35 protein-coding genes and 3 tRNA genes are annotated in these 40746 nt (G+C 68.9%); 13 read left to right on the top strand and 25 right to left on the bottom strand.

Going from position 1 to position 40746, the window contains the following annotated elements:
- Positions 1-39: 39 nt before the first annotated feature.
- The 3 genes from ACN675_RS14985 to ACN675_RS14975 all read right to left on the bottom strand — a co-directional run bounded on the left by ACN675_RS14985 (position 40) and on the right by ACN675_RS14975 (position 3368).
- Entirely contained in the window at positions 40-1146 is a 1107-nt protein-coding gene (locus ACN675_RS14985; RefSeq protein WP_420751592.1) for a D-alanine--D-alanine ligase family protein, read from the bottom strand.
- Positions 1147-1219: 73 nt separating this feature from the next.
- Entirely contained in the window at positions 1220-2362 is a 1143-nt protein-coding gene (locus ACN675_RS14980) for a cystathionine gamma-lyase (RefSeq protein ID WP_420751591.1), read from the bottom strand.
- A 7-nt stretch (positions 2363-2369) separates the two neighbouring features.
- Entirely contained in the window at positions 2370-3368 is a 999-nt protein-coding gene (locus tag ACN675_RS14975; protein WP_420751590.1) for an NAD(P)H-dependent glycerol-3-phosphate dehydrogenase, read from the bottom strand.
- A gap of 196 nt (positions 3369-3564) precedes the next feature.
- Here ACN675_RS14975 and cofC point away from each other — a divergent pair, with 196 nt between their 5' ends.
- The 3 genes from cofC to ACN675_RS14960 are packed head-to-tail and all read left to right on the top strand — an operon-like array spanning position 3565 to position 7435.
- Positions 3565-4221 carry a 2-phospho-L-lactate guanylyltransferase gene (gene cofC, locus ACN675_RS14970; protein ID WP_420751589.1) on the top strand — a complete coding sequence of 219 codons (657 nt, stop codon included), beginning with the start codon at positions 3565-3567 and terminating at the stop codon, positions 4219-4221.
- A gap of 23 nt (positions 4222-4244) precedes the next feature.
- Positions 4245-6470 (top strand): RNA degradosome polyphosphate kinase, encoded by a 2226-nt coding sequence (locus ACN675_RS14965; protein ID WP_420751588.1) that lies wholly within the window; start codon positions 4245-4247, stop codon positions 6468-6470.
- Positions 6471-6487: 17 nt separating this feature from the next.
- On the top strand, positions 6488-7435 hold the full coding sequence (locus ACN675_RS14960; protein WP_420751587.1) for an NUDIX hydrolase: 948 nt from the start codon (positions 6488-6490) through the stop codon (positions 7433-7435).
- 117 nt (positions 7436-7552) lie between these two features.
- Here the strand turns inward: ACN675_RS14960 and ACN675_RS14955 are convergent, their stop codons facing one another.
- The 3 genes from ACN675_RS14955 to leuC form a co-directional block, all read right to left on the bottom strand.
- On the bottom strand, positions 7553-8251 hold the full coding sequence (locus tag ACN675_RS14955; RefSeq protein WP_420751586.1) for an HU family DNA-binding protein: 699 nt from the start codon (positions 8249-8251) through the stop codon (positions 7553-7555).
- Between the two features lie 172 nt (positions 8252-8423).
- Entirely contained in the window at positions 8424-9020 is a 597-nt protein-coding gene (leuD, locus tag ACN675_RS14950) for a 3-isopropylmalate dehydratase small subunit (RefSeq protein ID WP_248673331.1), read from the bottom strand.
- Between the two features lie 26 nt (positions 9021-9046).
- Complete coding sequence (gene leuC / locus ACN675_RS14945; RefSeq protein ID WP_420751585.1) at positions 9047-10474, bottom strand: 3-isopropylmalate dehydratase large subunit; 1428 nt, start codon at positions 10472-10474, stop codon at positions 9047-9049.
- A 123-nt stretch (positions 10475-10597) separates the two neighbouring features.
- On the opposite strand from leuC, the gene ACN675_RS14940 reads away from it, so the two are divergent.
- The 3 genes from ACN675_RS14940 to ACN675_RS14930 all read left to right on the top strand — a co-directional run bounded on the left by ACN675_RS14940 (position 10598) and on the right by ACN675_RS14930 (position 12103).
- Complete coding sequence (locus tag ACN675_RS14940) at positions 10598-11299, top strand: IclR family transcriptional regulator (RefSeq protein WP_420751584.1); 702 nt, start codon at positions 10598-10600, stop codon at positions 11297-11299.
- 56 nt (positions 11300-11355) lie between these two features.
- Positions 11356-11853: a pyridoxamine 5'-phosphate oxidase family protein gene (locus ACN675_RS14935; RefSeq protein ID WP_420751583.1), complete on the top strand. Its 498-nt coding sequence runs from the start codon at positions 11356-11358 to the stop codon at positions 11851-11853.
- Positions 11854-11935: 82 nt separating this feature from the next.
- Complete coding sequence (locus ACN675_RS14930) at positions 11936-12103, top strand: DUF5302 domain-containing protein (protein ID WP_197257340.1); 168 nt, start codon at positions 11936-11938, stop codon at positions 12101-12103.
- A gap of 54 nt (positions 12104-12157) precedes the next feature.
- Here ACN675_RS14930 and ACN675_RS14925 read toward each other — a convergent pair.
- The 5 genes from ACN675_RS14925 to ACN675_RS14905 form a co-directional block, all read right to left on the bottom strand.
- Positions 12158-12230 (bottom strand) — tRNA-Glu (locus ACN675_RS14925).
- 63 nt (positions 12231-12293) lie between these two features.
- Positions 12294-12369: transfer RNA gene (locus tag ACN675_RS14920), tRNA-Glu, on the bottom strand.
- Positions 12370-12456: 87 nt separating this feature from the next.
- Positions 12457-12528: transfer RNA gene (locus tag ACN675_RS14915), tRNA-Gln, on the bottom strand.
- A 214-nt stretch (positions 12529-12742) separates the two neighbouring features.
- Positions 12743-14215 carry a glutamate--tRNA ligase gene (gene gltX / locus ACN675_RS14910; RefSeq protein ID WP_420751582.1) on the bottom strand — a complete coding sequence of 491 codons (1473 nt, stop codon included), beginning with the start codon at positions 14213-14215 and terminating at the stop codon, positions 12743-12745.
- Positions 14216-14294: 79 nt separating this feature from the next.
- Positions 14295-15071, bottom strand: a complete 777-nt coding sequence (locus tag ACN675_RS14905) for a fumarylacetoacetate hydrolase family protein (protein WP_420751581.1) — start codon at positions 15069-15071, stop codon at positions 14295-14297.
- A 111-nt stretch (positions 15072-15182) separates the two neighbouring features.
- Between ACN675_RS14905 and ACN675_RS14900 the strand changes: the two genes are divergently transcribed.
- Positions 15183-16361, top strand: coding sequence for an MFS transporter (locus tag ACN675_RS14900; RefSeq protein ID WP_420751580.1), 1179 nt, complete (start codon positions 15183-15185; stop codon positions 16359-16361).
- Positions 16362-16450: 89 nt separating this feature from the next.
- On the opposite strand, the gene ACN675_RS14895 is transcribed toward ACN675_RS14900, so the two are convergent.
- The 6 genes from ACN675_RS14895 to ACN675_RS14870 form a co-directional block, all read right to left on the bottom strand.
- Positions 16451-17461 (bottom strand): 3-isopropylmalate dehydrogenase, encoded by a 1011-nt coding sequence (locus tag ACN675_RS14895; RefSeq protein WP_420751579.1) that lies wholly within the window; start codon positions 17459-17461, stop codon positions 16451-16453.
- Between the two features lie 82 nt (positions 17462-17543).
- Positions 17544-19136 (bottom strand): phosphoglycerate dehydrogenase, encoded by a 1593-nt coding sequence (serA, locus tag ACN675_RS14890; RefSeq protein ID WP_420751578.1) that lies wholly within the window; start codon positions 19134-19136, stop codon positions 17544-17546.
- Between the two features lie 327 nt (positions 19137-19463).
- Positions 19464-21188, bottom strand: coding sequence for a SulP family inorganic anion transporter (locus tag ACN675_RS14885; RefSeq protein ID WP_420751577.1), 1725 nt, complete (start codon positions 21186-21188; stop codon positions 19464-19466).
- Between the two features lie 97 nt (positions 21189-21285).
- Entirely contained in the window at positions 21286-22299 is a 1014-nt protein-coding gene (gene ilvC / locus ACN675_RS14880; RefSeq protein WP_420751576.1) for a ketol-acid reductoisomerase, read from the bottom strand.
- A gap of 37 nt (positions 22300-22336) precedes the next feature.
- Entirely contained in the window at positions 22337-22840 is a 504-nt protein-coding gene (ilvN, locus tag ACN675_RS14875) for an acetolactate synthase small subunit (RefSeq protein WP_197257348.1), read from the bottom strand.
- The gene (locus tag ACN675_RS14870; RefSeq protein WP_420751575.1) at positions 22837-24771 is read right to left on the bottom strand and encodes an acetolactate synthase large subunit; all 1935 of its coding nucleotides are present in this window, start codon (positions 24769-24771) and stop codon (positions 22837-22839) included. Before ACN675_RS14870 ends, ilvN begins: the two co-directional genes overlap by 4 nt.
- 264 nt (positions 24772-25035) lie before the next feature.
- On the opposite strand from ACN675_RS14870, the gene ACN675_RS14865 reads away from it, so the two are divergent.
- On the top strand, positions 25036-25512 hold the full coding sequence (locus tag ACN675_RS14865; RefSeq protein ID WP_420751593.1) for a PH domain-containing protein: 477 nt from the start codon (positions 25036-25038) through the stop codon (positions 25510-25512).
- Positions 25513-25617: 105 nt separating this feature from the next.
- Positions 25618-27459 (top strand): dihydroxy-acid dehydratase, encoded by a 1842-nt coding sequence (gene ilvD, locus ACN675_RS14860; protein ID WP_420751574.1) that lies wholly within the window; start codon positions 25618-25620, stop codon positions 27457-27459.
- Between the two features lie 56 nt (positions 27460-27515).
- Here the strand turns inward: ilvD and ACN675_RS14855 are convergent, their stop codons facing one another.
- Positions 27516-28268, bottom strand: coding sequence for a DoxX family protein (locus tag ACN675_RS14855; RefSeq protein ID WP_420751573.1), 753 nt, complete (start codon positions 28266-28268; stop codon positions 27516-27518).
- Positions 28269-28345: 77 nt separating this feature from the next.
- On the opposite strand from ACN675_RS14855, the gene ACN675_RS14850 reads away from it, so the two are divergent.
- Positions 28346-29497: a PQQ-dependent sugar dehydrogenase gene (locus ACN675_RS14850; RefSeq protein WP_420751572.1), complete on the top strand. Its 1152-nt coding sequence runs from the start codon at positions 28346-28348 to the stop codon at positions 29495-29497.
- A 187-nt stretch (positions 29498-29684) separates the two neighbouring features.
- Here the strand turns inward: ACN675_RS14850 and ACN675_RS14845 are convergent, their stop codons facing one another.
- Genes ACN675_RS14845 through ACN675_RS14835 form a run of 3 tightly spaced genes read right to left on the bottom strand, consistent with a single transcriptional unit; the run spans position 29685 to position 33511 of the window.
- Positions 29685-30902: a cation:proton antiporter gene (locus ACN675_RS14845; protein WP_420751571.1), complete on the bottom strand. Its 1218-nt coding sequence runs from the start codon at positions 30900-30902 to the stop codon at positions 29685-29687.
- Positions 30903-30927: 25 nt separating this feature from the next.
- Complete coding sequence (gene gatB / locus ACN675_RS14840; protein ID WP_420751570.1) at positions 30928-32436, bottom strand: Asp-tRNA(Asn)/Glu-tRNA(Gln) amidotransferase subunit GatB; 1509 nt, start codon at positions 32434-32436, stop codon at positions 30928-30930.
- Positions 32437-32479: 43 nt separating this feature from the next.
- Positions 32480-33511 (bottom strand): 6-phosphofructokinase, encoded by a 1032-nt coding sequence (locus ACN675_RS14835; protein ID WP_420751569.1) that lies wholly within the window; start codon positions 33509-33511, stop codon positions 32480-32482.
- A gap of 211 nt (positions 33512-33722) precedes the next feature.
- Between ACN675_RS14835 and ACN675_RS14830 the strand changes: the two genes are divergently transcribed.
- Complete coding sequence (locus tag ACN675_RS14830; protein ID WP_420751568.1) at positions 33723-34574, top strand: formate/nitrite transporter family protein; 852 nt, start codon at positions 33723-33725, stop codon at positions 34572-34574.
- Positions 34575-34653: 79 nt separating this feature from the next.
- Here ACN675_RS14830 and ACN675_RS14825 read toward each other — a convergent pair whose 3' ends face one another.
- The gene (locus tag ACN675_RS14825; protein WP_248673337.1) at positions 34654-35325 is read right to left on the bottom strand and encodes a response regulator; all 672 of its coding nucleotides are present in this window, start codon (positions 35323-35325) and stop codon (positions 34654-34656) included.
- 10 nt (positions 35326-35335) lie between these two features.
- Entirely contained in the window at positions 35336-36547 is a 1212-nt protein-coding gene (locus ACN675_RS14820; RefSeq protein ID WP_420751567.1) for a sensor histidine kinase, read from the bottom strand.
- A gap of 150 nt (positions 36548-36697) precedes the next feature.
- Here ACN675_RS14820 and ACN675_RS14815 point away from each other — a divergent pair, with 150 nt between their 5' ends.
- Together ACN675_RS14815 and ACN675_RS14810 are read left to right on the top strand one after the other, a co-directional pair.
- Positions 36698-37300 carry a hypothetical protein gene (locus tag ACN675_RS14815; RefSeq protein ID WP_420751566.1) on the top strand — a complete coding sequence of 201 codons (603 nt, stop codon included), beginning with the start codon at positions 36698-36700 and terminating at the stop codon, positions 37298-37300.
- On the top strand, positions 37297-38637 hold the full coding sequence (locus ACN675_RS14810; protein WP_420751565.1) for an alpha/beta-hydrolase family protein: 1341 nt from the start codon (positions 37297-37299) through the stop codon (positions 38635-38637). Before ACN675_RS14815 ends, ACN675_RS14810 begins: the two co-directional genes overlap by 4 nt.
- On the opposite strand, the gene ACN675_RS14805 is transcribed toward ACN675_RS14810, so the two are convergent.
- Together ACN675_RS14805 and gatA are read right to left on the bottom strand one after the other, a co-directional pair.
- Positions 38634-39467, bottom strand: a complete 834-nt coding sequence (locus ACN675_RS14805; RefSeq protein ID WP_420751564.1) for an alpha/beta fold hydrolase — start codon at positions 39465-39467, stop codon at positions 38634-38636. The genes ACN675_RS14810 and ACN675_RS14805 overlap by 4 nt on opposite strands.
- 117 nt (positions 39468-39584) lie before the next feature.
- Positions 39585-40746, bottom strand: a 1162-nt coding sequence (gene gatA, locus ACN675_RS14800; RefSeq protein WP_420751563.1) for an Asp-tRNA(Asn)/Glu-tRNA(Gln) amidotransferase subunit GatA, incomplete at its 5' end; no start/stop codon positions are given.

The following is a 40746-nucleotide window of genomic DNA, read 5'->3' as shown; positions in this document are numbered from 1 at the left end:
GCCCGCCACTGCCGCTCGGTACAGCCCGTGTCCGGGCGGTCAGCGCAGCCCGGTGCCCCGGGCGAGAGCGGTCTGCACGAGGATCGAGACGAGCTCGCCGTAGCCGATGCCCGCCGCCTCCCACATCCGCGGGTACATCGAGATCGACGTGAATCCGGGCATGGTGTTGATCTCGTTGATCACCGGTCCGTTGTCGGTCACGAAGAAGTCGACGCGCGACAGCCCCTGGCAGTCGAGTGCCCGGAACGCGCGGACCGCGAGTGCCCGCAGTTTCTCGCTGACGTCGTCGTCGAGTTTCGCGGGCACGTCGAACTCGCACACGTCGTCGAGGTACTTGGTGTCGAAGTCGTAGAAAGCCTCGTGGTTGCCGGAACTGTCCGGCATGCGGATCTCGGCGACCACGCTGGCCCGCACGTCACCGTCCGGGAATTCGAGCACGCCGCACTCGACCTCGCGCCCGACGATCGCGGATTCGACGATGACCTTCGGATCGTGCCGGCGCGCCTTCTCGAGTGCCGCGTCGAACGACTCCCAGTCGGCGACCCGGCTGATGCCGATGGACGAGCCGCCGCGGGCGGGCTTGACGAACACCGGCAGACCCAGCTGCTCCTTCTGCTCCTCGGTGAGCGAATCGACTCCCGGGCGCAGCACGATCTGGAAACCGACCGGCAGCCCCTCGGCGGCCAGCAGCTTCTTGGTGAATTCCTTGTCCATGCCCGCGGCACTGGCGAGCACACCCGGACCGACGTACGGGATGCCCGCGAGCTCGAGCAATCCCTGGATCGTGCCGTCCTCCCCGTAGGCGCCGTGCAGCACCGGGAACACCACGTCGACCGACGCGAGGACCTTGCCGAACTCCCCTTCGTCGAGTGCGACGATGTCGCCGCTGCGGGTCGGGTCGGCGGTGAGCACGAGGGCCGACCCGTCCGCCGCGACCGTCGGCAGTTCGCGCCCGGCCTTCGCGAGGCGGGCGGGATCGGAGTCGCCGAGCACCCACGCGCCGTCGGTGGTGATCCCGATCGGCACGACCTCGTACAGTTCCGGATCGAGGTTGCTCAGGATGCTGCCTGCGGAAACGCAGGAGACGGAATGTTCGTTGCTGCGGCCGCCGAACACGACAGCCACCCGGGTGCGGGGATTGCTCACGTACAAACCGTACCGGCACGGGTCCCGGTCGCCATACCCGAGTAGGGCTCCTTCCTCGCCGGAGATGCGCTCGTCACACCACCCGGAGAGCCGCGTCGATGTCGGCGAGAAGGTCCTCGGCATCCTCGATGCCGCACGAGAGCCGGACGAATCCGGCGGGCACGCGGTCGCCCCAGCGGGCGCGCCGGTCGGCCGTGGTGTGGATCCCGCCGAAACTCGTCGCCGCTCCGACCAGCTCGGAGGCCGCGACGAACCGGTGGAAGGCGTGCTCGTCGGCAAGCCGGAACGTCAACAGCGGACCGAACCTGCTCATCTGCGCGGCGGCGACCGGATGGGCGGGATCGTCCGGCAGCCCCGGATAGCGCACCCCCTCGACGGCGGGATGCGATCGCAGCATCCGCGCGACCGCGAGGGCGTTGGCGCACTGCCGCTCGAACCGCAGGCCCGCGGTCCCGAGGCTGCGATGCGCCAGCCACGTCTCGAACGGTCCGAGGACGGTTCCGGAGAACAACCGCTCCCAGTCGATGCGCGGCAGTAACGCGGAGTCGGCGACGGCGAGGTATCCGAACAACAGGTCGCTGTGGCCGCTGAGCGATTTGGTGCCGCTCGCGACGACGGCGTCCGCGCCGAGCGCCAGCGGCTGCTGGCCGAGCGGGGTGGCCGTGGTGTTGTCGACGAGCAGCAGTGCGTCGCACATGTGGCACACGGTTGCGATCGCGCGCAGGTCCACGGTGTCGAGGCCGGGATTCGACGGTGTCTCGACCAGCACGACGGAATTGTCGGGAGCGGTCACCAGAACGTCCGTCAGAGTGCCGTCGCCGAACTCCGCGCAGGACAGTTCGACGACGGTCACCCCGTGCGGCGCCAGGAACTCCTGGGCGTACGCGCGGACCTGGTAGTAGCCGTCGGACGGAACGACGACGGTGCCGCCCGGTTGCGCCAGCGACCGCAACGCGACGGTGACAGCGGACATTCCGGACCCGACGACGCGCGCCGCGGCCGCGCCTTCCAGCTCCGCGAGCGCCGATTCGAGTGCCCTCCAACCGGGATTCGATGCGCGTGCGTAGCTGTCCAGCGCCGGATCCTCGTCGGGGCCGAGTTGATAGGGCGCCGCGAACACCGGCCCCGGCTGCAGCGGTGCACCCGGTTCATGTTCTGCCGCAACTGCTTTCACACAACGCGTCGAATCGCCCCGCGGTCGCTGATCACGCGCCACGGCCGGCTCACTCCGGCTTGGTGCGACGGCCGAGCAACCGGCCGATCGCTTCGGGTACCGACAGTCCCTCGTAGCAGACCTGGTGCACCGCGTCGGTCAACGGCATCTCGACGTCGTAGTTGGCCGCAAGCGCACGCACAGACGTGCACGACTTGACGCCTTCGGCGACCTGACCGTGCGTGGCCTCCTGGGCACTCTCGAGCGAACCGCCCTGCCCGAGACGTTCACCGAACGACCGGTTCCGCGACAGCGGCGAGGTGCACGTGGCCACGAGATCCCCGACGCCGGCGAGACCGGCGAGCGTCGCCGGCTTGGCGCCGAGTGCCGTGCCGAGCCGGGTGACCTCGGCGAGGCCGCGCGTGATGATCGTCGCAATCGTGTTGTCGCCCAGACCCACACCGGCAGCCATCCCGCACGCCAGTGCAATGACGTTCTTGCAGGCCCCGCCGACCTCGCAGCCGATCACGTCGGAGTTCGTATAAGGGCGGAAATAGCCTGTGGCACAGGACTTTTGGATCTGCATGGCGCGCCCCGAATCGGTGCAGGCGATCACGGTCGCGGCGGGCTGGCCTTCGGCGATCTCGCGGGCGAGATTCGGCCCGGACAGTACCGCGATGCGGCTCTCTTCGGCGCCGGTCACCTGCGCGATCACCTGACTCATCCGCAGCAGCGTGCCCTGCTCGATCCCCTTGGCGAGACTGACGAGCGTGACATTCGGGCCGATGTCGTCCCGCCAGTGCTCCAGGTTCTCGCGCAACGACTGCGACGGCACCGCGAGGACCACGAAATCGGCACCCGCGAGGGCGAGCCGGTGATCCGATGTCGCGCGCAGCGATTCGGGCAGCGTGACACCCGGCAGGTATCCGGGATTCTCGTGCCGCGTCTCGATCGACTCGGCGACCTCCGCACGGCGCGACCAGATCGTCACATCGGTTCCGGCGTCGGCCAGCACCTTCGCGAACGCCGTCCCCCACGAGCCCGCCCCCAACACCGTCGCCTTGCTCACGCAGTCCCCTTTGCTCGTATCACCACCACCGGCCGATCACCGACCACTCGTCGACCCGGCCACTCGTCGTCACAGTATTGCGTCGTCACAGTATTGCCCAGGCGATCGTCGCGAGCTGCGCGAACACCCGCGCCCGGGGACGCACGACGGGACACCGAACCGCGCCGGCTTCCCCCGGCTGGCAGAATCGGCAGCCATGACCGCCCCGCACGTGCTGATCCCCGTCAAGGCCCTCGGCCTGGCGAAGACGCGGCTGGCGCGGGTCTACACCCCCGGCGAGCGCGCCGATCTGGCGCTGGCGATGTTCGAGGACACGCTGGACGCGGCACTGCAGCTCGAGGACGTCACGGTCACCGTCGTCACCGGCGATCCGGACGTCGCCCGGGCCGCGAGAGCGCGCGGCGCCCACGTCCTGGCGGATCCTCCCGACAGCGGAACGGAACCGCTCAACGCGGCACTGTCGTATGCCGCGGGGCAGATCCGGACGTCGACGCCGGAGGCGACGCTCGTCGCGCTGCAGGCGGATCTTCCGGCCGTGCACCCGAGCGAACTCGCCGAGGCGCTCGCGCACGCGCGGCGGGTCGGCCGGGCGGTGGTCGTGGACCACACCGGGGCCGGCACCTCTGTGCTCGTGCACTGTTTCCCCGATCGGCCGTTCGAGCCGCGGTTCGGATCGGATTCCGCCGCCCGCCACATCGCATCCGGCGCCCGCGCGCTCGAGGGCGATTGGCCCGGGCTCCGGCTCGATGTCGACACCGGAGCCGATCTCGAGGCGGCCGTGGCGCTGGGTGTCGGGCCCGCGACCACCGCGACGCTCGACCGGATCGGGCTTCCGCTCGGCTCCCTGCGTTAACCGGTTCCTGCCACAATGAATCCGTGAACAACGGTGACAGCACAGATCGACGGTCCGACCCCGATTCTTCCGAGCGCTCCGTACCGAACAGCGTCGCGACCGCGACGACGTCGCGGATCGGTTCCGCCCCGGCAGCGCCGCCCGCTGCCGCTGCGCTGCCGGCGCTCGCCGACGGCCTTCCCGAAGGCCGGTATCTCAACCGCGAACTGAGCTGGGTCGATTTCAATGCGCGAGTTCTCGCACTCGCCGAGGACACGTCGCTGCCGCTGCTCGAACGCGCCAAGTTCCTCGCGATCTTCGCGTCGAATCTCGACGAGTTCTACATGGTGCGTGTCGCAGGCCTGAAGCGCCGCGCGGAAACCGGCCTGGCGGTACGGTCCGCGGACGGACTGTCTCCGCGCGCCCAGCTCGCGCTGATCGCCTCGTCCACGCGCGAACTCGCCAACCGGCACTCCCGGGTGTTCCTCGACATGGTCCAGCCCGATCTCGCAACCGAAGGCATCTCGATCATCCGGTGGTCCGAGCTGTCGGACGACGAGAAGGTACGTCTGACCGACTATTTCGCGGAGCAGGTGTTCCCGGTTCTGACCCCGCTCGCCGTCGATCCCGCGCACCCGTTCCCCTACATCAGCGGGCTGAGCCTCAATCTCGCCGTGACAGTGAAGGATCTGAAGTCCGCGGGTGAGCACTTCGCGCGCGTGAAGGTTCCGGACAACGTCGACCGGTTCGTCCGGGTCGACCGGCCCGGCAGCTCCGAGGGTATCCCCGCTTTCCTGCCTCTCGAAGAATTGATCGCCGCGCACCTGCACGTGTTGTTCCCCGGCATGGAGATCGTCGAGCACCACGCGTTCCGCGTCACCCGCAACGCCGATTTCGAGGTCGAGGAGGACCGCGACGAGGATCTGCTGCAGGCCCTCGAACGCGAACTGGCACGACGCCGTTTCGGTTCGCCGGTGCGGCTCGAGGTCTCCGACGACATGACCGAGCACATGCTCGACCTGCTGTTGCGCGAACTCGATGTCGACCCCGCCGACGTCGTGCAATTGCCGGGCCTGCTCGACCTGTCGAGCCTGTGGCAGGTCTACTCCGTCGACCGGCCGGACCTGAAGGACGCACCCTTCGTCCCGGCGACGCACCCGGCGTTCGGTGAGCGCGAGACCCCCAAGAGCGTGTTCTCCACGCTCCGGGAAGGCGATGTACTCGTGCACCATCCGTACGATTCGTTCTCCACCAGTGTGCAGCGCTTCATCGAGCAGGCAGCCGCGGACAGCCAGGTTCTCGCCATCAAGCAGACCCTCTACCGCACCTCGGGCGACTCCCCCATCGTCAATGCGCTCATCGCGGCCGCCGAGGCCGGCAAGCAGGTTGTGGCGCTCGTCGAGATCAAGGCGCGGTTCGACGAGCAGGCGAACATCAAGTGGGCGCGCAAGCTCGAACAGGCCGGTGTGCACGTGGTGTACGGCCTCGTCGGTCTCAAGACGCACTGCAAGACGTGTCTGGTGGTGCGGCGCGAAGGTTCGACGATCCGCCGCTACTGCCACATCGGAACGGGCAACTACAACCCGAAGACCGCGCGCCTGTACGAGGATGTGGGTCTGCTGACCTCCGATCCCGAGATCGGCTCGGACCTCACCGATCTGTTCAACACACTCACCGGGTACTCCCGGAAGGCGAAGTACCGCAACCTGCTGGTCGCTCCGCACGGGGTGCGGGCCGGCATCATCGAGCGCATCGACCGCGAGATCGAGCTCGCCGCCAGGACGAGCGCAGCGACGGGAGATGCCGCCGGAGGCACCACGGGAATCCGCTTGAAGGCGAATGCTCTGGTCGACGAGCAGGTCATCGACGCGCTGTATCGGGCGTCCCGCGCCGGGGTTCCGGTCGAGATCGTGGTGCGCGGTATCTGCGCGCTCAAACCGGGTGTCCCGGGTCTGAGCGAGAACATCACCGTGCGGTCCATTCTGGGTCGTTTCCTCGAGCATTCGCGGATACTGCACTTCCGCGGCGCCGACGAATTCTGGATCGGCAGCGCGGACATGATGCACCGCAATCTCGATCGCCGCGTCGAAGTGATGGTGCAGGTGAAGGATTCGCGGCTGACCAAGCAGCTGGGTTCGATCTTCGATTCCGCCCTGGACCCTGCCACGCGATGCTGGACCCTGGAAAGCGACGGCACCTGGTCGGCATCGCCGGCGCCGGGCACCGCCGCTCGTGACCACCAGGTCGAGCTCATGCGCAGCCGGTCGTGAGTGTCGGAAGGACTTCGGTGACTTCCCCCCGGAAACCGGTGAATTCCGACAAACCCGTGAAGGCGAACATCTTCGCCGCGGGCGCCGTGCTCTGGCGACCGAACCCGGCCGATCCGGCGCGGGTCGAGGTCGCGCTCGTCCACCGACCCCGCTACGACGACTGGAGCTTCCCGAAGGGCAAGCTCGATCCCGGTGAGACGGCGGTCGTCGCGGCGGTCCGCGAGATCGAGGAGGAGACCGGATTCCGGGCACAGCTCGGCCGGCATCTCGGCAAGATCACGTATCCCGTTCCGGGACACCGCAAACTCAAACGGGTCGACTATTGGGCGGCGCGTGCGGTCCGCGGCGAGTTCGTGCCGAACCACGAGGTCGACGAGTTGCGCTGGGAGGACCCGGACACCGCGTTCGACCAGCTGTCGTACCCGATGGATCGCACGGTGCTGCGCCGATTCCGGGCCCTGCCGGTGGATACGAAGACCGTTCTGATCGTGCGGCACGCCAAGGCCGGCAGCCGCAAACAGCATCGCGGTGACGACCGGCTGCGGCCGCTCGACTCGGTGGGCAAGGCCCAGGCCGAGGCACTCGTCGCACAGCTGCGCGCGTTCGGTGCGGACAGCATCACGGCCGCAGACCGTGTGCGCTGCATCCAGACGGTGGAGCCGCTCGCCGAACAGCTGGGCGTCGACATCGCGATCGAACCGTCGCTCAACGAGGAAGACTACGCAGCCGATCCGCAGCTGGGCCGCAAACGCACGCTGGAGATCGCCCGGCGCGGCGGTTCACCGGTGATCTGCAGTCAGGGCAAGGTGATTCCGGACCTCATCCGGTGGTGGGCTGAACGGGACGGCGTCACCGTGCCCGCGACCCGCAATCGCAAGGGCAGCACGTGGGTGCTGTCGCTGCACGGGGACCGGGTCGTCGCGATCGACCACATCGAGAGCGCTCTGCCCGCCCCGCCCCGATAGACGGGTGCCCGAATGCACTTCGGCGGTCACCGGAACGGATCCGGTGACCGCCGAAACGGTTGCGCTCAGCGGATGCGGCCCGAGCGGGCCGCACGCCGATTACTTCTCGGCTGCGCCTTACTTCTTGGCTGCGCCCCGGCGGGCCGTGGTCTTCTTGGCCGCGGTGGTCTTCTTGGCCGCCGTGGTCTTCTTGGCCGCGGTGGTCTTCTTGGCCGCCGTGGTCTTGGCCGGAGCCTTCTTCGCCGCGGTGGTCTTCTTGGCCGCCGTGGTCTTGGCCGGAGCCTTCTTCGCCGCCGTGGTCTTCTTCGCTGCCGCCGTGGTCTTCTTGGCCGCCGTGGTCTTGGCCGGAGCCTTCTTCGCCGCAGCGGTCTTCTTCGCTGCCGCCGTGGTCTTCTTGGCCGCGGTGGTCTTCTTGGCCGCTGCCGCCGTGGTCTTCTTGGCCGCGGTGGTCTTCTTCGCAGCGGTCTTCTTCGCGGCAGCCTTCTTCACCGGAGCAGCCACACCGCGCTTGACGGCGGGACCGGACGCGGGAAGCTTCTGAGTGCCGGCGATGACCGCCTTGAACTGAGCGCCCGGCCGGAACGCCGGCACGGACGTCGGCTTGACCTTGACGGTCTCACCGGTGCGCGGGTTACGGGCGACACGAGCGGCGCGGCGACGCTGCTCGAAGACACCGAAACCGGTGATGGTGACGCTGTTCCCGGCATGCACGGCGCGCACGATCGCATCGACGATGTGCTCGACGGCTGCCGTTGCCGTACGCCTGTCCGAACCGAGCTTCTCGGTCAGAACGTCGATCAGCTCTGCCTTGTTCATTGATTTCCTCCGCACATCACGGTCCACCGTCAGACCGACTTGTAGTCCACGGTAGACCCGCAAACGGGCAAGAGTCTATGTGCCACGCCAATTCTCATGCAAATAGAACGGCGGACCCGGCCGAAGATCACATCGGCCGGGCCCGCCGGGGCAGTGCTGCAAGGACCCTCGATCAGGGGGTCGGGAGGGTCGTCGGTTTCCATGACGGCCTTGCGTTTTCGTACTCGGAAATCGCGTCTACCTGCCGCAATGTCAGTCCGATGTCGTCGAGACCCTCGAGCAGACGCCACCGCGTGTAGTCGTCAATAGCGAACTGCACCACAGTGGTTCCGGCCGTCACGGTCCGCTTCTCGAGATCGACTTCGAGCTCGAGGCCGGGCTGCTGTTCGATGAGCTTCCACAGCAGTTCGACGTCGGCCTGCTCGACCTGAGCGGCGAGCAGGCCCGCCTTTCCGGCGTTGCCGCGGAAGATGTCGGCGAAGCGCGACGAGATCACGACGCGGAACCCGTAATCGGACAAAGCCCACACGGCGTGCTCGCGTGACGACCCGGTACCGAAGTCGGGTCCCGCCACGAGAACCGAGCCACGGTCGAACGGCGGGGTGTTGAGCACGAACGACGGATCGGTGCGCCAGCCGGCGAACAGGCCGTCCTCGAATCCGCTACGGGTGACGCGCTTCAGGTACACCGCCGGGATGATCTGGTCGGTGTCGACGTTCGAGCGGCGCAGCGGAACACCGATGCCCTTGTGAGTAGTAAAGGCTTCCATCGAGAATTCTCCTTCGGTCCCTTGACCTAGTCCAGATCCGCCGGGGCGGAGAGCTTGCCGCGCACCGCGGTCGCCGCCGCGACCGCCGGCGACACGAGATGGGTGCGCCCGCCCTTGCCCTGGCGTCCTTCGAAGTTGCGGTTCGACGTCGACGCCGAACGTTCGCCCGGCGCGAGCTGATCCGGGTTCATACCCAGGCACATCGAGCACCCGGCCTGACGCCATTCGGCGCCCGCCGCAGTGAAGATCTCGCCGAGGCCCTCGGCCTCGGCCTGGGCGCGCACCCGCATCGAACCGGGCACGACGAGCATCCGCACCCCGTCGGCGACCTTGCGTCCCTTGAGAACATCGGCGACGGCGCGCAGGTCCTCGATGCGGCCGTTGGTGCACGAACCGATGAAGACGGTGTCGACGGCGATCTCACGCAGCGGCATGCCGGGCTCGAGATCCATGTAGCGCAGCGCCTTCTCGGCGGCCAGGCGCTCGGTCTCGTCGACGATCTCCTCGGGCACCGGCACGTTCGCGCCGAGCGGGGCACCCTGGCCCGGGTTGGTCCCCCACGTGACGAAGGGGGTCAGCGACGAACCGTCGATGTGGACCTCGGCGTCGAAACCTGCGTCCTCGTCGGTACGCAACGCATCCCACGCGGCGACCGCCGCGTCCCAGTCCGCGCCCTGCGGGGCGTGCGGACGGCCCTTCAGGTACTCGTAGGTGACCTCGTCGGGCGCGATCATGCCGGCGCGGGCGCCCGCCTCGATCGACATGTTGCAGATCGTCATCCGCGCTTCCATCGACAGCTTGCGGATCGCGTCGCCGCGGTATTCGAGGACGTAGCCCTGACCGCCGCCGGTGCCGATCTTCGCGATGACGGCGAGGATCAGGTCCTTGCCCGTGACACCCTCGGGCAGCTCGCCGTCGACGGTGATCGCCATCGTCTTGAACGGGCGCAGCGACAGCGTCTGTGTCGCCATCACGTGCTCGACCTCACTCGTGCCGATACCCATTGCCAGGGCACCGAATGCGCCGTGGGTGGAGGTGTGGCTGTCGCCGCACACCACCGTCATGCCCGGCTGCGTCAGACCGAGCTGCGGGCCGACGACGTGCACGATGCCCTGGTCGATGTCGCCCATCGGGTACAGCCGGACACCGAATTCCTCGCAGTTGCGGCGCAGCGTCTCGACCTGGGTGCGCGAGACCGGATCGGCGATGGGCTTGTCGATGTCGACGGTCGGGACGTTGTGATCCTCGGTCGCGATCGTGAGATCGGGACGCCGCAGCCGGCGTCCGGCGAGCCGCAGGCCGTCGAACGCCTGAGGACTCGTGACCTCGTGCACGAGATGCAGGTCGATGTAGATCAGATCCGGCTGCCGCGCCGAGCCCTCTCCCTCACCGCGCACGACCACGTGCTGATCCCACACCTTCTCCGCCAGAGTTTTTCCAGCCATCTTCTCCACCTGTCGTACGTGACGAACGCGGTTGCCGGTTCTCGGGGCTGTGACCGGGCCGCGTATGGTGCCGTCCCCGCCCGTCGGTACATGGGTTATGCTTCCCAGTATGCGAGACGGAGGTATCGACCTATGAGACAGCATAGCGGCATCGGAGTGTTGGACAAAGCGATGTCCGTGCTGCACGCGGTGGCCGAGCAGCCGTGCAACCTCAACGAACTGTGCAGCCGCACGGGCCTGCCGCGCGCGACCGCGCACCGGCTGGCCGTCGGCCTCGAGATCCACCGGTTGCTCACCCGGGACAGCGACGGCCAGTGGCGTCCCGGACCGGGCCTGGCCGAACTGTCCGCCGGCGCGGGCGATCCGCTCGTGGAGGCCGCCTCCCTCATCCTGCCCCGCCTGCGCGAGATCACCGGGGAGAGCGTGCAGCTGTACCGGAGGGAGGGCACCCAGCGCGTGTGCGTCGCCGCCCTCGAGCCCCCGACGGGCCTGCGCGACACCGTCCTCGTCGGCGCTCGGCTGCCGATGACCGCCGGGTCCGGCGCGAAAGTTCTGCTCGCATGGGCGGATGCCGCCACCCAGCGGGCGATCCTGCCGGACGCGGCGTTCGGTGAACGCGTCCTCGCGGAGGTCCGCCGCCGAGGGTGGGCGCAGAGCGCCGCCGAACGCGAACCGGGCGTCGCCTCGGTGGCCGCACCCGTGCGCGACGCGGCCGGGACGGTCGTCGCGGCGGTCTCCGTGTCCGGCCCCATCGACCGCATGGGACGCAAGCCCGGCGCCCGCTGGGCGTCCGATCTCCTCGCCGCCGCGGAAGCACTCCACAAGCGGCTCTGAAGGATTCCCCCGCCGGTGGTGACATGCGGGCATGACGCATGACACAGTGCTGTCCCATGGGCATCAAACAACGCGCACAGATCACCATGACGGACGACGAAGTCCTCGACTTCCTCGACCGCAGCCGTATCGCCAACATGGCGACGCTCGGGCCGTCGGGCACACCGCATCTCATCGCGATGTGGTACGCGCTGATCGACGGTGAGATCTGGTTCGAGACCAAGGCCAAGTCCCAGAAGACGGTGAACCTGCGGCGCGACAACCGCATCACCGTGCTCGTCGAGGCGGGCGACACCTACGACCAGTTGCGGGGCGTGTCGATCGAGGGCCGCGCGGAGATCACCGACGACCACGACACCCTCTTCGCGGTGTGCCGCAACGTCTGGGAGCGCTACACCGGTCCGTACACCGACGAGATGCTGCCCGCCGTCGAGCGGATGATGCACAAGCGCGTCGCGGTACGTGTGGTGCCGGACCGTATCCGCTCGTGGGATCACCGCAAGCTCGGCATGCCGGCGATGCCCATCGGTGGCACGACGGCCCAGTACCTGTAGGCGCCCGAAAATCCGGCGACAGGGCTGCCGCGTCGCGATAGATTCGTTCGCAGTCCAGACCGGCCGACCGGAGGGAGATGTCATGAGCGACACGTCCAAGGACCGGATCAAGGAGCAGTTCCGGGCAGCGCTCGAGCGCAAGAACAGCCGCGCAGGCCGGGGCACCGCCCATCTCGACGCGGATTCGAAGGCGCACGGTCCGCATGCGACCGCCGACCATCACCGCGAGTTCCGGCGCAAGAGCGGATAGCCGGTGCCGACGACGAGGAAGGCCCTCCGAGCAATGCTCGGAGGGCCTTCGCTGTACCCCCGATGGGATTCGAACCCACGCTACCGCCGTGAGAGGGCGGCGTCCTAGGCCGCTAGACGACGGGGGCCTGGACAATCTTCACTTCTTCAGAGAAGAACACCCATCGATCCGGAGATCGATGGGCAGTTCATGGTACCCCCGATGGGATTCGAACCCACGCTACCGCCGTGAGAGGGCGGCGTCCTAGGCCGCTAGACGACGGGGGCCTGAGAACTTCTTCTCTGGTTGCTTCCCGGAGGAAGCTCAGCCAGCTTAGCTGGCCGAGACGCTGTGGGCAAACCACCGCATCTCAGCTGGGGTACCAGGACTCGAACCTAGAATGGCTGAACCAGAATCAGCTGTGTTGCCAATTACACCATACCCCATTGGTCTGTTCCTTCGGCCTGCCCTGCGGGCGTCTGCGGCCTCCGTTCCGAACCGAGAGAAAGATTAGCACCAACCCCACCACGAACTACAAATCGCCTGGTCAAGAGCATGAATTGCCCGTCGGAGCGGCGTGGAACCATCCCCCGCAGACGGCTCGGCCCGCCACCCTCCGGGTGTGGAGGGTGGCGGGCCGGGCCGGCAGCGGCGGGAAGGTCAGGCGATGCCCGCGCGGGCGGAGCGCAGACGCGCCAGGGTCACGTCCCGGCCCAGCAGTTCCATCGACTCGTACAGCGGCGGGCTGATGTGCGATCCCGAGATGGCGACACGGACCGGCGCGAACGCCTTGCGGGGCTTGAGGCCCAACTCGTCGATGAGAGCGGCCTTGAGCGCCTCCTCGAGGTTGGCGGTCGTCCACTCCCCCACGCCGTCGAGCGCGGCGACGGTCGCGTCGAGCACGGGTGCGGCGTCGGCACCGAGGTTCTTGGCGGCGGACGCCTCGTCCACCGTGAACTCCGACTCGGGGACGAACAGGAACTTCAGCAGGTCCCAGGCGTCGGACAGCACGACGATGCGGGTCTGGACGAGTTCGGCGGCCGCGGAGAACCGCGCGTCGTCGACGTCGGCCGTGATGTGGCCGTGCTCGATCAGGAAGGCCTTCAACCGCGCGGCGAAGTCCGCGGGCTCGAGCAGGCGGATGTGCTCGGCGTTGATCGCGTCGGCCTTCTTCTGGTCGAAGCGAGCGGGGTTCGAGTTGACCTTCGAGACGTCGAACGCGGCGACCATCTCGTCGAGCGAGAACACGTCGCGGTCCTCGGCCAGGCCCCAGCCGAGCAGCGCGAGGTAGTTCAGCAGACCCTCGGGGATGAACCCGCGGTCGCGGTGCAGGAACAGGTTCGATTCGGGGTCGCGCTTGGACAGCTTCTTGTTGCCCTGTCCCATCACGAACGGCAGGTGACCGAACTGCGGGGTGAAATCGGCCACACCGATCCGCTGCAGCGCCTCGTACAGGGCGAGCTGGCGCGGCGTCGACGAGAGCAGGTCCTCGCCGCGCAGCACGTGGGTGATGCGCATCAGCGCGTCGTCGACGGGGTTGACGAGCGTGTACAGCGGGATGCCGTTGCCGCGGGTCAGCGCGAAGTCCGGGACCACACCCGCCTTGAACGTGGTTTCACCGCGCACCAGGTCGTTCCACGTGAGGTCGTGGTCGGGCATGCGCAGCCGCACCACCGGCTTGCGTCCCTCGTCGAGGTAGGCCTGCCGCTGCTCGGGCGTCAGGTCGCGATCGAAGTTGTCGTAGCCGAGCTTGGGGTCGCGGCCGGCGGCCTTGTGCCGCTCCTCGACCTCCTCGGGAGTCGAGAACGACTCGTAGGCCTCACCGGCCTCGACGAGCTTGGCGACGATGTCGAGGTGCAGATCCCGCCGCTGGGACTGCCGGTACGGCTCGTACGGCCCGCCCACCTCCGGCCCCTCGTCCCACTCCAGGCCGAGCCAGCGCAGGGCGTCGAGGATCGCCTGGTACGACTCCTCGGTGTCGCGGGCTGCGTCGGTGTCTTCGATGCGGAACACGAAGGTGCCGCCGTGGTGGCGCGCGAAGGCCCAGTTGAAGAGGGCGGTGCGCACCAGGCCCACGTGCGGGGTTCCGGTCGGGGACGGGCAGAATCGAACGCGTACTTCGCTGCTGGTCATGGCTCACTCTGGTAGAGGGATGAAAAGTCCCTACCAGGCTAGTCCTCCCCGCCGCGGCGGCAGAAGCGAAGTGCGGTTGTCACGCGCCCTTCGCGACGACCGGATTGGTGAGGGTGCCGATCTTCTCGATCGTCACCGACACGGTGTTGCCCGGCTCGATGGGGCCGACACCCTCGGGGGTTCCGGTGAGGATGACGTCACCCGGAAGCAGCGTCATCACGGCGGAAACCCACTCGATGAGCTTCGGAATGTCGTGGATCAGCAACGAGGTTCGGCTGCGCTGACGCTCCTGCCCGTCGACCTCGGCGGAGATCTCGAGGTCGGAGGCGTCGAGGTTCGTCTCGATCCACGGACCGAGCGGGCAGAACGTGTCGTGCCCCTTGGCACGGGCCCACTGGCCGTCCTGCTTCTGGTGGTCGCGAGCGGACACGTCGTTGGCGATGGTGTATCCGAGCACGACGGCGAGTGCCTTCGCGGCGGGCACGTCCTTGCACGGCCGGCCGATGACGACGGCGAGTTCGGCTTCGTGGTGCACGAGCGAGGTGTTGCGCGGGATGACGATCGGGGCGCCGGGGCCGATGATCGAGGTGTTCGGCTTGAGGAAGATCACCGGCTCCTCGGGCACCTCGTTGCCGAATTCCGCGGCGTGCGCAGCATAGTTGCGTCCGACGGCGACGACCTTGCTCGCGAGGATCGGCGCGAGCAGGCGGACGTCGGCGAGCGGCCAGCTACGGCCGGTGAACGTGGGCGTCCCGAAAGGGTGCTCGGCAATCTCTTTCGCGATCGCGGCATCCGACTCACCTTCGATGCTGACGAAGGCGACACCGTCCGGGCTGGCAATTCGACCAAGGCGCATGACGCGCAGTCTATCGGTGTGCCGACACTCACCCGGCGCCCCCGTCGATCCGGGTGTACCGTTTGTTCACTGTTTCATAGTCCGAGATATGTTCCCAGATAGTGAGACACCATGGATGTTGCCGTCGACATCGGCCGGAAACGGTGGCTGATCCTGGCCCTGGGCGTGCTGGCACAGACCGTGCAGGCCACCGTCGTCAACGGCACGGCCTTCCTCATCCCCACCCTCCACACCGAGCACGGCCTGGACCTCGCGCAGGCCGGAACCCTCGCCGGCGCACCGATTCTCGGGGGCGTTCTCACACTCGTCGCGTGGGGAGCGATCGCCGATCGGTTCGGTGAGCGGCACGCCCTCGCCGCGGGTCTCGGCATCGCGTCCGCGGCCACGGCTGCCGCCGCGACGACTACAGCCCCTGGCGCACTGGCGGTTCTGCTCGCGGTCGCGGGGGCGGGCGCGGCCAGCGCGAACGCCGCGAGCGGACGCGTCGTCGTCGGATGGTTCCCACCGGCACAGCGGGGGCTGGCGATGGGCATCCGGCAGATGTCCGTTCCCCTGGGAGTCGCGTTGGCCGCGATGGTGATTCCCCCGCTCGCCCGCGATCACGGAATCGGTTGGGCGCTGGTATTTCCCGCAGTCATGTGCGGCGTGGGAGCGCTCGCGTGCGCGGTCGGGATAGTCGACCCGCCCCGTCCGGATCGGGACGGCGTCGCCGATACGGGCTTACTGGACAATCCCTATCGCGGTTCACGGACACTGGCCCGCATCCACGGGACGTCGATCCTGCTGGTGATCCCCCAGCACATGGTGTGGACCTTTGCACTCCTGTGGCTGGTCACCGACCTGGGCTGGACCGAGACGAGCGCCGGACTGGTGATCACGGCGGCGCAGTTCCTCGGCGCGTTCGGTCGTGTCGCCGTGGGTGTGTGGTCGGACCGGGTGGGTAGCCGGCTGGGACCGCTGCGGATCGTCGCGATGTCCGTCGCAGTGTCGATGGCGGCACTGGCCGCCGCGGCCTGGTTCGCCTCCCCCGTCGCGATCGTGATGCTGCTGGTGGCGTCCGTGACGACCGTCGCACCCAACGGACTGGCGTTCACCGCGGTCGCCGAGCTGGGCGGGCCGTTCTGGGGTGGTCGCGCGCTGGGCATCCAGAACACCGGGCAGTTCATCACCGGCGCGGCTGTCGGCCCCGCCTTCGGAGCGTTGATCGGTGCCGTGGGTTTCCCGGTCGCCTTCGCGATTGCAGCCATCGCACCGCTCGCGGCCGTACCCCTGGTCCCGCGGGACGAATAGCCGCTGGTCCCGCAGGACGAAAAGAGGGTCCCTCCGGCGGCCACCCGCCGGAGGGACCCTGTCTCGGAGCACCGCCGGAAAGCGCTGCCTCAGAGCGCTGCCGCGATCCGATCGCCGACCTCGGTGGTCACGATCGGTCCGGTACCGCGTGCGGCGAGATCGGCCTCGACGGCCGCTTCGATACGGGCCGCGTCGTCCTCACGACCGAGGTGACGCAGCAGCAGGGCCGCCGACAGGATCGCTGCGGTCGGGTCCGCGATTCCCTTGCCGGCGATGTCCGGGGCGCTGCCGTGCACCGGCTCGAACATCGACGGGTTGGTGCCGGAGGCGTCGATGTTGCCGCTGGCAGCCAGGCCGATGCCACCGGTGACCGCACCGGCCAGGTCGGTGATGATGTCGCCGAACAGGTTGTCGGTGACGATGACGTCGAACCGGCCGGGATCGGTGACCATGTAGATCGTCGCGGCGTCGATGTGGCAGTACGCCGTCTCGACCTCCGGGTACTCGGCGCCGACCGTCTCGACCGCGCGGGTCCAGATGGCCCCGGCATTGGAGAGCACGTTCGTCTTGTGGATGAGCGTCAGGTGCTTGCGGCGGCTCTGCGCCAGCTCGAACGCGTAGCGCACGACGCGCTCGGCGCCGAACCAGGTGTTGATCGACACCTCGGTGGCGATCTCGTGCGGGGTGCCGACGCGGATGGCGCCACCGTTGCCGGTGTACGGGCCCTCGGTGCCTTCGCGAACCACGACGAAATCCATCTCCGGGTTACCGGCGAGCGGCGACGCCGTTCCCGGGTACAGCCGCGACGGACGCAGGTTCACGTGGTGGTCGAGGGCGAACCGCATGTTCAGCAGCAGTCCACGCTCCAGGATGCCGGGGGTGACCGACGGGTCACCGATCGCGCCGAGCAGGATCGCGTCGTGTTCGCGGATGGCGGCGAGGTCCGCCTCCGGCAGGAGTTCACCGGTGGCGTTGTACCGGCGAGCGCCGAGGTCGTATTCGGTGGTCTCGAGATCGGGCACGAGTTTCCGCAGCACCTTCAGCGCTTCGGCCGTGACCTCGACACCGATGCCGTCACCGGGGATGACCGCAAGCTTCATGGGATCTACTCACTTCCTTGTGCGACGGTGGCCGCGACCGTGCAGACGGTCGCGGCCACCGGGGGGTGAAGCACGGGATGGATCAGGACAGATCGACCTGCGCGACGCGGGCGTCGAGCTTCTCGACGATCTGCGCGACCTCGGCGTCGCCGACGACGCGGTCCACACGCAGGATCACGGTGGCACCCGAACCCTCGACGTCCTGGCTCAGCGCAGCGGCCTGGATGTCGATGGACGCGTTGCCGAGGATCGTGCCGAGGATGCCGAGCACGCCCGGACGATCCTCGTAGTGCACGACGATGTTGTGGCCCTCGGCGCGCAGGTCGAAGCTACGGCCGTTGATGTTGACGATCTTCTCGATCTGCTGCAGGCCGGTCAGCGCACCCGCGACCGCGGTGACCGTGCCGTCGGCGGCCACGGCACGCACCTCGACGGCGCTGCGGTGCGTCTGCGCCTCGCTGTGCTTGTCGACCTCGACGCTCACGCCGCGCTGCTCGGCGAGCTGCGGGGCGTTGACGAAGGTGACGGCCTCGTCGCTGCTGGCGGAGAACAGACCGCGCAGAGCCGCGAGCCCGAGGATGTCGACGTTCTCGGCGGAGAGCTCACCGCTGACGACGACCTGCACGTTCTGCACGGCCTCCGGCGAGAGCGTGCCGGCGAGCAGGCCGAGCTTGCGGACGAGCTCGAGCCACGGTGCGACCTCTTCGCCGACCGGGCCGCCGGAGACGTTGACGGCGTCCGGCACGAACTCGCCGGCCAGGGCCAGCAGCACGCTCTTGGCGACGTCCGTGCCGGCGCGGTCCTGTGCCTCGGCGGTGGAGGCACCCAGGTGCGGGGTCACCACGACGTTGTCCAGCTCGAACAGCGGCGAATCGGTGCACGGCTCGGTGTTGAAGACGTCGAGGCCGGCGGCGCGAACCTTGCCGGAGACGAGCGCGTTGTAGAGCGCGTCCTCGTCGATCAGGCCACCGCGGGCGGCGTTGACGATGATCACGCCGTCCTTGGCCCGGGCCAGACGCTCGGCGTTGATCAGGCCGGCGGTTTCCTTCGTCTTGGGCAGGTGCACCGAGATGAAATCGGCGCGCTCGACGAGCTCGTCGATGTCGACCAGCTCGATGCCGAGCTGCGCGGCGCGCGCGGCAGGCAGGTAGGGGTCGTACGCGATGACCGTGGTCTCGAAGGCGGCGAGGCGCTGCGCGAAGAGCTGGCCGATGCGGCCCAGGCCGACGACACCGACGGTCTTGCCGAGGATCTCGGTGCCGTTGAAGCTCGAGCGCTTCCAGGTCTTCTCACGCAGGGTGCGGTCGGCGGCCGGGATCTGACGCGCGGTCGCCAGCAGCAGCGAGACGGCGTGCTCGGCAGCCGAGTGGATGTTCGAGGTCGGCGCGTTCACGACCATGACGCCACGCTCGGTGGCGGCGGGGATGTCCACGTTGTCCAGGCCGACGCCGGCGCGGCCGACGATCTTGAGCTTCGTCGCGGCGGCGAGCACCTCGGCGTCGACGGTGGTGGCGGAGCGGACGAGCAGGGCGTCGGCGTCGGGCACAGCCGCGAGAAGCGCGGGGCGGTCCGGGCCGTCGACCCAGCGCACCTCGACACCGTCACCGAGCGCATCGACGGTCGATTGCGCGAGCTTGTCGGCGATCAGGACAACGGGACGGCCATTCTGGCTCACGTGCGAACTCCCTGTGGTTGATTGTCTGCGGGCGTCGACGGCGCGCACACCCCTTCTCGGCACGCGGCACAGCCGTGACAGCGTCGAGTTTAGAACCCCCCACCTACGCGTGGGCGCGCGACCCGGAGTTGTCCTACCAGGTGGTACGAAACTCCTCGATCGGTGTGAGTCGTGCCGGTACACACGTCAGAGGTGATTTCGGTTACGCCGGGACATCCGGGTGCCCAGGCGTTCGTCGCGTATGCCCGAATCCGGTTCACGAGAAATCGCTCGCACGGTGCATGATTCGCGAAATCCGGAACGAATATTGTTCTGATACCGGCTGTTTCACAGATCGGAACCGTCCGGTTCGCCGGCTGCCTGTCGCTGTTCCCGGAACGCCGTGACCGCCGCGCGCACGGTCGGGTGAAAGTGTGTCGCGTCGAACCGATCCCCCACCCCGAACTGCACCAGTTTGTCCTTGATGGGGCCCTTCATCGCCGCGAACGCCAACCGGATTCCCTTGCTCGCCAGATAGCGGTCCAGGTCGACGAGTTCGTCGACGGCGGTGGTGTCGAGGCCGGTGATCGGTTCGGCGGCGATCACCACCCACTCGACGGGTGTCGGCGCGTGCGCCACCAGGTCCCGCACGTGACGGTCGAGGAGATCACCGTTGGCGAAGAACAGCGGGGCGTCGAACCGCGCGATCACCAGCCCCGGAATCCGATGTCCCTCGGGATGCCGGGTGATGTCGTGGAGGCCCGGAACCCCGTCCAGTTCCACCAGTTCCGTGCGATAGGGCTGCCACGCCCGGACGACGACCGTCAGCAGGGACAGCCCGATGGCGACCAGGATGCCTTCGAGCACCCCGACGAGCGCGACTCCGAGGAACGCCGCGACGGCGAGACCGGCCTCGACGCGGCTCATCCGCCACATCGTGAGCAGACCCCGCAGATCGATGAGCGCCGCCGCCGCGACCAGCACGACCGCGGCGAGCGCGGCCTGCGGCAGGTACGCCGTCAGGCCGGGCACGAGCAGCACGAACGCGAGCACACCGAGGGCGCCGACGACGCCCACGAGCTGGGTCCGCGCACCGTTCTGCTCCGCCACCGGTGTCCGTGAAGAACTTGCGGAGACCGGGAATCCGCCGAACAATCCACCGGCGATGTTGGCCACGCCCATCGCCCGCATCTCCGCGCTGCCGTCCACGTCGGCGCCGCGCCGGGCGGCGAACGTCCGGGACAGTACAGCGGTGTCGGCGAAGGCGATGAGGGCGATCGCGACGGCGGGACCGAGCATGGCGGCCACGTCGCTCCACCCCACCCCGCCGAAGGTCGGGGCGGGCAGGCCGCGGGGCAGCGCACCGACCATTGCGATGTCGTCGTCGAGACCCAGCACGGCGGACAGCGCGATTGCCCCGACAACCGCAACGAGCACCCCGGGTATCCGGATCCGCAGCAGCCGGCACGTCACCATGACGGCCAGCGAGCCGACGCCCACGGCGGTGGCGAGGGGGTCGATGCCTCCGGTGACCGTCTCCCCGGCGATGGTGCCGATCCGGCCGAGTACGTCGTCCGCATCGACGTCGATGCCGAGCAGCGTGGGCAACTGACCGATCACGACGACGAGTGCGATGCCGTTGAGGTATCCGATCCGGATCGGCTTGGACAGCAGGTCGGTGACGAAACCCAGACGCAGGAACCCCGCGACGAGCAGGACGGTGCCCACGAGCACGGCGAGCACACCGGCCAGTGCGACAGCCCGCTGCGGATCACCGGAGGCAGCAGCGAGCGGGAGCACGGCCGCCGCGATCAGCGGTGCCAGTGCCGAGTCGGGGCCGAGCACGAGCACCCGGGACGGCCCCACGATCGCGTACACGAGCAGCGGCACGATCGTCGCGTAGAGCCCCGTGTACGCGGGCAGCCCCGCCGCGGTCGCGTAACCCATGCCCGCCGGGATCAGCAGCCCGATCAGCGCGAGACCGGCGGTGACGTCCGGGCGCAACCACTCGCGACGGTAGGTGCGGACCGTGACGACCCCCGGCAGTCGATCGAGGCCCAGGCTCCAGGACATCGGCACATTATCCACCGAACACACCGGCGTGCCCGCCACGAACGCCGCCGGCCCGGCACCCGAAGTCGGGTGCCGGGCCGGCGGAGGACGAAACTGCTTACGCGGTCTCGGTGATCGGGCGATCGACCCAGCTCATCAGGTCGCGCAGCTGCTTGCCGACGACCTCGATGCCGTGCTCGGCGTTCTGCTTGCGCAGGCCCTCGAGCTCCTTGTTGCCGTTCTCGACGTTGGCGACGAGACGCTTGACGAAGGTGCCGTCCTGGATGTCCTTGAGGATGTCCTTCATGCGCTCCTTGGTGCCGGCGTCGATGACGCGCGGGCCGGAGAGGTAGCCACCGAACTCGGCGGTGTCGGACACCGAGTAGTTCATGCGCGCGATGCCGCCCTCGTACATGAGGTCGACGATGAGCTTGAGCTCGTGCAGGCACTCGAAGTACGCCATCTCCGGGGCGTAGCCCGCCTCGACGAGGACGTCGAAACCGGTCTTGACGAGCTCCTCGGTGCCACCGCAGAGCACGGCCTGCTCACCGAAGAGGTCGGTCTCGGTCTCTTCCTTGAAGTCCGTCTTGATGACGCCGGCGCGGGTGCCACCGATGGCCTTCGCGTAGGACAGGGCCAGTGCCTGGCCGTCGCCCTTCGGGTCCTGGTGGACCGCGATGAGCGCGGGGACGCCCTTGCCGTCGACGAACTGACGACGCACCAGGTGGCCGGGGCCCTTGGGGGCGACCATGCCGACGGTGACGAACTCCGGAGCCTTGATCAGGCCGAAGTGGATGTTCAGGCCGTGACCGAAGAACAGCGCGTCGCCGTCCTTCAGGTTCGGCTCGATGTCGTTCTTGAAGATCGATGCCTGCGCCGTGTCGGGGGCGAGCAGCATGATCAGGTCGGCCCACTCCGAAACCTCGGCGGGGGTGCCGACGGTGAGGCCGGCCTCTTCGGCCTTGGCCCGCGACTTCGAGCCTTCCTTGAGACCGATGCGGACCTCGACGCCCGAGTCACGCAGGCTCAGCGAATGCGCGTGCCCCTGGCTGCCGTAGCCGATCACCGCGACCTTGCGGCCCTGGATGATCGACAGATCGGCGTTGTCGTCGTAGAAAAGCTCGACTGCCACAGTTCCTACCTCTTTCAGCAATTGGGGTGTGTTCAGGCTAACGGGTGGCCGTGATCGACTTGGGACCACGTCCGACGGCGACGACACCGGACTGCACGATCTCGCGGATGCCGTACGGCTCGAGCATCCGCAGAAGCGCGTCGAGCTTCGAGCGGGTGCCGGTGGCCTCGATGGTCAGCGACTCGGGAGAGACGTCGATCACCTTGGCGCGGAACAGGTTCACCGTCTCGATGACCTGGGTGCGGACGCTGGCGTCCGCACGGACCTTGATGAGCACGAGCTCGCGCGCCACCGACGCCTCGCCCTCCTGCTCGACGATCTTGATGACGTTGACCAGCTTGTTGAGCTGCTTGGTGACCTGTTCGAGCGGGAACTCGTCGACGGTCACGACGATCGTCATGCGGGAGATGTCGGGCACCTCGGTTCCCCCGACGGCGAGGGATTCGATGTTGAATCCGCGCCGCGAGAACAGGGCCGCGACACGGGCCAGCACGCCCGGCTTGTCCTCGACGAGAACGCTGAGGGTGTGACTCGTGCTCACTGACGATCCTCTCCTGCTGCGGAATCGGTGGCCTGCTCGCGGTACATGGCCTCGTGGATGACGGCCGGCTCGGCGGCGGCCTCGTCGTCGTCGAACAGCGGGCGGATGCCCCGCGCCGCCATGATTTCGTCGTTGCTGGTGCCGGCGGCGACCATCGGCCACACCTGGGCGTCCTTACCGACGATGAAGTCGATGACGACCGGGCGGTCGTTGATGGCCTGGGCCTGGCGGATGGCGGGCTCGACGTCCTCTTCGCGCTCGACCCGGATGCCGACGCAGCCGAGGGCCTCGGCGAGCTTGACGAAGTCCGGGATGCGGACCTCACCGTGGGTGCCGAGCTCCGTGTTCGAGTACCGCTGGTCGTAGAACAGCGTCTGCCACTGACGGACCATGCCGAGGTTGCCGTTGTTGATGAGCGCGACCTTGATCGGCACACCCTCGACCGCGCAGGTGGCCAGTTCCTGGTTGGTCATCTGGAAGCAGCCGTCGCCGTCGATCGCCCACACCTCGGCCTCGGGCTTGCCCATCTTGGCGCCGAGGGCGGCCGGCACGGCGTAGCCCATGGTGCCGAGACCACCGGAGTTCAGCCACGTGCGCGGCTTCTCGTAGTCGACGAACTGCGCAGCCCACATCTGGTGCTGGCCGACGCCGGCGCAGTAGATGGCGTCCGGACCGGCGAGCTTGCCGACGGCCTGGATGACGTACTGCGGCGACAGGGACCCGTCGGCGGGACGGTCGTAGCTCAGCGGGTAGGTGCGACGGATGTCGTCGAGGTACGCCCACCACTGCGCGTAGTCGAGCTTGGTGCCGGTGGCCAGATCCGCACGGATCGCCTCGACGAGTTCGACGAGGACCTCGCGGCAGTCGCCGACGATCGGGACGTCCGCGTGCCGGTTCTTGCCGATCTCGGCGGGGTCGATGTCGGCGTGGATGACCTTCGCGTCCGGCGCGAACGAGTCGAGCTGACCGGTCACGCGGTCGTCGAAGCGGGCACCGAGCGTGACGAGCAGGTCGCTCTTCTGCAGAGCCGCGACCGCCGCGACGGTGCCGTGCATACCGGGCATGCCGCAGTTGAGGCGGTGGGTGTCCGGGAATGCGCCGCGCGCCATCAGGGTGGTGACGACGGGGATGCCGGTCAGTTCGGCGAGCTCGAGCAGTTCGGCGGACGCGTCGGCCTTGATGACACCGCCACCGACGTACAGCACCGGGTTCTTGGCCTCGGCGATGAGGCGCGCGGCCTCGCGGACCTGCTTGCCGTGCGGCTTGGTCACCGGCCGGTAGCCGGGCAGGTGCATCTCCGGCGGCCAGCTGAAGGTGGTCTGGGCCTGCAGGATGTCCTTGGGGATGTCGACGAGGACGGCGCCGGGGCGGCCGGACGCGGCGATGTAGAAGGCCTCGGCGAGGATGCGCGGGATGTCGGCGCCGTCGGTGACGAGGAAGTTGTGCTTGGTCACCGGCATGGTGATGCCGGAGATGTCCGCTTCCTGGAAGGCGTCGGTGCCGATGAGTCCGCGGCCGACCTGGCCCGTGATCGCGACGATCGGGACGGAGTCCATCTGGGCGTCGGCGAGGGGGGTCACGAGGTTGGTGGCGCCGGGGCCGGAGGTGGCCATGCACACACCGACCTTGCCGGTGGCCTGCGCATATCCGGTCGCGGCGTGACCGCCGCCCTGCTCATGACGAACGAGGACGTGACGGACCCGCTTGGAATCGAACAGCGGATCGTAGACGGGCAGGATCGCACCACCGGGGATGCCGAAGACGGTGTCGACCTCGAGCTCCTCGAGGGCTCGGACGACCGACTGGGCTCCGGTGACCCGCTCGGGCGCGACCTGGCGGCGATTTCCGGGCTGCGCTGCGGCGGCCGCGGTAGTCGGGGTGGACCCCGGCTTTCGCGGCGAGGGTTGAGGCCGTGCGGTTGGTGCGCTCACTGCGAATTCCTCTGATTCTGGCTCCGGGCAACAAAAAACCCTCGTCAGCATCTGCTGTACGAGGGTGGCGCGTCGTGGGCGAGTTGCAGTATGCGGCTCAGGCGACGACGCGCCGGCCGATTACGAGCAACCCATTCTGATTCACGCGCTAGACGGTAGGCGCGCGCGAAGCAGACAGTCAACTTGGTTCGGTCATCTGTCCCAGAATGTGAGATGCCTCGGCTGCAATGCGAAGATGGTGAGGTGTCATCTTCCCAGCAGCCCGTGCCACCGCCTTCATCATCCCACACGCCGGAATCGACGACGCGCGTCATTCGGATTTCCCGGTTGTCGCTGCTCGCATGCGGCTTCCTGCTCCTCGCGGTGGCCTCGCCCGCGATGGCCTGGCCCGCGGCCTTCTCCTGGATGCTGGTGATCCCGTTCCTCGTGTTCGCGTGGATCCTGCGCGTGCGCACCGTCGTCGGACCCGACGGCATCACTGCCCGCGCCACGTTCTCGACGACCCGCATCGGGTGGGGCGCACTCGCGGGAATCCGCTTCCCCAAGCGCGGCTGGGCACGCGCGACCCTCACCGATGGATCCGAGGTTCCGCTGCCCGTCGTCACCTTCGGCCGGCTCCCCGAGCTCGCCGAGGCCAGTGGCGGGCGCATCACGGATCCGTATGCCGCGGCCGACGCGGCCCGCAGTGCCGAGGCGACAGCGGAAGACGCCGCCGCCGAGTCGGATGACGCATCGAAATAGCACGACGGTAAATTCGACACCGCTGCACCCCGGCCCCTGCCGCAGCCCGGCAGCCGGCCCGACAGCCGAAGGCGCAGCCACCCGCCCTGTGAAGGAAACCTGCACATGCCCCCGTTGAGGTCACGCACCACCACCGTCGGACGCAACGCCGCCGGTGCCCGCTCCCTGTGGCGCGCCACCGGTCTGACCGACTCCGATTTCGGCAAGCCGATCGTCGCGATCGCCAACTCCTACACGCAGTTCGTCCCCGGACACGTCCATCTCAAGGACGTCGGCGAGATCGTCGCCGACGCGGTCCGGGCCGCCGGTGGCGTCGCCCGTGAGTTCCACACCATCGCCGTCGACGACGGCATCGCGATGGGCCACGGCGGCATGCTGTACTCGCTCCCGAGCCGCGAAATCATCGCCGACTCGGTCGAATACATGGTGAACGCCCACACCGCCGATGCGCTGGTGTGTATCTCCAACTGCGACAAGATCACCCCGGGCATGCTCAATGCGGCCATGCGCCTGAACATTCCGACGATCTTCGTCTCCGGCGGTCCGATGGAAGCGGGCAAGGCGGTCGTCGTCGACGGTGTCGCGCACGCCCCCACCGACCTGATCACCGCGATCTCTGCGTCCGCGAGCGACTCGGTGAGCGACGAGGGCCTCGACGAGGTCGAGCGCAGCGCCTGCCCGACGTGTGGTTCGTGCTCGGGCATGTTCACCGCGAACTCGATGAACTGCCTCACCGAGGCACTGGGTCTGGCACTGCCGGGCAACGGTTCGACCCTCGCCACCCACGCCGCCCGCCGCGCGCTGTTCGAGAAGGCCGGCACCACGATCGTCGAGGCGGCGCTGCGTTACTACCGCGACGAGGACGAGTCGGTGCTGCCCCGCAACATCGCCACCCCGGCGGCGTTCCGCAACGCGATGGCACTCGACGTCGCGATGGGCGGTTCGACGAACACCGTGCTGCACACGCTCGCCGCCGCGCAGGAAGGCGAGGTCGACTTCGACCTCGAGACCATCGACGCGATCAGCCGCAAGGTGCCGTGCCTGTCGAAGGTGTCCCCGAACTCCGACTACCACATGGAGGACGTGCACCGCGCGGGCGGAATCCCCGCGTTGCTCGGTGAACTCCGCCGCGGCGGCCTGCTCGAGACGGACGTCCACACCGTGCACACGGCGAGCTTCGACCAGTGGCTCGACGACTGGGACATCCGGTCCGGCAAGGCGACCGAGGAGGCGCTCGAACTGTTCCACGCCGCCCCCGGCGGGGTTCGCACCACCGAGCCGTTCTCGACCGACAACCGCTGGGCTTCGCTGGACACCGACGCCGTCGGTGGCTGCATCCGTGACATCGAGCACGCCTACACCGTCGAGGGTGGCCTGTGCGTGCTGCGCGGCAACCTCGCCGTCGACGGCGCGATCCTCAAGACCGCCGGTATCGACGAGGACCTGTTCAGCTTCGAGGGACCGGCCCTGGTGGTCGAGTCGCAGGAGGAGGCCGTCTCGGTCATCCTCGGCAAGAAGGTGCAGCCGGGTGATGTCGTGGTCGTGCGCTACGAGGGTCCCGCGGGTGGTCCCGGTATGCAGGAGATGCTGCACCCGACGTCCTTCCTCAAGGGCGTCGGCCTCGGCAAGGTGTGCGCGCTGATCACCGACGGCCGCTTCTCCGGTGGCACGTCGGGCCTGTCCATCGGGCACGTCTCCCCCGAGGCCGCGTCCGGCGGTGTGATCGGTCTCGTCGAGAACGGTGACCGCATCCGCATCGACGTCGCGTCCCGCACCCTCGAGGTGCTCGTCGACGACGAGGTGCTCGCCGAGCGCCGCGCGAAGATGGAGGCCCGGGAGAACCCGTGGCAGCCGGTCGCCCGTGACCGGGTCGTGTCGAAGGCCCTGCGCGCCTACGCGGCGCTCGCGACCTCCGCCGACAAGGGTGCTGTCCGCCAGCTCCCGTAGCTCGTACCCGTGCACGGTTTCGGTAGCTCCGGCTACCGAAACCGCGCACGAGCGCGTCAGCGCACGAACAACCAGAGGCACACGCCGCCGGCGACGCCGAGCAGCAGTGCCACGAACGATCCGATGAACGGGCGCGTCGCCCAGCCACGTGCCCCGTCGACGGCGATCCGGCCGGGACCGGTCAGCACGATCGCCACCGCCGCCGCCCCGAGCAGTATCTCGAACTCCACACCGGATTGCTCGGCCGCGAAGTACTGCAGGCCCGGTTCGAGATGGTGTTTGAACAGCACCGCGTTGATCATGATCGCGACCACGGCGGCCGCCGCGAGCGGTGTCAGCAGTCCCAGGACCAGCAGGGCTCCCGCCGCGACCTCCCCGATCGCACCGACGATCGCGAGGATCTCCGAGTACCGGTAGCCGGCGCCCTCGACGAGCGCTTCGAATCCGTCGAGTCCGGGTCCGTCCCACCATCCGGTGAGTTTCTGCAGTCCGTGCACGATCATGATGCCGCCGACGGCCAGCCTCAGAACAAGCAGACCGAGGTCGAGGGTGCCGCGTCGCACCTTCGGGGGCACAGCGGCAACCGGTTCCGGCTCCTCGTACGATCCCGGCGCGACCGGCGTTTCCGGCCGATAGATCGGGTCGGTGGGGCCGTCGAACGCCCCGGCGGAGCGGGATTCGAACGACCTTTGGTCCAGGTCGAGGTCGTCGTCGGATTCGAGCATCGACGAACGTGGACGGTTCAGCTCGAGCGTCGGATTCTCGTACGGCGCCGGCTCCGGGACTGGGTCTTTCGCCTTGTCGCTCACGTGGTCCAGCGTAGGTCGCGCAGCGGGGAGCACCCGGGAACCGAGGAGACGCTCGGCGTGCCGGTAACGTTTGCGACATGACGAGGGGTGCGCGGTTGAGGGGTTCGCGGCGACTGCCGACATTGGTGCTGGCACTCGGCCTGTTCGCCACGGTCACTTCGTGCGCCCGGTTCGACGATGCGGCCACGACCCCGTTCACACCGGAACCGTCGTTCGACGGCGGCGCCGACATCGGCCCGCTCGAGCAGTCACCGACCACGTCGACGACACCGTCCGTCCCTCCGGTGCCTCCCGGCCCGTGCGTGGATCCGGATCCCGCCGTCGTCGCCACGTGCTTCGACACCACCGGCGGGCTCGTCACCGTGCCGGACGGCAGTTCCGCGTTCGTGGCCGAGCGGCGCACCGGGCGGATCCTGCAGGTCGCCCCCGGCACCGAACCCGTCGAGATCGCGACGATTCCGGTGGACGGTTCGGGCGACGGAGGCCTCCTCGACCTGACGCTGTCCCCCACCTACGGCGAGGACCGGCTGCTCTACGCGTACATCACGACACCGTCCGACAACAGGGTGGTGCGCATCGCCGCCGGCGACGTTCCCAAGGACGTGTTCACCGGCATCCCGCGCGGCGCGAACGGTAACGCCGGCGCCCTCGAGTTCGTCACCCCCACCGAGCTGGCCGTACTCACCGGAGATGTCGGGAATCCTTCTGCTGCAACAGATCCCATGTCGCTGGCAGGTAAGTTGCTACGCGTGCCGCTGCCCGCCCCGGGCGGTCCCGCCCCCGCACCGACGGTGGTGCTGTCCGGCATCGGAACGGCCGGTGACGTGTGCCGTGACCCGATCGGCAACCTGTGGGTCACCGACCGCACGCCGCTCGAGGACCGGTTGCAGCGGGTCGGGTCGGACGGTTCCGTCGCGGGCGCGCCGGTGTGGACGTGGCCGGACCGTCCCGGCCTTGCCGGGTGCGCGGCCGGTCCCGATGCGGTGGCGATCTCGCTCACCGACGGCAAGGCGGTATCGGTCGTCGCCACCGACCCGGGGACCGGCGCGGTCACCGCGGCCCCGGTGCTCGCGGCGCAGGACCGGTACGGGCGGCTGGGCGGCGCGTCCGCCGGGGCGGACGGGTTGCTGTGGGTCTCGACCGTCAACAAGGACGGCGGCCAGCCGGGTCCGAACGACGACCGGGTCGTGCGCATCCAATTCCCGGCAGGCGGCGGCGGATTCGACTGAGCCGGAAAGCCCGTCGGAAGTCGCCGTCTGCGACTGGAACTCGTCGCTCCCGGAACCATCCTCGGCGACAATCCACGCGGTGCGTACGAATTCGCTCACGCTACACGTGGGCGAATTCCGAAACGCATAGCGAATCGGACCGAGCCCCCACATCCGAGCCCCCACATCACGGCAAGGCGATTCGGGATCATTCGCCGCCTCGTCGACCGGAGTCCGGCGAACTCACCGACTGCGGCCGATCGGATCGCTGGAGCAGTCCCGCGACCATCGGAAGGATGAGCACTGTGATCGCCCCGGCCGCAACGAGAATCGACGCACTGGCGTTCGTCATTTCCCCCGCCGCGACCGCGACCCCGGTGACGGCGACGATGAGCGGAAGCCCGGTCGTCGAGTACAGCGCGATCTGCACCTGCTCCGCGGTGTCGAAGCGGGAGTCGCGGTCGAGGCGCACCGACACGAACACCGGCACACCCCGGACCAGGATCAGCAACAGCAGGAACGCAACCAGCACACCGGGTTGCTCGACGACGGCGACCACGTCGATCGCCATCCCGGAGGTGACGAAGAAGATCGGAACAAGGAACCCGTAGGCGAGTCCGTCGAGTTTCGTCTCGAGCAGCGCGTCGCCGCTCGGAATCGCGCGGCGCAAGATGAATCCCGCGGCGAACGCGCCGAGGATCACGTCCAGATCGAACACGACCGCGAGGGTGATGAGGCCGACGAGCAGCAGCATCGTCAACCGAACCGACGTCTGGGCGGTGGTCATCGAGGTGCGTCGCACGAATGCCAGGAACTGCGATCCTTCCCGCAGGATCCGCGGCGGCAGCAGTGCCACGATCACGGCGACCACCGCGAACGCCGCGAGGACCAGCAGGGACCCGACCGCACCGCGCGCCCCCAGCAGCGTCGCCATCGCGATCACCGGCAGCAACTCGCCGACCGCGCCGTGGTTGAGCACGGACCGCCCGAGCGGGGTGTCGACGAGCCCGCGGTCCGCGAGGATCGGCAGCAGAGTGCCCAGCGCGGTCGACGTCAACGCGATCGCGACGGCGACCTCGGCATTCACGAGACCGGCCGCGCCGAGCGCCGCGACGGTCGCCAGGGCCAGTGTCATGCACACGCACCACGTGATCAGCGCCCGGCGGCCACCGCGACCGCGCAGCTCGGCGGGATCGATCTCGTAGCCGGCGAGCAGGAACAGCAGCCCCAGACCGAGTTCGCGGAGCATCTCGATCCCGCCGTCGACCTCGGCGAAGCCGAGCGCGTTGGGGCCGATGACGACGCCCGCGACGAGCAGCAGCACCACTTCGGGCACGAGCCGGCGTGGCACGGCTCCCGCGACGAGCGGCGCGACCACAGCCGCCACGACGATCCAGAACAGCGAAAGGGCGACCGCGGCATCCATGTACCGCTACGTTAGCGGCCCAAGATCAACTGCACGCGGCGATGACGAGTTCCTTGACGCGCGCCGGGTCGGCCTGGCCGCGGGTGGCCTTCATGACGTCGCCGACGATCTTGCCGGCCGCCTGGACCTTGCCGGAGCGGATCTTGTCGGCGATGTCGGGGTTCGCGGCGAGCGCCTCGTCGACGGCGGCCTGCAGTGCCGAGTCGTCGCGCACGACCTCGAGTCCGCGAGCGGCCACGACCTCCTCGGGTTCGCCCTCGCCGGCGAGGACACCGTCGACGACCTGCCGCGCGAGCTTGTTGGTGAGCTTGCCGTCGGCGACCAGCGCGATGACCTTCGCGACCTGCTCCGGGGTGATCGGCAGATCCGCGAGCTCGACCTCGCGGGCGTTGGCCTGCTGCGTCAGGTAGGCGACCCACCAGGAACGGGCCTCGGACGCGGGCGCCCCGGCCTCGGTCGTCGCGATCACCAGATCGAGAGCACCGGCGTTGACCAGGTCGCGCATCTCCTCGTCGGAGACACCCCACTCCTTCTGGATGCGGGCGCGGCGCAGCCACGGCAGCTCCGGCAGGGTGGTGCGCAGCTCCTCGATCCACTCGGCGCTCGGAGCGACGGGCTCGAGGTCCGGCTCCGGGAAGTAGCGGTAGTCCTCTGCGGTTTCCTTGCGGCGACCGGGCGAGGTCGTGCCGTCGGCCTCCTGGAAGTGGCGGGTCTCCTGGACCACCGTTCCACCGGCCACGAGCACCGCCGCCTGGCGGCGCATCTCGTAGCGGACCGCGACCTCGACGGACTTGAGCGAGTTCACGTTCTTGGTCTCGGTGCGGGTACCGAACTCGTCCGCGCCGATCGGGTTGAGCGAGACGTTGGCGTCGCAGCGCATCGAACCCTGGTCCATGCGCACGTCCGACACGTCGAGGGCCTTCAGCAGATCGCGCAGCGCGGTGACGTAGGCGCGGGCGACCTCGGGGGCACGCTCACCGGCGCCGACGATCGGCTTGGTGACGATCTCGACGAGCGGCACACCGGCACGGTTGTAGTCGAGCAGCGAGTGGCTCGCACCGTGGATGCGTCCGGTCGCGCCGCCGACGTGCAGCGACTTGCCGGTGTCCTCCTCCATGTGGGCACGTTCGATGTCGACCCGCCACGTGGTGCCGTCGTCGAGCACGACGTCGAGGTAGCCGTTCGTCGCGATCGGCTCGTCGTACTGCGAGATCTGGTAGTTCTTCGGCTGATCCGGGTAGAAGTAGTTCTTGCGCGCGAAGCGGCCCCACGGGGTGATCTCGCAGTTCAGCGCCAGGCCGATGCGGATAGCGGATTCGACGGCGGCCTGGTTGACGACGGGCAGCGATCCGGGCAGGCCCAGGCACACCGGGCACACCTGCGTGTTGGGCTCGGCCCCGAACGTGGTCGGGCAGCCGCAGAACATCTTGGTGGCGGTGTGCAGTTCGACGTGCACCTCCATGCCCATCACGGGCTCGAACTTCGCGAGCACGTCGTCGTAGGCGAGCAGATCATCGGACATGGCGGCAGTCATGCGGTCGATTTTAGACGCCGCCACCCGGCCCACTCACCACCACTCAGCCGAACAGAACCCGCATCTCCCGGTATCGCTCTTCCGGCACCAGCTTGTGGTGCGCGAGCGCCTCGTCGAACCCGACGCGGGCGATGCGGGTGCCGTGCAATGCCACCATGTGACCCCAGTCCTCGTCGGCGACGAGATCGGTGACGGCCATACCGAGCCGGGTCGCCAGGACCCGGTCGAACGCGGTGGGCACTCCCCCGCGCTGGATGTGGCCGAGCACCGTCGCACGGGTCTCGATGCCGGTGCGTTCCTCGATCATCGGGGCCAGGATCTCGGCGATGCCCCCGAGGCGCGGACGATCGAATCCGTCGAGTCCCTTGTGCGAGTGCGCCTCGGCCATGTCCGGCAGCGTGAAGCCCTCGGCGACGACGACCATCGGGGCCCGACCGCGGTCGCGCACACTCGTCGTCCACGCGCAGATCTGGTCGATGCTCTCCGGATGCTCGGGAATGAGGATCGCGTGGGCGCCGCCCGCGGTACCCGAGTGCAGGGCGATCCACCCGGCGTGCCGCCCCATCACTTCGAGCACCATGCAGCGTTTGTGCGAGTTACCGGTGGTGCGCAAGCGGTCGATGGCGACGGTGGCGATCTCGACGGCCGTGTCGAATCCGAACGTGTAGTCGGTGCGGCCCAGGTCGTTGTCGATCGTCTTGGGAACCCCGACGATCGGGATTCCTTCCTCGAACAATCGTTTCGACGCCGCCGCGGTGCCTTCCCCGCCGATCGCCACCACCGCATCGACACCGAGTTTCTCGAGGGTGCGGGCGATGTTCTGCGCGCCGCCCTGCGGTCCCTGATACGGCCCGAAGCGGCTGGTGCCGAGGATCGTGCCGCCCTGGTTCGACAGGCCCCGCACCGAACTGCGGTCGAGCGGCATCGCATCGCCCTCGACGAGTCCGCGCCACCCGTCCAGGAACCCGACGAACTCCTGGCCGTACACGGTCTCCCCCTTCAGAACCGCGCCGCGGATCACCGCGTTGAGTCCTGGGCAGTCGCCGCCGCTGGTGAGAATCCCGACCTTCGTCATGTAAGCCTCCGTCGCAGAGGATCCCGTGTCGCACCTGTCATCCTGCCCGCAAGCGGCGTGAGCGTCATCTCGATCGGCAACCTTGCCCGCTGCGAAGTCTCACAGCGTGCCGGTGATCGCACTGAGCGGAACGCAACGCGCACTAACGACGAGGCAACACACCGGTCACCGCGGCCGACGACACTTTCTCCGATCCCACAGGAGGTTTGCCGTGTCCTATGTCCCACCGGCCGAACTGGCCCGTGCAATGGTCGACGCCGGCCATAGCAAAGTCCTCACGTCCACCCGCGACACGCTGATCCGCGCATTCATGGGCGGTGCGCTGCTCACCCTCGCCGCGGCCTTCGCGGTCACCGTGACCGTGCAGACAGGTAACGCCCTGCTCGGAGCCGCCCTGTTCCCGGTCGGTTTCTGTCTGCTCTACCTGCTCGGTTTCGACCTGCTCACCGGGGTGTTCACGCTCGCGCCGGTCGCGTACCTGGACCGCCGTCCGGGCGTGACGATCGGCGGCGTCCTGCGCAACTGGGGGCTGGTGTTCGTCGGCAACTTCGCCGGGGCGTTCATGGTCGCCGTGATCATCACGTTCGTCCTCACCTACGGATACTCGATTCCGCCGAACGACGTGGCCGAGAAGTTGATGACCATCGGCGAGTCACGCACCGTCGGCTACGCCGAACACGGCGCCGCGGGCATGGCGACGCTGTTCCTGCGTGGCGTGCTGTGCAACTGGATGGTCTCGACCGGTGTGGTCGCCGCGATGATGTCGAAGAACGTGACCGGCAAGGTGCTGGGCATGTGGCTGCCGGTCATGCTGTTCTTCTACATGGGCTTCGAGCACTCCGTGGTCAACATGTTCCTGTTCCCGTCCGGCCTGCTGCTCGGCGCCGACTTCACCCTCGTCGACTACCTCGTGTGGAACGAGATCCCGACGGTGCTCGGCAATCTCGTGGGCGGACTGGTCTTCGTCGGCCTGGCCATCTACACGACCCACGTCCGCACCCAGCCCAAGCGGGCCACCGTCGAGATCGCGCCCGTGCCGGAGCGGAAGACCGAAACGGTCTGATCGCGAACACTTCCCGCGGAGCGGGACGGGGCCGGGCGTGGGCGGAGCGCCCGGCCCCTTCGCGGTTCCGGTCCGACCGTCACCCGGGCACGACCAGCCCCGACTCGTAGGCCACCACGACCGCCTGCGCGCGATCGCGCAGATGCAACTTGCCGAGCACCTTGCCGACGTGCGTCTTGACCGTCTGTTCGGCGACGAACAGACGTTGCGCGATCTCCTGGTTCGACAGGCCGTGCGCGATCAACTCGAGTACTTCCGTTTCACGCGGGGTCAGCACGTCGAGTGCGGTGCTGCGGCGGGGCGCACGCCGGCGGGTCACGTCGGCGATGAGCCGGCGGGTGACCGTCGGCGCCAGCAACGCCTGTCCGTCGGCGACGACCCGTACGGCCCGCACGAGCTCGTCCGCCGGCGCGTCCTTGAGCAGAAACCCGCTCGCGCCCATCCCGAGTGCCTCGTACACGTAGTCGTCGAGGTCGAATGTGGTGAGCATCAACACTTTCGAGCGTGGCTCGCGCCGGTCGGCGAGGATGTGCCGGGCGGCATCGAGGCCGTTCATCTCCGGCATGCGCACGTCCATGAGCACGACGTCGGGCCGCAGCCTCGCGACCTCGCTCACCGCGACCTTCCCGTCCGGGGCGTCCCCGACGACACTGATGTCGGGTTGCGCGGCGAGCAGCGCACCGAAGCCCTGGCGGACCATGGCCTGGTCGTCGGCGATGAACACGGTGATGGGTGCGTGCGGCTCGGTCATCACCCCCACCCTAGGCGGCGGGGACGCGGGGCAGCACCGCCGCCACCTCGAATCCTCCGTCGGGTCGCGGGTGCGCGTACAACCGGCCCCCGACCGACGCCGCCCGATCGGCCATGCCGCGGATGCCGTTGCCGCCGCCGAGGTCCGGCCGGTCCACGGGACGGTCCCTGTCAGCGGCCTCCGAGGCGCCGTTGCGCACCGTCAGGTCCACCTGCTCCGGACCGCACACCACCTGCACGGACACCTCCGAGCCGGGCGCGTGCCGGACCGCGTTGGCGAGCGACTCCTGGAGGATCCGGTACACCGCGAGTCCCGCACTGTCGGACACCGAGCCGGCGTCCCCGTCGATCCGAGCGGTGAGGTGCACCCCGGCACGGCGGGACGCGTCGAACAGTTCGTCGATCCGGCTCAGCCCGGGTTGCGGGGCGCTCTCGGGCAACATGCCGTCGCTTCGCAGGACACCGAGCATGCCGCGGACCTCGTTGAGTGCCTCCCGTGCGTGGACACCGATCGATTCGAATTCGGCGCGGACCTCGTCGGAGACGTCCGGCAGCCGGTACGGGGCGCTCTGCGCCTGCACCACGACGAGAGACATGTGGTGGGCGACGATGTCGTGCAGGTCGCGGGCGATGCGCGCCTTCTCCTCGAGCGCCGCACGACGGGCACGTTCGAGTTCGCTGATCTCCTCCTCCCGGGCCAGTTGCCGCCGGGACAGCACCAGCCAGCGCACGAGCAGCGCGAACGCCGCGATCGCAGCGAGCCCGATCGCCCAGCCCCACCCGTCGTTGCCCGGCAGGTAGACGAAGAACAACAGGACGGTCGCGAGCCAGACGACGAGCACGATCCGGATCTCCTCGCGCAGGCACACCGCGACGAGCAGAGCGAGGAGCACGAGAATGTGGACGACCTGCCAGGGATAGCCGTAGTTCGGGACCCGGTCGAACGCCCACGGAACGATCATCGCCGCGACCGCGGAGATCGCCCACCCGAGCGCCGGCTGCGCCCGGATCAGCAGGAACGGGAACACCGCCAGCCCGGAGATGATCGGCATGAGCGGCGCCGGAACGTCGTGCGTGAGCTGGAGCGTCGGCCACGCGATCGAGTAGAGGATCAGGGTGGTCACGACGATCACGATGTTCCACCAGCGTCCGCGACCGTACCGGACCGACAGGTCCACGCCGTGATGTACACCTTCACGCACCAACGAATTCACGGTTCCCACGCTAGGTACCGCAGCCTCGTCTGTCCTCATACCGTGGAGTGAGATCTCGCTGCTACCCCGGTATCGGGCGGTCTGCGGCGAACCGGTCCGTCGTGTGATCCGGACATCGGTCCCGCGTTCCTAGCGTCGGCGTTCATGATCATCGGATCCGTGAGAGCCCGAGCCGTCACGACCGCCGGCGTTCTTGCCGCATACGTCTGGGTGGGTGCCGCCGGTTCGCCGGGAGCGCAGGAACGGTCCACCGTCGAGCATCCCGGTGCCGCGGCCGCCGTGGTCGCGCTCGGGTCGGGTGACACCGACACCGCGAGCGCCGCGTTCCCGTCGGACTTCGAGGCGGTGATGCGCTACAGCCCGGTTCGCGAACCCGGAGTCGCGGGCGAGCGACTCAGCGATCCGCAGGGTTCGTGCTCGTCACCGGTGCCGTTGCCGGTGGTGTTCGAACCGGCCTGTCGCACCCACGATCTCGGGTACGACCTGCTGCGGTTCGCCCGCGACTCCGGCGGCGAGCTCGGGCCGGATGCGCGCCGCGCGCTGGACCGTAACCTGACGCGGGATCTGCGTGAGACCTGCGCGACGGAACCGGACGCCGCACCGGGCTGCGTGGTTGCCGCGGAGGTCGCATCCGTTGCGGTGCGGATCAATTCGTGGCGGCAGCAGTATCGGGCCCCGAGCCCGGAGTCGCCGCTGCCGATCCTGCTCGGGCTGGGCACGGCCGCCGCAGCGGGAGTCGCCGGATTGCGGGTGTGGACATGAGCACAGCGATCCTCGAACTCACACGGCCCCATCATCTTTCGATATACGTATCGCCGGTGGCCTGCCCGCGTGTCGCGACGACGACAGCGACGACCGTCGCAGTCTGCATCTCTTCGGCCCCGTCGCTGCTGCCGCGGCCCGCGGTCGTCCAGGCCGTCGTCACCGCCGTGTCCGTGCTGTGTGGCCTCGGACTGCTCGCGGCGGCCCGGGCGTTGGGCGCGAGATTCCGGCCTACGCCGCCCGTCGCGTCGGTCCCGGTCCGGTGGGGTGCGGTCGGCGCGGCGATCGGACTGTGCGGCGCGGCGACCCTCGCAGCGGACCGGTGGCAGAACGGGTTGCGGGACGCGATGGGCGTCCATCCCGTCGGTGCCGCGCACTGGGCGCTCGTCGCGACCGCCGCCACGCTGATCGTGGCTCTCGCTCTCGGCGTCACCGCACGGATTCGTCGCATCGGTCCGGTGCGGGCCCTGGCGGCGGCCGGCATCATCGCCCTCGCGGGATACACCGCCGCAACCGGATTCGCGCCGACGGCCGCAGCCTCCCTCCCGCCTTCGCGGCTCCCGGCGGGAGTGTCGGGCGCACCGCAATCGCTGGTGCCGTGGGACACCCTCGGCGAGCAGGGGCGCCGCTTCGTCGCTCTCGACACGGCCGGAGACGCGATTCGCACGTACGTCGGTGTGGATTCGGCCCCGGACGCGCCGGCACGGGCCGCGCTGGCGGTGCGGGAACTCGACCGGGCCGGCGGATTCGATCGCGGGCACCTGGTGGTTGCGGTGCCGACCGGTTCCGGGTGGATCGACGCGAACGCGGTGGCGGGCTTCGAATCCGCCTACGGCGACGACGTGGCGTTCGTCGCGGTGCAGTACTCGTCGGCACCGAGCTGGGTGACGTTCGTGCTCGACCGGGACGCCGCGATCGACGCGGCCACGGCGCTGGTGGACGCGGTCCGTTCGCGCCTGGACACCTTCGCCCCGGCGGATCGGCCGCAGCTGCACGTGTACGGGCAGAGCCTCGGAGCGGTCGGTGCCGGTGCCGCGTTCGACGGACCCGCCGCGCCGGGACCCTGCGACGCCTTGTGGACCGGCCCGCCCGCGGGCTCGGTGCGGCCGGACGGCGGGACCGTGCTGGCGAACTCCTCGGACCCGGTGATCCGGTGGCGGCCGTCGCTGCTGTGGTCTCCGCCGGACCTGTCCCGCGCCCGTGTCGACGCCCCGCTGCCCGCCTGGCTGCCGGTCATCGGTTTCCTGCAGACGTCGGTGGACCTGCTGTTCGCGCTGGATGCGGCACCCGGTCACGGACACCGCTACGGGCCCGACCAGGCCCGATGCGCTTCCTAGGTCGCCGCCAGGAAGTCCCCGATCGCCTCGGTCAGCTTCTCCGGCCGGTCCTCGGCCAGCAACGTGTAACTGTCGTCGATCTCGACGAGCCGGGAGTCCGGGAACAGCTCGGCGAGACGACGTCCGTGGTCGCGGGGCATCATCCGGTCCTCGGTCGCCCACACGATCAGCACCGGCCCGGCGAACTCCGCCGCCTTGGCTGCGAGGTCGAGCAGTTCTCGTTTCGGCGGCGCCGACAACGCGTATTTCGCGAGATCGCGCCGCACGTCGCGATCGACCGCGGCCGGCCCGAACCAGGCGTCGTAGATCTCGTCGGGCACAGGCCGTTTGCTCATCCATCCCCACGTGCCGGGACCACGCCGACCCAGCTTGGTGCCCAGCACCGCCATCAGCACGCGGAACCCACCGGGCAGACGGACCAGCGGGCGCAGTCTCCTGACGGGTCCGGGTGGATAGTTGTCGAACGCCTCGCACGCGGTGAGAACGAGCCGGGACACGCGCTCGGGATTCGCGATGGCGAGGAAGATCTGGGCGCCGCCCCAGTCGTTCTGGACCAGCGTGACCTCGCGCAGGTCGAGGACGTCGAGGAATTCGCCGATCAGGTGACCCATTCCGATGAGCGTCAGGTCCGCGTCCGGGTGCATCGGTTTCCGGTGCGATCCGAGCGGCCAGGTCGGCACGATACACCGGTATCTTCCCCGCAATTCCTCGACGACGTGCCGCCACCCGGACCCGTCCATGAGCAGCCCGTGAATGAACACCAGCACCGGGCCGTCGCCACCGGTGTCCTCGTATTCGATGGTCCCCGCCGACAGCTCCACCTCGTTCACGCGATCCCCCTTCGCGGACAATGCATCCCATAGTGGCAGACGGGAAGCGATCACGCAGGCGGACACACGACGGGCCCGGAACCGTGCGGTTCCGGGCCCGAAGTGGGCTGGTTCGGGTCAGACGAGGACCGGGCCGCGCGCAACCTCGAAGGCCGCGCCGACACGGTAGAGACGCTCGTCGGCGAGTGCCGGGGCCATGATCTGCAGGCCGACGGGCAGACCGTCGTCGGCGGACAGGCCGGACGGCACCGACATCGCGCAGTGGCCGGCCAGGTTGGTCGGCAGCGTGCACAGGTCGGACAGGTACATCGCCAGCGGATCGTCGACCTTCTCGCCGATCTTCCACGGGGTGAACGGGCTCGTGGGCGACACCAGCACGTCGACCTGCTCGTAGGCCTTGTCGAAGTCCTGTGCGATCAGCGTGCGGACCTTGAGGGCCTGGCCGTAGTAGGCGTCGTAGTAGCCCGACGACAGCGCGTAGGTGCCGATCATGATGCGCCGCTTGACTTCCTTGCCGAAACCGGCGGCGCGGGTGGCGGCCATGACCTGCTCGGCGCTCATGGTGCCGTCGTCGACGCGCAGGCCGTACCGCATCGCGTCGAAACGCGCGAGGTTCGAGGAGACCTCGGAAGGCAGGATCAGGTAGTAGGACGCCAGCGCGTACTCGAAGTGCGGGCAGGACACCTCCACGACCTCGGCGCCGAGCTTGGTCAGGGTCTCGACCGCGGCATCGAACGAGGCGATGACGCCGGGCTGGTAGCTGTCCGAATGCAGTTCCTTGACCACACCGACGCGCAGGCCCTTCAGGTCGCCGGCAGCGCCCTGGCGTGCGGCCTCCACGACCGGGCGGACCGGAGCGTCGACGGAGGTGGAGTCGCGCGGATCGTGCCCGGCGATGACCTCGTGCAGCAGCGCGGTGTCGAGGACGGTGCGGCCGCACGGGCCGCCCTGGTCCAGCGACGACGCGCACGCGACGAGCCCGTAGCGGGACACGGTGCCGTAGGTGGGCTTGGTGCCGACGGTCGCGGTGACGGCGGCGGGCTGGCGGATCGAGCCGCCGGTGTCGGTGCCGATCGCAAGCGGGGCCTGGTACGAGGCGAGGGCCGCGGCCGAGCCACCGCCGGATCCGCCCGGGATGCGGCTGGTGTCCCACGGATTGTGGGTCGGGCCGTACGCGGAGTTCTCGGTGGACGAGCCCATCGCGAACTCGTCCATATTGGTCTTGCCGAGGATCGGGATGCCGGCCTGCCGCAGCTTGGTGGTCAGCGTCGCGTCGTAG

This window comes from Rhodococcus sp. O3, from assembly GCF_048897285.1.
In the GTDB taxonomy this organism is placed as follows: Bacteria; Actinomycetota; Actinomycetes; order Mycobacteriales; family Mycobacteriaceae; genus Rhodococcus.
Note: the sequence above shows the minus strand (reverse complement) of the source record. Positions and strands in the feature narration are given on the sequence as shown.

What these genes read in the sequence shown, in the direction of transcription:
- ACN675_RS14885 (WP_420751577.1), bottom strand. Translation starts at nt 21,188, where the DNA reads ATGTCCTGGAGCCTGGGCCTCGATCGACTGCCGGGGGTCGTCACGGTC.
- leuD (WP_248673331.1), bottom strand. Translation starts at nt 9,020, where the DNA reads ATGGAAGCCTTTACTACTCACAAGGGCATCGGTGTTCCGCTGCGCCGC.
- ilvD (WP_420751574.1), top strand. Translation starts at nt 25,618, where the DNA reads ATGCCCCCGTTGAGGTCACGCACCACCACCGTCGGACGCAACGCCGCC.
- ACN675_RS14835 (WP_420751569.1), bottom strand. Translation starts at nt 33,511, where the DNA reads ATGACGAAGGTCGGGATTCTCACCAGCGGCGGCGACTGCCCAGGACTC.
- ACN675_RS14900 (WP_420751580.1), top strand. Translation starts at nt 15,183, where the DNA reads ATGGATGTTGCCGTCGACATCGGCCGGAAACGGTGGCTGATCCTGGCC.
- ACN675_RS14935 (WP_420751583.1), top strand. Translation starts at nt 11,356, where the DNA reads ATGGGCATCAAACAACGCGCACAGATCACCATGACGGACGACGAAGTC.
- ACN675_RS14930 (WP_197257340.1), top strand. Translation starts at nt 11,936, where the DNA reads ATGAGCGACACGTCCAAGGACCGGATCAAGGAGCAGTTCCGGGCAGCG.
- gltX (WP_420751582.1), bottom strand. Translation starts at nt 14,215, where the DNA reads ATGACCAGCAGCGAAGTACGCGTTCGATTCTGCCCGTCCCCGACCGGA.
- cofC (WP_420751589.1), top strand. Translation starts at nt 3,565, where the DNA reads ATGACCGCCCCGCACGTGCTGATCCCCGTCAAGGCCCTCGGCCTGGCG.
- ACN675_RS14940 (WP_420751584.1), top strand. Translation starts at nt 10,598, where the DNA reads ATGAGACAGCATAGCGGCATCGGAGTGTTGGACAAAGCGATGTCCGTG.
- gatB (WP_420751570.1), bottom strand. Translation starts at nt 32,436, where the DNA reads ATGACTGCCGCCATGTCCGATGATCTGCTCGCCTACGACGACGTGCTC.
- ACN675_RS14905 (WP_420751581.1), bottom strand. Translation starts at nt 15,071, where the DNA reads ATGCGCCTTGGTCGAATTGCCAGCCCGGACGGTGTCGCCTTCGTCAGC.
- ACN675_RS14845 (WP_420751571.1), bottom strand. Translation starts at nt 30,902, where the DNA reads ATGGATGCCGCGGTCGCCCTTTCGCTGTTCTGGATCGTCGTGGCGGCT.
- ACN675_RS14850 (WP_420751572.1), top strand. Translation starts at nt 28,346, where the DNA reads ATGACGAGGGGTGCGCGGTTGAGGGGTTCGCGGCGACTGCCGACATTG.
- ACN675_RS14825 (WP_248673337.1), bottom strand. Translation starts at nt 35,325, where the DNA reads ATGACCGAGCCGCACGCACCCATCACCGTGTTCATCGCCGACGACCAG.
- ACN675_RS14810 (WP_420751565.1), top strand. Translation starts at nt 37,297, where the DNA reads ATGAGCACAGCGATCCTCGAACTCACACGGCCCCATCATCTTTCGATA.
- ACN675_RS14955 (WP_420751586.1), bottom strand. Translation starts at nt 8,251, where the DNA reads ATGAACAAGGCAGAGCTGATCGACGTTCTGACCGAGAAGCTCGGTTCG.
- ACN675_RS14895 (WP_420751579.1), bottom strand. Translation starts at nt 17,461, where the DNA reads ATGAAGCTTGCGGTCATCCCCGGTGACGGCATCGGTGTCGAGGTCACG.